Origin of the sequence: Cryobacterium gelidum, from assembly GCF_004403985.1 — a bacterium.
Lineage (GTDB): Bacteria > Actinomycetota > Actinomycetes > Actinomycetales > Microbacteriaceae > Cryobacterium > Cryobacterium gelidum.
In genome coordinates, this window is the sequence record NZ_SOHL01000010.1 from 1 (window position 1) to 50,612 (window position 50,612).

A 50,612-nucleotide genomic window follows, 5' to 3' on the forward strand; every position below is an offset into this window, starting at 1 on the left:
CATCGACACCGCCGGATGGAAAATCCGCATGGTCCGAGGAAGACCCCAGATACAAGGACCACTCATCTGGGACCCCACCCAAACCTGGCGACCAGCCCGCACCCACCGCGCCAACACCAACACCAGCACCAGCACCAGCACCAGCACCAGCACCAGCACCAGCCGGCCTGAACCGCCCCTGGCGCACCTAGGCTCCGTGGGGTGAGTCTGTGCGAATGGCGCTGCAGAAGATCGCCTCGGCTCAGCTACCGAACGAGCGGAACCTCGAGAATCATGGGACGGCTTGGTGCGCCGGTGAGTGCCCGTTCGAGGTCACTGCGGGTGGCGGCCAGGCTGTAGTCCCAGCCATAGGCGGCGGCGAGCGCCTGGAGATCGACGCTGCGCGGGGTGTAAAGCACCCGCTCCAGCGCGTCGGCCGGAGCCGTCGCCGCTACTTCGAGGCCGTCGAAGATACTGCCACCACCGTCGACCCCGACGATGACCTGCACCCGGGGTTGTGGCTCACCGGGAGCGAGCAGCAGCGAACCGACGTCATGCAGAAAGGTGAGGTCACCCATCAGAACCCGGGTGACACCCACCGAACGCGGCTCGGGTTCGGCCTGACTAGCCAGGGCCACACCGACCGCGGTGGCGATAGTGCCGTCGATGCCGGCCAGCCCGCGGTTGGCCAGCACGGTGATCTTCTTACCGGGCACGCGTTTATCGGCCTCACGAATGAGCCGGGAGGCGCCGAGCACGAGGCGGTCGTGCGGCCATGACGCCCGCCACACAGCGTCGACGAGCAGTGCCCGGGTCAGCGGCGCGCGCAGCACGGCCAGCTCGGCGCGGGTGATGCCGCGCTTGTCGATCGGCGCCCGACCTTCGTCGGCCACCGCTTCGGCGAGAGTGCGGCTGGTCATCACCCAACGGTTCAGCCACCCTCGACCGGCCGGGGCGCGCGCTGCCGAAATAGCTGCCGCATCCGCTTCGACCGATCGGGTAAAACCGCGTGCGGAGCGGCCCGGGTTGTACCATTCGAGTCCGGTCGGGGCGACAATGATGGTCTCGACACCGTCTCGGGCGATGAGGGCCGGAATCTCACGGCTCAGGGTGGGGTGGCCGAACACGATCACCCGTTCTACCTGGCCGCCGAGATCTTCGGCACCAAGCAGTTCGCGGTAGTGCACGATCAGGTTCGGGCCGAACCGGGCGCCGCTGGACACTTCGGCCAGCAGCGGCCAGCCTCCCGCGTAGGCCAGCGCTTCGGCTGCGGGCCCGGCACCGTCACCGGCTACGACGACCGTGAGCGGTCCCGGCGCGAGCAGCATGGCTGGCCCGTCAGCTGACGCGCCGGGTGCAGGCGTGGGGACGACGCCGCAATTGGGTGTCGAAAATGACAAATCCGAAGGTAGCGCAGCCGACAGGGGCTCGCGAAATGCCAGGTTGAGTTGCGCCGGGCCGGGAGCGGTGGTGAAAACGCCGGTTGCGGCGTTCATCGCCTGCCCGGCCAGCGCCGCGGCGATTCCGGCCTCGTCGGGTTCGCCGACCGGCGCCGGAACGTCGAGGCACAGCCGGGTGGCCACACCGAACAGGCCAGACTGTACGGTGGTCTGATTCGAGCGAATGCCACGAAGTTCACTCGGACGGTCGGCCGTCAACAAAATCATGGGCACCCCGGCGTGGTGCGCTTCAAGAACGGCCGGGTGCAGGTTTGCCACGGCGGTTCCCGAAGTCACCACGACGAGCGCCGGCAAACCGGTTTCGAGGGCGAGGCCAACGCTGAGAAAACCGGCGCTTCGTTCGTCGGTGCGCACGTGCAGGCGGATACTGCCGGCCCGTTCCAGCTCAGCCGCCGCCAGAGCGAGGGCCTGCGAGCGTGCTCCAGGGCAGAGCACCAGGTCACGCACACCGAGCTCGACGAATTCGTTGAGAAGGGAGATGCTGAAATTGGTCGCCGGGCTGGTGCTGGAAACCGGCTCAGGCATCCCGACGGCCAGGCTGCTCGCCCTCGCCCGGATCCTTCTTTGGGTCGACGCCGGCGGTGCCGGTAGTACCGCCGGCGTCCGGTGTCGGATCATTCTTATCCAGGTCCGCGAGGTCCTGCTCCATGCGACGGATGCGTTCTTGTTGATCTTTCGCGTTGAACGGCCGGTTCTCGCCACTGTCGGTCTTGACACTGCCGCCACCAAGACCGCGCAAGAAGTCGAGGTCGTCGTCGGGGGCGACCGATCGAAACGACCGGGTAGTGGGGGTAGCACGGCCATGGCCGACGAGCAACCATAGTAACGGGCCGATCAGTGGCACCAGCACGATGACAAAAATCCAGACCCAGCGCGGCAACCCGCGAATGCGTTTGCGGTCGAACACGGCACAGTCCACGACGGAGTAGACGGTGAGGATGACAAGAGCCAGTCCTAGTCCGATCAAGAGCTTGGGCATATGCATATTGTAGGTCGCTTGACCGTGAGAGACATGTGCGGATCCTCAGCCACGGCATTCTAAGCTAGATGCATGAAATTCGTGGCCCCCTGGCTGTACTACTCCGTGTTGCGCGTGCTGATGTTTGCCATCCCGCTGGCGATTTTGCTTTCCCTGGGATTCTGGCCGTGGGCAGCCGCAGTGATCGCTGCCCTGCTCGGGCTGTGCTTGTCGTATCTCTTGCTGGGCAAGTCCCGCGAGAGTGTTGCCCGCGATCTCTACAAGGCGCGTCACCCCGACAAGGAGCCGATAAACCCGGATTCCGAGATCGAGGATACGGCACTTGATGCTGTTGACAAACAGAGCGCTGTTGACAGGCAGAGCGCTGTTGACAGGCCCAGCGCGGTTGAACAGAGCAGCTCAGCGGACGAGACCAGCTCAGAACGCAAAAGCGATTCCCAGTAGCAGCCCGTAGGCCAGAGCCGCGAGGCTCGTCAGTTTGAGGGCGAGGATGAGTTCCTTCGCCGAGGTCGCCGTGATCGTGATGAGGCAGGCCGGCAGGGCCAGCAGCAGCACGAAGAACGTGAAGATTGCCAGCGGATAGACCAGGCTGAACGCACCGGCGATCACGAACGGCAGCAGCAGGAAGACGCAGAAGACGACCCGAGACGCCGTGCTGCCGATGCGCACAGCGAGGGTGCGCTTACCGGCGGCCTTATCCGGCACGATGTCGCGCAAATTGTTGACCATGAGCACGGCGCAGGAGATCAGTCCGATGGCCACGCCGCCGAGCACGCTCTCGGTCGTGAATTCGCCCACTTGAACGTAGGTCGTGCCGGCGGTCGCTACGAGACCGAAGAAGACGAACACAAACACTTCGCCGAGGCCGAGATAGCCGTAGGGCTTCTTGCCGCCGGTGTAGAACCAGGCTGCGGCCAGGGCCAGAACGCCGACGAGCAGCAGCCACCAGTACTGGGTCAGAATGACGAGCGTCAGACCGGCCACGGTGGCGAGACCGAAGAAGACGAGGGCGACGCGCAGCACCGTGCGCGGGTTGGCAACGCCGCCGCCGGTGAGCCGGGCCGGCCCAACACGAAAGGCGTCGGTGCCTCGGATGCCATCGGAGTAGTCATTGGCGTAGTTGACACCGACCTGCAGGAACAGTGCCGCGGCGAGCGCGAGCAGGGCGCGTACCGGGTGGTAGACACCGGGGCCGCTCGCGACGATGGCGGCGCCGGTGCCCAGCAGCACGGGAGCGATCGCGAGGGGCAGAGTCCGAAGGCGTGCGCCCGACACCCAGTCTGCGGCCGTGGCCGGCTTGATCTTGGCCGGTCCTTTGCGGGGCGGTCCGTTCTTGAAGGCCGGATGACCCGATTTGCCGCTGGCCTTCGCACCGGCATCAGTCCCAGCCAGCTTCGCTGCGGGGTTCAATCGTTGTTGTTTGGGCCTTGACGGCCGAGCTCCTTGTGCCACGCCCCCATGCTACTGGCCTGCCGTGTTCGAATTTGAAAGCAGCGCGGCGAGTGCGCGCCGGTCCGGCTTACCCGAGGCCAGCACCGGCAACTCCGCGACCCGCACGATGCGCGCAGGCCTGGCCGCGCGCCCGAGCATCGCCGCAACGGATGCCAGCAGGTCCGCCTCCACCCCGTGTTCCCCGGCAACCACCACCACCGGCACCTGCCCCCACTCCTCGTCTGCGCCACCGACCACGACGGCCTGCTCGAACCCAGCAGACAGGCGCACGATGCCTTCGACGGCATCGAGTGACACCTTCTCCCCGCCCGAGATGATCACGTTGTCGGCGCGGCCCAACACCGTGACCCGCGCGCTCACCGGGTCGAACTCACCGAAGTCCCCGGTGCGATACCAGCGCACACCGTGTTCCACCAGGAAGCGGTCGGTGGTGCGCGCGACATCGTCGAGGTAACCCTCGGCGAGCACGGAACCCGACAGCTCGAGTTGGCCGTCGACGACGCGAACGAGAGTGTCACCGATCGGAACACCGTTGTAGACGCATCCGCCCGCCGTCTCCGACGACCCGTACGTGCGCACTACCCGCACGTCCAGTTCGGCTGCCCGCGCAATGAGGTCGGGACGGATTGCCTGCCCGCCGACCAAAATGGCGGTGAAGCGACGCAGCACGGCCAACAGCGCCGGGTCATCCGCTGCGTCGAGCACACGGGCCAGCTGCACCGGGACCAGCGCGGTATAGCGCAGCGGCTCAGTCATGGTCTCGGCCAGCCGCCGAAAATTCTGCGGGTCGAAATGTCCCGGCGGCAGCGCGACGGGGGTGGTTTCGGCGGCAATGGAACGCACGAGCACCTGCACCCCGGCGATGTAGTGCACTGGCAGGGCGAGCAACCACTGTCCGGCCCCACCGAGGGCGACGGCGGAGGCCGCGGCGCTTGCCAGCAGGGCGTTGGTGGTGAGCATGACACGCTTGGGTGCACCGGTCGACCCGGAGGTTTCGATCACAACGGCGATCCGCTGCGGCACGTCACCGAGGCGTGCCGGCGCGTCAGCTGCTGCGACGCCATCGGGCACCGGCAGCACGGCCGGCCCGCTGCCGGCGAGCGCATCCCGCAGCACGGGAAGAAAGTCGAGGGGATGCTCCGGCTTGAGCGCCCGCAACGGCCTCACGAATCGCCGTTCATCTCAGTACTGCCAGGGGTACGGTGACCAGTCGGGTTCGCGTTTCTCCAGGAAGGAGTCGCGGCCCTCGACGGCCTCGTCGGTGCCATAGGCCAGGCGAGTCGCCTCGCCGGCGAACACCTGCTGGCCGACCAATCCGTCGTCGACGGCGTTGAAGGCGAATTTCAGCATGCGAATGGCGGTGGGCGACTTGGTCAGAATCTCGCGCGCCCAGTCCAACGCGACCGCCTCGAGCTCGGCGTGCGGCACCACCGCGTTGATTGCACCCATCTCGAGGGCGCGCTCTGCCGAATACTCCCGTGCCAGAAAGAACACCTCCCTGGCGGCTTTCTGGCCGACCTGGCGGGCGAAGTAGGCGCTGCCGTAGCCCGCGTCGAACGAGCCGACGTCGGCATCCGTCTGTTTGAACTTGCCGTGCTCGGCGCTGGCGATGCTCAGGTCGCAGACGACGTGCAGCGAGTGTCCGCCACCGGCAGCCCAGCCAGGAATGACGGCGATGACGACCTTCGGCATGAAACGGATGAGTCGCTGCACTTCCAGAATGTGCAGCCGTCCGCCGCGCCCCCGGTCGATACCCGACGCCGTCTCACCGTCGGCGTATTTGTAGCCGTCACGGCCACGAATGCGCTGGTCGCCTCCGGAGCAGAACGCCCAGCCTCCGTCTTTGGCGCTCGGGCCGTTGCCGGTGAGCAGAACCACACCGATCTTCGAATTGGTGCGTGCGTCTTCGAGGGCGGAGAACAATTCGTCGACCGTGCGGGGCCGAAAGGCATTGCGCACCTCGGGCCGGTCGAACGCGATGCGGGCGATTCGGCCACTCACGTCGTGGTGATAGGTGAGATCGGCGAGGTCTTCAAAACCCGCAACGGCCTTCCACTGGCTCGCATCGAAGATTTCGGATACCTGTTCGCTCATGGTGTCAGCCTACGCGGAGCGAGCGACCGCTTTTCGGTCTCGCAAACTCGTGATGTCAGGGGTTGAAATGTCGAAATAACCTCAGCTACGCTGTGTCAAACGACAAAGTCAACCCCTTGTCATCCACTCCCTTCGGGGGTGAACCTTTGACTTGGAAAGTACGGGGAGGTGGCCATGAACGTCACAAACAGCATCAGCAGTCATTTCGGGGGCAGGCAGTCATGACGACCACTACTCAGCCGCACCGCACCGCAACGGCAGCAGCTCGCCGCACCGCGCCACCGAGCACCTACAGCGCCGCGTCCACGGATGCCTTCGGTGACTACCTGCGCCGCATTGGCAAGGGGACCCTGCTCAATGCCGAGCAGGAGGTGGATCTGGCTCGCCGCATCGAGGTGGGGCTCTTCGCTGAGGCGCGGCTCCTGCGTGAGGATGGTGCCAGCGCGCGCGATTCGGCCGACGGGCGCGAGCTGGCCTGGCTCATGCATGACGGGCGCCGGGCCAAGAACCAGTTCATCGAGGCCAACCTGCGCCTGGTGGTGAGCATCGCCAAGCACTACTCCGGTCGGGGGGTGCCCATCATGGACCTCGTGCAGGACGGCAATATGGGACTCGTTCGCGCCGTCGAGAAGTACGACTTCATGACCGGCTACAAATTCTCCACCTACGCCACCTGGTGGATTCGGCAAGCTATCCATCGCGGCATGGCCGATAAGTCGCGCATGATTCGCATTCCGGTGCACACCGCCGAAAAGCTCAACAAAATCAAGCGTATCCGGCGCGATCTGACCAGTGTGCTCGACCGCGATCCGACGGCGCGCGAAATCGGCGAAGCCGCCCAGCTTCCCGTGCGGGACGTTCTGCGGCTGCTGCAATACGACAACGAGCCGATTTCGCTGCATACTCCGGTTGGTGATGGCGCCGGCGACATGGCGGAACTCATCATCGACGATGACCTTCCCCAGCCCGACGAACACGCCACGCTGACGCTGCGGGCCGCGGACATCCGTTTTTTTCTTGACACCCTGCCACCTCGGGAACGCTCTATTTTGCGAGCACGGTTCGGCCTCGACGGCAACGAACCCCGCACCCTCGACCAGATCGCACACATCGAAGGCGTGACCCGAGAGCGCGTACGGCAAATAGAGAAGCGAGCGCTGGCCTTGCTGCACGTGCCGCGGCTGGAGCACTACCTGCGCGACTGACCAGTTGGCCCCAAGTCACGATGCAAAGCTGCCCGTGTCCGGCCTGGCCGTACTCATGGTCGTCGTCAATCCGAACGGTGTCGACCGCGATCGCGACGAGCTCCACGCGCACGATGAGGGGCATCGTTCTGGCCGTCTACCCAGCCGGAGGCTGACACACTGGGACCATGATGCCCTCACTGGATGAGTTAGTCGGATCCGCGCACGTCGTCTCCCTGAAGCTGTTCGACCGGTTTCGCGGGTTGGACAGCCGAGAAGCGCTGCTGCTGGAAGGTCCAGAAGGCTGGACCGAGTTCTCGCCCTTCGCCGAGTACGACGATGCCGAAGCCGCAAACTGGCTGCGGGCCGCGATCGACTTTGGCTGGCAGAGCACGCCGCACGTACTCCGCACGAGCATTCCGGTCAACGCAACCGTGCCCGCCGTGCCCGCGGAGAAGGTGAGGGAGGTGCTTGCGCGCTTCCCCGGCTGCCGCACCGCCAAGGTGAAGGTAGCCGGCGGCAACCAGACGCTGGCCGACGACGTCGCCCGAGTCGCTGAGGTGCGCCGTCTGCTTGGCCCGGAAGGGCGCATCCGAATCGATGCGAATGGCCTCTGGAACGTTGACGAAGCGGAACACGCCATTCATGCCCTGAGCGCTTTCGATCTCGAGTACGTCGAACAGCCCTGCATGACCGTGCCGGAACTCGCCGAGATTCGCCACCGCACAACCTACCTGAGCGTGCCGATCGCCGCCGACGAGAGTGTGCGCAAGAGCGGAGACCCGCTCGCCGTTGCCCGCGCCGGTGCCGCCGACATTCTGGTGATCAAGGCTCAGCCGCTCGGTGGCATTCGCGCGGCGTTGTCGATCATCGGCCAGACCGGGCTGCCGGTTGTGGTCTCCAGCGCGCTCGACACGTCGATCGGGCTGTCCATGGGGGCGCACCTGGCGGCATCCGTTCCCGGACTGTACTTCGACTGCGGCCTCGGCACCGCCTCGCTGCTCGCCGAGGATGTCACGGGCGCGCCGCTGCTGCCGGTCGACGGTGCTATTCCGGTACGCCGGGTCGTGCCGGATACGGCCCTGCTCGACCAGCACGCGGCCAGCCCCGAACGTCGCGACTGGTGGCTCGCTCGTCTCGCGCGTACGCACGCGCTCGTCGCCGCCGAGTAGCCGCGATTACCGGGTTACAGACCCGAGTAAGCGTGCAGGCCCTTGAAGAACACGTTGACGATGCCGAAGTTGAACATCACCGCGGAAAAACCGATGATCGAGAGCCAAGCCGAGCGTGATCCGCGCCAGCCGCGGGTAGCGCGGGCGTGGATGTAGCCGGCATAAATGACCCAGATGATGAAGGTCCACACCTCTTTGGTGTCCCAACCCCAGTAGCGACCCCAGGCCTGTTCGGCCCAGATCGAGCCGGCCATGAGGGTGAAGGTCCACAGGATGAAGCCGATGATGTTGATGCGGTACGACAGGTTCTCCAATGTCGCCGACGACGGCAGCGTGGCCAGAAAGCGCAGACGCAGAGCGGATGCCACGGCCGAGCGGGGCGCGGCGGCCGCCTCGAGCGCACTGTTTTCCCGCCGGAACTGCAACAACTGTACCGCCGAGAGCGCGAAGCCGAGCGCGAACATTCCGGTGGCCAGTGACGCCACGAAGACGTGGATGACCAGCCAGGCTGACTGCAGCGCCGGCGGAAGCGGGGCAACCTCCACGTAGAACTGCAGGGCAGCCACCCCGAGCAGTACGAGTACGAGGCCGGTGACGAAGGTGCCGAGGAACCGCAGGTCGGAACGCACCAGCACGATCAGGAACACCGTCATGATGAGCAGGGTGCCGGTCATGGCGAATTCGTACATGTTCGCCCACGGCACCCGGTCGGCCGCGAAGCCGCGCATGATGGTCGCCGCGAGGTGCAGCGCCCAGGCCAGGACGGTGAGTGCGACTCCCACGCGCAGGCTCGACGAACGGCCATACGGTAGCGCTGCGTCGTTGTCCATGCGGGCGCTGATGCGGGACAGCACGGGTCGCTTCAGGGTGACGGTACTGCCGGCGGATGCGGTAAACCCGGCCGGGGAGGCAGCGTCCGTTTCGATCAGTTCGGCCGCTTCGATCGCGCCGACGGCGCTGGAACGACGGGCGAGGTCGACCGCGAAGGCGATGAAGGCGAGGGCGTAGACGGCCATCGCCGAGTACAGCGCGTAGAGCGAGTATGAGTTGAGCAGTGCGGAGTCAGTCAGATTCACGATGTAAGCCTAAATCGATTCGGGGTGCGCGACGACGGGTTGGTGGGTTTTCAACAGTTTGAGGTGACGGTCAGCCACAGTCGTGACGGCGGCTTCGAGTGCCGGGTCGTCGCCGCGGGCCAGGCCTGCGTATTCGAGGTGCACGGTTCCGTCGATTCGGGTTGTTGCCTTCACCCACACTCGACGACGTGGCACGAGCAGCCCGGTGAACAGGCCGAACAAGACGAGCAGGGAGAAGGAGATCAACCAGATCTGCGTCGGGTCGTGGTGGATGTCAAAGCTTGCGAAGCGCGGAACCGACTGGGTGAAATCGCCGGCCGCCGATGCGGTCGGATTGTTGTCGACGAAGCTGACGGTGCCGAGGTCACCGGGCAGCGCGGCCGATTCTCCCGGCTTGAGCTCGATTGAGGCAACATCGGTCTTGCCGCCGGTCTGCTGCGTCAGGGTGTCGGTGTCGAGGGCATAAACGGATGTCGGCACGCCGGCATTGAGACCGAGGTCACCGGTGTACACGTTCAGGGTGAGCAGCGGGTATTCGAGGTCGGGGTAGCTGGAGAAGTTCGCGCCGGAGGCCGCTTTGTCCTGGGTGGGATAGAAGAAGCCGATCATGCCGAGCTGTTCGGCCAGTCCGTCGGGTACTTTCACGATGCCGAGCGAGGTGAGGTTGGCGTCCTGCGGCAAGAATGGCACCGAGTCTGAAAAGACGACGGTACCGTCGGGGGCCGTCACCTGAATGGTCGGTGCGTACCCGTTTCCAAGCAGGTAGATGCTCGTGCCGTTGGTGCGTAGCGGTCCGTTGACCTTGACGGCGCTGGGCTCAGCCGCCTCACCCTTGGGCGTGACGGTCACGTCGGCGGTGAAGTCGATCGGCTGGCCGTAGGCCTGCAGATTCCGTTGTTCGTAGGAGACCGAGAAGTCATCAAGGCTCAGCGTGTACGGGTCGAGCGTGCTGTCGTCGAAGAACCGTCCCGGGTTGAAGGAGTCGTAGGCGAGCAGCGTGTTCACGAAGGTCTGCCCTTCGACGAGCACTCGCTGGCCGCTGAAGCCATAGCCGCCACCAAATCCGACGGTCACCAGAATGCCCACGAGCGCAGCGTGAAAGACGAGGTTGCCGGTCTCCCGCAGGTAGCCGCGCTCGGCCGAAACGGATGACTCGGTATCGGAATCAAAGCGAGCGACGCGGTAGCCGCTGGATTTCAGGACGGTGCGGGCGTGCGTGATGGCGTCGCGGGCATCCGTGTGCGCCGGCGCGTCTTGCGTGGTGAAACCGGACAGGCGTCCAAGGCGGGCCGGCGTGGTCGGCGGTTTGGCACGCAGGGCCTGGAAGTGGTGTTTGGTGCGCGGAATGACGCAGCCGATGAGCGAGATGAACAGCAGCAGATAGATCGACGAGAACCAGGCCGAGGTGTAGACGTCGAAGGCCTGCAGTTTGTCGAGAATCGGCGCCAGGTCGGGGTTGTCGGTGAAGTACTGGGTGACCCCGTTCGGATCGCTCGTGCGTTGCGGCACGAGCGAGCCCGGAATGGACGCGATGGCGAGCATGAGCAGCAGAAAGAGGGCGGTGCGCATGCTCGTGAGCTGACGCCAGAACCAGCGCAGCCAGCCGGTCAGGCCGAGCTTGGGCTGCACGACACCGGCCTGCGGCGCCTGCGGGCGGGAATCGTAGTGGTCAGATGGCCGGGACAAAGCTGCCAATCACTCCTTGCAAATCGAGGAGCCAGGTGTTCCAGATGCCACTCACCATGAGTACTCCGATGACGACGAGCAGAACGCCGCCGAACAGGTTGATAGCACGAATATGCCGTTTGAGGAATGCGACCGATCCGGTGGCCCAGTTGAACCCCAGTGCGATCAACAGGAACGGAATGCCGAGGCCGAGGGAGTAGAACAGGGCAAGCAGTCCGCCCTGCCAGGGCGAACCGGTGCCGAGACTGAGCGAGTTGATGGCGGTGAGGGTGGGCCCGGTGCACGGCGTCCAACCGACGGCGAACACCGCCCCGAGCAGGGGGGCCCCGGCCAGGCCCATCTTGGGGCGCCAGTTGGTCTTGATCGTGCGTTGCATCGCACCGAACTGGCCGATGAAGACCAGGCCCAGCAGGATGACCACGACGCCGGCGATGCGCGTGATCAGGTCTCGGTACGAGTTGAGCCAGAATCCGGCCGCGCCAAAGACGACACCGGTGAGCACGAACACCACGGTGAAGCCGAGCACGAACAGCCCGACCCCGGCCAGGAGCCGGTTGCGACCGCGACGGTCCCGCTTAGCAGCGCCGGTGCGTCCGTCGGTGAATCCACCGATGTAGGCGAGGTAGCCGGGAACAAGCGGCAGAATGCACGGGGACGCGAACGACACCAGTCCGGCGAGGAGCGCGATGGGAATGGCGAAGAGTAGCTGACCACTGAAGACGATCTCTCCGAACGGATTGTTCACTCGGTCGTGCCACTCTCCGCGATGGTGTCCCGAATCAGGGTTTCCAGAATGGACGGCGACGTGACCTGGCCCAGAATGCGCGCAGCAACCCTGCCCTCGGCGTCGAGCACGAGGGTCGTGGGCACCGCGTTCGGCGGGATGCTGCCGCTGAAGGCGAGCTGCATGGCTCCGGTATCGACGTCGAGTACGGAGGGGTAGGTCACGCTGTAGGTCTCGTTGAATGCGATGGCGTTGGGGGCCTGGTCACGCACATTGACACCGAGAAAACTCGCGCCCTTGTTTTCAAACTGCGCGTTGAGGCCCTGCAGGTCGGCTGCCTCGGCGCGGCACGGTGCGCAGCTCGCGTACCAGAAATTGACGACCAGGACTTCGCCTTGCGTGTCGGCGCTCGTGACCGGCTCGCCCGTCTCTGTCACGCCCGAGAACTCGATAGCCTCACCGCGGTCGGCGAGGGCGATCTCGGTGACGCTGCCGTCGCCGGCGATGAAACCCTTGTTTGAGCCTTCCCGGTACTGATCCGCGAGCGGGTCGGCGGAGCAGCCCGAGAGCAACAGCGCACCGGCGGCCAGCCCGGCCAGCAGCGGGGCGAGGCGGCGGCGGCGGTTCACGCGGCGGCCATTCATACGGCACCCACATCGTTGCTCGGGTCGAGAAGGGCTAGTGCCGGGCTGGCGTAGCCGGTTTCGGCAAAGTGGTCGCCGTGCCAGGAGAGGGTGGTGATGCTCGACAGGTCGCAGCGGCGTTTGCGCGGGTCGTGCGCGAGCTGTTCGTGGGCGAGGGAGCGGTGCACCATCCAAATCGGCAGCTGGTGGCTGACCAACACGACGTCACCCTCATCGACCGAGTTCCAGGCGTCGTCAATCGCCGCGAGCATGCGTGCGGAAATGGCGCGGAACGGTTCGCCCCAGCTCGGCTTCAAGGGGTTGATCAGGGCCGGCCAGTTGCGGGGGTCGCGCAGTGCGCCGTCGGGACCGCGCATCCGCTTGCCTTCGAAGGCGTTGGTCGGTTCGATGATGCGTTCATCGGTGTCGATGGACAACGCGAAGGCTGCAGCGATCGGGCCGGCTGATTCCTGCGCACGTTGCAGCGGCGACGCGATGACACGCGTGACCGGGCGGCCGCGCTCGACCAGTTCGGTGGCGGCGGCAGCAGCCATGACCACGCCTCGTTCGGAAAGTCGATAGTTCGGCAGCCGTCCGTAGAGCACGCGTTCGGGGTTGAAAACCTCACCGTGACGCACGAGATGCACTTGACTGGCTACCACCTACTTATTCTACGGAAGACCCAACCTAGAAACCGCCGTGAGAGCGCCCCGCTGGCGGCTCCGGCTAAACTCGGATCGTGACTTCGCGCGTATTGATCAAGAACCTGTCCGCTCTCGACGACGGCCCCGTATCGGTGTCCGGCTGGGTCGATACCGTTCGAGACCAGAAAAAGGTGCAATTCGTCGTTCTGCGCGACGAATCCGGTGCCGTTCAGCTGGTCAATCCCCGCACAACGGATGCCGATGGCGTCGTCGTCGCCGATGAGCCGGCCACCAGCATCTCCGGTCTCGCCCAGGGCACCTTCGTCACCGTGACCGGTCAGCTCAAGCACGACGAACGGGTGAAGCTCGGCGGCATCGAGATCAAGCTCACCTCCCTCACCGTGGTATCCGCCGCCATCCCCGAGACGCCGATCGCGGCCGACTCGAGCCTCGACAAGCGCATGGACTGGCGCTTCCTCGACCTGCGCAACCCCAGGCAGAACCTCATCTTCCGCATCCAGACCACGTTCGAGCACGCGCTGCGCACCTACTGGATCGAGCACGACTTCATCGAATTGCACACCCCCAAGCTCATGGCGAGTGCGAGCGAGTCGCGCGCAGAGCTGTTCGAGGTGGGCTATTTCGACACCAAGGCGTACCTTGCGCAGAGCCCGCAATTCTTCAAGCAGATGGCCCAGTCGGCTGGCTTCGGCAAGATCTTCGAGGTGGGCCCGGCGTTCCGAGCCGACCCCTCGTTCACGAGTCGGCACGCCACCGAGTTCACCAGCGTCGACAGTGAGATCAGCTGGATCGACAGCCACGACGACGTCATGGCGCTGCACGAAGACCTCATGGTCGCCGGGTTCACCGCCGTACAGAAAAAGCACGGAGACGAGGTCAAGGCCCTGTTCGACGTTGAGGTGACCGTTCCGAGCACTCCGTTCCCGCGCATTCCCCTGGCCGAGGCCAAGGAGATCGTCAAGAGCCGCGGCTATGAGGTTCCCCGCGACGACGACGACATGGACCCGGAGGGCGAACGCCAGATCGCCGCGTACGTGGCCGAGAAGTACGGGCACGAGTTCGTCTTCCTCACCGACTACGCCTCGAGCATCCGCCCGTTCTATCACATGCGTCACGAGGGCGACGCGTCGATCACCAAGAGCTACGACCTCATCTTCAACGGCACCGAGATCTCCACCGGCGCCCAGCGCGAGCACCGCATCGAGGTGCTCGAAGCTCAGGCCATTGAGAAGGGCCTCGACCCGAAGGAAATTGAGGGCTACCTCGACTTCTTCCGCTACGGAGTTCCTTCGCACGGCGGTTTCGGCATGGGCCTGGCCCGGGTCTTGATGCTCATGCTGCACCAGGCGTCGATTCGCGAGGTCACCTACCTGTTCCGCGGCCCGACCCGCCTCGAGCCGTAGCTCAGTCGGTTTCGGTTCTGGGCACGGGGACGGCCATGGCCGTCTGCGTCGACGGCGATGCCGAGAACCAACGCGCGCTCCCCTCTACTGGGAGAGGCGCCGGGCGGGTTAGACCTCGAGGTCGACGGCCAGTCGATCGGCGACGACGGTGCGAATGAACGCGCCGACCTTTTTGTGCTCGGGGTGCCTCTGGTAGCGGTCAAGGGATTCGAGGTCGTCGAAATCGGCGATCAGCGCGACGTCCCAGTTCTCATTACCGGCGACATCCGGTCCCACCGTCAACGCACGGATCTCGGGCACGACACCCATCAGGGATTCCAGGCCCGCCACGATTCCGGCCGCGTCGTCGGCTTTCTTGCGCGGGGTGAGGGCGTTGAGCTTCCAGCAGACGATGTGACGGATGGTCATGAAACCTCCAGTAGGGCGGTGCGCAGGCGCACAGGATCGATACGCCAGTAGTTGTGCACTTTGCCGTTGATGAGGAGCACCGGAATGTCCTCGAGGTACAGCTCGTGCAGGTCGGCGTCATCGAGGATGGAACGTTCCTCGAACGTGATCGTGGGTGCCGCCGCGTCGTCGGCGAGCTTGGCGACCACGCTGCTGACCAAGTCACGTGCGTCGTCGCAGAGGTGGCAACCGGGCTTGCCGATCAGGGTCACGAGAGCGGTAGGCATGGTTCCAGCCTACGCCGACGGCGCGGCACACCGGTCGCGATACAGCAAAAAGCGCCAGTCCCGAAGGGCTAGCGCTTTGCTCGACGACGAGAAGAAGTTGTGCTTCTTTGTCGCTCTACTTCTTATTACGACGCTGGTGGCGAGTCTTGCGAAGCAGCTTGCGGTGCTTCTTCTTCGCCATACGCTTGCGTCGCTTCTTAATTACAGAACCCACACGGACCTCACAAGTATTGGTTTAGTCGCGGGGCCCGCGACTGACACGAAAACACCATTCTATCGGACAAAACCGGATCCAACTACTCAGCACCCGAATTGGACGGTTTGTGAGGGTGCGAACACGGTCGTCTCAGCCGTTTCTTCGCCACTTTTTTGCGGTGGCGTCTTTGACGACATGCGACATTTGCGAGGCATCGGCGAAGGCCTTGCCTATGGCCGAAGCGAAGGCGCGCTGTTCGTCTTTCAGGCCGGCATCGGCCTCGAGATCGGCGTTTTTGACGGTTTGGTCGAAGTCGACGCTGAGGAACGGAATCAACCAGTCCTCGATCTCTTCGAGCGGGGAGAACTCGAGTCGGTAGAAGCGGTGTTGTCCGTTTTCACGCACGGTAACCAGACCGGCTTCGCGCAGCACCTTGAGGTGTTTTGAGACGGTGGGCTGGCTCAGGCCGAGACGCACGACAATGTCTGACACACTCAGCTCGCCGCGAACCTCCGCGGAGGGACCGCGACTCTCTCCGGAGGGACTGCGACTGTCTCCGGGTGGAACAGCGCACTCCAAGAGGATGCGCAAGATGTCCCGTCGCGCCGAGTCCGCCACCACGGTAAAGATGTCTGCCATAACCTCAGGGTAGTCATTGCCGTTCGGGAGTACCACGTCAAGCTTGTGAGCGTCGCAGTGATCGAACACTGAGCCGCTACCCGACCCTGTGTTCACGGCCGTCTCGGTCATCTGCGGCACCGGCCTGGCCACGGTCGACATGGCCACCGATCAGTCGCCCTTCGGTAAGCCCCGGCAAGCCCCGGCAAGCCGTTCACCTACGCGACCCCGGTGACTGTCGTGTAAAACCATCACCTCGTCATCGTGTCGGGCGCCGAGGCCGATATTGAACGCTTCCCAGCGCTCGGATCATGGCGCTCCCCCAATTTGGGGGAGTCGACCAGCTATCCTCCTACTAGGGACCTTTCTCGCCGCATCCCACCTGAGGCTGCGAGCTGACAATGTGTCCGTGGACGGAAAGGCTCTCCCATGTCATCCGACGTGCCCGCTCTCGCAAACACCCCGGCTGACATTGTCGCCGCAGTCCAGACCGACACCACGGGCGAGGTGACCATCGATGGTTTCCGGCGGCGTGTCACCGGCACCGATGAAGCCGGCGTTCGCGAAGAGATCATCGGCCTCGTGGTCGAGACCGCCCGCAGCCGCGGACAATCCTTACTGCTTCAGGTCAGCGACGAACAGGGCGATTGGCCACTGACCGTGCACCCCAATGGGCGTGTCGAGTCGGCCGGGCCGGTTGTCGTTGCCAGTCACCCGAAGCGGGCGAGCACCATGCCCCTTCCGCTGGTGACCCCGTTCGAGACACCGACACCGTTCGCCACGCTCGTGCAGCCGCCCGTCGCGGCACCGAAGAGCGCGCTGTTCGAGTCGCTGTTGGCACCCACGACGGATGCGGCGGCCGCATCACCCGCTCTGTCACCGGTTGCACCGAACCTGGCCGACTTTCTCAACTCGCGGCCGCCGGCGCCCGCCGGACCGGCCGAGCGGGGCTGGCAGGGCGCCCTCCGCCGCCTGACCGGCGGCCTGGTCTCGCCCACGCCGAGTTCGACCGAGCGTCAGCACCGTACGGCCGTCGCGGCCGTACAGCGCAGCCTGAACGGCCCGCGAACGATCGTGGTACTCAATCCCAAGGGCGGAGCGCACAAGACGACGGCGACGCTGCTCATCGCGGCCACGTTCGGCATCTATCGCGGTGGCTACACCCTCGCTTGGGACAACAACGAGACCATGGGCACGCTCGGCGTGCGCGCTCAGGCCGCCCGGCACACCAACACGGCGGTCGACCTACTGCGCGACCTCGACCGGTTCGGCGACACGCGCTCCCGGGTGGGTGACCTCGACAACTATGTGCGATCGCAGGGTGATGCGCAGTTCGACGCGCTCGCCTCTGACCTCGATCCGGCGGGCGCAGCGAGCATCGACGATGACGCCTTTCGCAAGCTTCACGCGTCGCTGAGCCGCTTTTACCGGGTTCTCGTCATCGACACCGGCAACAACATGCGGGCCAGTAACTGGGAAGCGGCGGTCGATGCCGCCGACCAGCTGGTGATCGTGTCGACCATTCGCGAAGACACCGGCTATGGTGCGGCCTCACTGATCGACGGCCTGCGGCAGAAGGGTCACGCCGACAAGGTCGCCCAAGCGGTCACCGTGCTCGCGTCGCCCTCGAAGACCGCCGACGAGCAGCTGTCTAAGCGTCTGCACGACCACTTTCGCCAGCTCACCCGCACGGTCGTCGATGTTCCCTACGACGCCTCACTGGTTGGTGGCGGCCCGCTCAACGTCGACGCCCTGGCGCCGCGCACCCGTGCCGCGTGGCTGCAGGCGACGGCCGCCATCGCCGAGGGGCTCTGATGAGCGCAGGGCTGTAACGTCCGCAAGCCGTAACGCGCGCAGGGCTGTAACGTACGCAGGGCTGCAACGTGCGCAGGGCTGTCGGGCCACTTACGAAGCGGCCAGTTCCCGGGCGCGCGCGAGGGCTGCGTCCGTTGCGGTATCGAAGAGCTCTTTCAGCCCGCCCTTCTCCAGCTCCCAGATGGCGCGCTCCGTCGTGCCGGCCGGGCTCGTCACCTGGCGCCGCAGCTCGCTCGGCGATTTGTCCGACACGGCGAGGAGAGCGCTCGCGCCGAGGAAGGTGCCGTTGACCATGATGGCCGCTTCTTCGCGGGTGAAGCCCTTGCTGCAGGCCGTTTCGGTGAGCTGTTCGATCAGGTAGAACACGTAGGCCGGGCCGGAGCCGGAGATGGTGCTGAGGGCGTCGAGTTTGCTCTCGGGCACGACCAGCACGTCGCCGACGGTCGCAAATAGAGCGCTGGTGAGCGCCAGGTCGGCCTCGCTCGACCGGGTGCCGGCACTGATACCGGTGACGGCCATGCCGACGACGGCTGGGGTGTTCGGCATGGTGCGAACAACGTGCACAGACTCGGGCAGCAGCGACTCGAAGGTGTCGATCGTGACGCCGGCCGCGACGCTCAGGACCAGCGTGCCCGGCGAGAGGGAGGCTCCGATTTCACCGAGCAGATCGGCCACCATGTACGGCTTGACGGCGATAATGACGATTTGGGCGCCATCGATCGCCTTGAGGTTGGCGTCAGCGTCAACCTCGGTCGCGTAGGCGGTGACGCCCTCGGTATCGGCCAGCTCTGCCGCCTTCACCGCTGTGCGGTTGGTCACACGAATGCCGCCGTCCACGGTCACGCCCGGCTTGAGCAGGCCGGCCAGAATGGCGCGGGCCATCGATCCGGCGCCGAGGAAGGCGATCGTGGGCAGAGTCACATTCTGAGGAGAAGTCATCCGACCAGTCTACTTTTTCCGCCATCGGACCGCCCTGAATGGCCAACTCCCCACAGCCTGGGACGTGCGCTGGCACACGGTTCTAAGATGCTTTCATGAGCGCATCGGGCGGAAACAAGGCAATCGTGGCGGCATTCGCGGCTAATCTGGGCATCGCAGTGACCAAGTTCGTAGCCTGGGCATTTTCCGGCTCGTCCTCGATGCTTGCCGAGGCGGTGCACTCGGTCGCGGATGCCGGCAATCAGCTGCTCCTGCTGCTGGGGGGTCGTAAGGCGAAGAAGCGGGCCGACCTGGAGCATCCGTTCGGCTATGGGCGCGAACGCTACGTCTACGCCTTCGTGGTCTCGATCATTCTGTTCTCGATCGGCGGGGTGTTCTCGCTCTATGAGGGCTTCGACAAGCTGCAGCACCCACATCCGCTCGAAAACGTTTGGCTGCCGATTCTGGTGCTCACCATAGCGATGGTGCTCGAAAGTTTTTCCCTGCGTACCGCGATCAAAGAGTCCAACCATGTGCGAGGAAACCAGACCTGGGTACAGTTCATCCGACATGCGAAGGCCCCCGAGCTGCCGGTCGTGCTGCTCGAAGACGTGGCGGCCCTCACCGGCCTTACCTTCGCCTTCGTGGGCGTCGGCCTGGCCGTCATCACGGATGAGCCGATCTGGGACGCCGTCGGTACGCTCGCAATCGGTGTGCTTCTGGTGCTCGTCGCGATCATTCTCGGCATCGAAACCAAGAGCCTGCTCGTCGGTGAGGGCGCGAGCAAGAAAGACCTCGATGCCATCAAAACCGCCATTCTGGACGGCCCCGAGACCAAACGCATCATTCACCTTAAGACGCTCTACCTCGGCCCGGATGAGATTCTGGTCGGCGCCAAGCTCGCCTTCGACGGTGAGCACCGCTTTGCCGATGTTGCCACGGACATCAATGCCGTCGAAACTCGCATTCGCGCCGCAGTACCGCTCGCTCGAACGATCTACCTCGAGCCCGATATCTTCTTCGACCCGAACCTGGCTGATCCCCCGACCGACACCTTCGTGATCAAGGGGCGGGAATAGACCTCAGCGGCTGGCTCGGCGGGCGGGATTGTTGAAAAACTCCCGCAGGATCTCGCTGCACGCGTGCGCATTGACGTCGGCAAAGACCTCGACCCGATGGTTGAGCCGACGGTCGCGCAGTACGTCATAGACCGATCCGGCCGCTCCCGCCTTCTCGTCCCAGGCGCCGAACACGACCGTTGGTACCCGCGCGGCGAGAATCGCGCCGGCGCACATCACGCAGGGTTCGAGGGTGACGATCAGGGTGCATCCGGTCAGGTGCCAGTCCCCGGAGTGCGCGGCGGCCTGCCGGATGGCCACGACTTCCGCGTGGAGCGTCGGGTCTTGGTGTAATTCACGCTCGTTCCGGCCCCGGCCGATCACGTAGCCGGCAGCATCGACGATGACGGCGCCGACCGGAACGTCGTCGGAGGCGAGGGCCGCGCGCGCCTCGGCCAGGGCGAGCAGCATCCACTCAGTGTGCTGATCTCGTGCGCGCATCTGTCACCTCTAGCCGTGGGAATGCCAATAGTAGAGTTGAGCCTATGCGAGTCCATGTTGCCGACCACCCGCTCATCACGCACAAGCTCACCGTGCTTCGCGATAGGCACACGCCGTCACCGCTGTTTAGATCGCTGGTCGAGGAGATCATGACGTTGCTCGCCTACGAGGGCACGCGCGGTGTCCGCGTGGAGGCTGTCACCGTGCAGACCCCCGTGTCGGCCGCCCAGGGTGTGCGCATCAGCGAGCCGAAGCCGCTCGTGGTGCCTATTCTGCGGGCCGGGCTCGGGATGCTCGAGGGCATGGTGAAGCTGCTGCCGACCGCCGAGGTTGGCTTTCTCGGCATGGCGCGCAACGAAGAAACGCTGCAGCCCACGACCTATGCCGAGCGTCTTCCCGATGACCTGTCGGATCGGCAGTGCTTTGTGCTCGATCCGATGCTCGCCACCGGCGGGTCGCTCATTGCCGCCATCAACTTTCTGTTCGACCGTGGCGCAGTCGACGTGACAGCGATCTGCATCCTCGCTGCGCCGGAAGGCCTCGCCGCCGTCGAGAAAGCCCTTGCGGGCCGAGAAGTGACCATCGTGCTGGGCGCCGTTGACGAGAAGCTGGACGAGCAGGGCTATATCGTGCCCGGCCTCGGCGACGCCGGCGACCGTCTGTACGGACTGGTCTGACGAACTGATTGACGAGATCCGGTGGACGCATGCAGGTCCTGCGACCAGCAACACGCCAGGCCGGCTTTACATCAATAATCTTTGATTTATCGACGTTTTACCTTGGAAAATTTCACAATGCTGTGATGGTGCAACGAATCGCCTAAATGGACGCGACCCCGCGAACGTGGTGCACGTCATGCGGAGACTTCCCGCGACATCAAATTGACACACGGCGTCACATTCCGCTTTACTCATATTCATGACAACCAGCGCACGCCCCCTGACCTCCCCCGAGGCCCCCGGGACTGCCGCCATGATGATGGCCGGCATCCCCGCCAGCCGCTGTTGCCGAATGTGTCGCTAACCGAAACCTTCCTTCGCGTCCCTGCCTGACCGACTTCTGAATCGTCGGGCCGACGCCCCGAATGCTGGTTTGCAGCATTCGCCCCCGGCCTGCGGGCCACAGAGGAACCTCCGTTCGGAAATTGCGCTTTCGCGCATCCGTCAGGCTCCTATCGATCGAACAGTCAAGGACCTTTCATGTCTCTCGCACACATCCACGCCACGCGCCCCACACCTTTCAACCGCCCCGATTTGACCCTGGCGCCGCCGGTTGCCGCTCCGCGCATTCGCGCCGTGCCGACCGGTACCGAAGCTCGCGGCTTCGTTCTCTATGTCGGCATTGATGAGGCCAAGGCGGCCGCAGCCGGCACGAGCCTGAACCGCATCGTTGAGGCGCTCAAGGCCCTCGCCGCCGACATCGTACCCTCGTCTGAAACCTACGCCGCCGTTGCACTGGCTCCGGAGGGTGCCGGCGGACGCGACGTTGATGTCGTGCGCCTGGCCCTACAGGACCCGGCTGCTTTGGCTGCGCACCGCGCCGAACCGGAGGAGCTGGACCGTGCACGCAGCGGCGTCGTGGTGGACATCTCCCGTAAGCGCGTCATTCTCGACAATGAGACTGCCTCCCTGACCTACAAAGAGTTCGAGCTGCTGCAATATCTCGTGCTGCGCGAAGGCCGCACCATCGACCGCGCTGAGATCATTTCATCGCTGTGGAACTCCGCCGACGAGGATGACGCGCCGAATGAGCGCACCATCGACGTACACGTTCGTCGCCTGCGCTCCAAGCTCGGCCGCTATGAAGACATCGTTCGCACGGTGCGCGGCGTCGGCTACCGTTTCGACCGCCACGCCGATGTCGCCATTCGTCAGTCGACCACCCCGAGCCCCGACCTGTTCTAGGCCGTCTCGCCGGTCGGTCGCTGACTACTCGGCGACGTTAACGTGACTGAGGGCCAGTCGCAGAGGCTACGACTGACCCTCTTCCCTTGCACCAAGAGTGTCCTGCAATCACATTCCACGTCGTCCGCCACAGCAAACGGTTGACGCACCTAAAATATATAACGAATAGGTAACGGGCGCCACCTTTCGTGGAGAAAATCACCTGCGAGTTTCATGCCAAGCACCTGACTGTTCCCCCACTGAGCGGATACCGCTCCACGGCCGCACACGGTGCCCGCCGAACGCCCAGAGTCTCTATCCTTGGAGGACAACGGAGAGAACAAGGCGAGGAGCCGCAGGTGGTGGATCGAACGGTCGCGGTCAGCGCATGGGAATCCCTGTTTCGGGCCCAGGTCGCCATCATGCGCAGTCTGGCGGCGAATTTTCCCTCGAAGGAAATTTCCCTCAACGAGTACGACGTGATGTTCAATCTGTCTCGGCAGCCGGACCGGCGTATCCGCTTGCGCGAACTCAACCAACATGTGCTGTTGACCCAGCCGAGCGTGAGCCGGCTCGTCGATCGCCTCGTCTTCCGCGGGTACCTGCACAAGCACACCGATCCAACAGACGGTCGCGGTGCCATCATCGAACTCACGGATGCCGGTCTCGCCCTGTTTCGACGGGTCGCCGTTGACCATATGGACTCCATCGCAGGGCGCATCGGCGAGGCCCTCAGCGAGGCCGAGCTGCAGCAACTGACGATGCTATGTGACAAATTGCGCAGCGATTGTTCTGGCGACGATCCAGTTCCCGGGGACTAGCCGCGGGTGAGAACCGTCGGCGGGAGCAAAGAGGTGCTCGCGTGTGCCGATACCATCAATCTCGCGCAATCACTCATGAGTCCGTCTAGTCTGAAGGCATGACTTCTCTCGCCGGCTCCTCCGTGCTTGTCGTTGGCGCCACCGGCGGCTTGGGCCATGAAATTGCCCGGATCCTGAGCGCGGAGGGCGCCCTGCTCACCCTCCACGGGCGCAACGCGCAGCGCGTGATCAATTTAGGCATCGCCGGGGCGGTGGCCAGTGGCGACCTGTGTGATCCGGAGACCGCTACGCAGCTCGTGGCCGCCGCAGTGGCCGCGCATGGCCGCCTCGACGGCATAGTCAACGCCGCTGGGCTCGTAGCGTTCGGCGCCCTGGCGGAGGTCTCAGACGACACGATCGACACCCTGATGGCGGTGAATGCCACAGCACCGATGCGGCTGCTCCGCGCCGCCCATCCCGCCCTGGCTGAATCGGCGGCGACACACCGGGATCCATTCTTTCTCACGCTCAGTGGCATCGTGAGTGAGAGTCCGACCGCGAATATGGCGGCCTACTCGGCGTCGAAGGCGGCCCTAGCCGCGTTCGGGACGGCGGCCGGGCGTGAAATACGGCGGGACGGCATCCGTTTCATTGACGCGCGCCCCGGCCACACCGAAACCGGACTTGCCACCCGGCCTATCCAGGGGTCCGCGCCGCGCCTGCCCACCGGGTACCGCCCCGCCGATGTCGCCCGCCGCATTGTCGACGCGATCATCGCCGGCGAGCGCGACCTGCCGAGCACCGCTTTCTCCGCGTAGCGGGCAGCTGCCACGAAACGGCACCCTCTACCGGTCGGTGCGCTACCGATCGGTGCGCTACCAGTCGGTGCGTTCGCGTTCCTGTGCAACGACCGCCTCACGGTCGACGAGGCGCCGCAGCCCGGCGAGCGGCTGACTCATGCGGTGATTGCCCCGAATGCGCGGCTCCACACGATCAAGGAATGCCCAGTATCCAGCGGTGAAGGGGCACGCCTGTGGCCCCAGCCTGATCTTTGGATTGAACCGGCAGCTCCCGCAGAAATCCGTCATTTTCGAGATGTACGCCCCGCCCGAGGTATAAGGCTTGGTCGCGACCATGCCGCCATCGGCGTGCTGGGACATGCCGATCACATTGGCCGGCATCACCCAGGGCGTTCCGTCGACAAAGGCATTGATGAACCAATCCGACAATGCGGCCGGCTCGTAGCCGCGCTGCAACGACCAATTGCCGAGAATCATCAGCCGCGGAATATGGTGTGTCCATCCGGTGCGGGCGACCTCATCGAGCACATGGCTCAGACACCGGGCCTCAACGGCACTACCATCCAGCTCCAAGAATTCCCTCGGTAGCGGCTTGTGCGCGGCAAGAAAATTGCTGTCGGCGACGTAGGTTTCACCAAGGTGCCAATACAGGTGCCATACCCAATCCCGCCAACCCATAATCTGGCGCACGACCGCCTCGGCGCTCGCGAGCGGCGCGCGTCCACCGTGGTAGGCCGCGACAACCGCGTCGATGACTTCCTGCGGATGCAGCAACCCTAGATTGAGCGGAACGCTCAGCCGCGAGTGCGCCATGGTGCTGTCACCGGTCAAGGAAGCATCTTCGAACGGCCCAAAGTCTGGCAGCCGCGTGTCGATGAAATCGTCCAAAGCCGCGAGGGCCTCGGCGCGGGTAGCGGCGAAACGGCGCGGACCATCGTCTCCGATCAGGTGAACACGACCCTCACTCGCAAGCCGGTCGAGGTCCCGACGCACTTCCTGATCGATGTCGTCCTCTGTGGGCGTCCACGGGTCGGGCAGGCCGAGACCGACCGCATGTTTCGGGGGAGGCTGCCGATTGTCATGATCAAAGTTGAAGCGCCCACCCTCCGGCTCCGGGCCGCGCATGAGTATTCCGGTGTTCGTGCGCACGTGGCGGTAGAACTGTTCCATCACGAGTCGGGACGCGGGCCGGCCGTCCGCCCAGCTCGCGAAGTCCTGCTCGCTCGTCACGAAACCCCGACTCGGTAGAACGGATGCCCCGAGCTCGGCAACCAGCGCCCGCGCGCCCCAGGACGTCGGGTTGATTACTTCGAGGTCACGCCCGGCGAGCGCATCCCGGTAATGCTCCGCGTGGAGAAACTCGACGCGGTCGCCAAGCTCTCGAGCGCGGTGCCGCAGCGCGCTGAGAATAAGGTGGGCTTTGGCTCGATGGTAGGTACGACGACCCAGCACGGCGGTCGCTTCAACAAGGACGATTGCCCCGCCGTCGTCGTAGTGCGGGCCGAGCTGATCGGCGAACAAGAAGCGTGGCGGGGACATGCTCCCGAGTCTATCCCCGCGATAGTCGCAAGGCCGAGGGCGATCCGAGTGGGCACGTGTGCGCCGTCAAGGGGCATGAAAAAGCCCCTCCGACGACTTCATCGAGAGGGGCTTCAACACCTGTGCGCCCGAAGGGATTCGAACCCCCAACCTTCTGATCCGTAGTCAGATGCTCTATCCGTTGAGCTACGAGCGCATATCAATCCCGCGAACTGTAACGCCCGGAGACAACTTGAAAACTATACCAGCTATCGCGGGCTCTCCGCGCCGCTGGGTGCGCAGCGCGGGTGCCAGCCTCAGATATTCCACCGCCGCGCGCCGCGCGCTGGAGGATTTTTCGGGGAATGACGCCGTTATTCCGGGAGAAAGTGCGTCGTGGAAGCCGGCCATAAAGCACAAAAGGGCGTGTCCAATAGGTTTTTGCGTTGAGTGGGAACGCTGCCCGCGTCCCACCCTGACCGGCTCCGGCAACCGAGCTGGCGGCCGCGACCGCGAGCCCGTCGACGCCGAAATCAGCCCCTGTTCACACGGTTGACCCGGTGCTTTACTAGACGAATGACGGAGATAAGCGGCACCCAAAAGCCCCTGAACCGGGAATCCTTTGAGTACTCAGAACTGCGCGCCGTGTTCATCAATTGCACACTCAAACGCAGCCCTGAGATCAGCAACACCCAGGGCATCGTTGACCTCAGCGCTCGAATCATGCGGGAGCAGGGCGTTGAAGTCGACATGATTCGCGCCATAGACCACGACATCGCCACGGGAATCTACCCCGACATGACCGATCACGGCTGGCAAACGGATGCCTGGCCGTCTCTGTTCACCACCATACAGGCGGCCGATATTCTGGTTCTGGCCGGGCCGATCTGGCTCGGCGACAACGGTTCGGTGACCAGGCGCATTGTGGAACGGCTCTACGCACACTCGGGCGAGTTCAACGACAAAGGTCAGTACGTCTTCTACGGCAAGGTCGGCGGCGCCATCATCACCGGCAACGAGGACGGCGTGAAGCACTGCGCCGCGAACCTGCTCTACAGTTTGCAGCATGTCGGCTACTCAATTCCGCCCGCCGCCGACTCCGGCTGGATTGGCGCGATTGGCCCGGGACCGAGCTACCTCGACGAGGGATCCGGAGGTCCGCAGAATGACTTCACCAACCGTAATACCACGTTCATGACCTGGAACCTCATGCACCTGGCTTCCATCCTGAAAGCGAATGGTGGCATCCCTGCCTTCGGCAACGTGCGGGAGAAGTGGGACAACGGCGAACGGTTCGGTGCCGAACCCAACCCGGAATATCGGTAGTGTGGCCCACACCGCCGAGAATGACCACAGCACTATCGTCAGGGTTGCACGAATGCTTCACCGTGGCGTTCCTTCGGAATCGCATCTGGAGGGGTCTCCGGGTAGATACTCCGGGTCTCGAAGCGGCGGCGCTGCCCCGGCAGGAGATCGCCGAGGTACACCCTCGGTAGGGTTTTTGCAATCGCGAGCGCCGCGTACATCACCGTGTTGATCGCCACGAAAGTCGCGAGGATGGCGAAAAAATCGGACTGCAACACAGACTCGGGGAGCAGGATACCCAGTGGATCCAGCATCAGGGCGATCATCCTGTCTCGATCGATCGCACGGTGCTCCGCTGTTGCACGTGGCCCCAACTCCCCTGTTCTCCGCGCGTGATGTCGATGATTCCCTTGATGTACACGGCATGGAGGTACATGTCGAACAGTAGCTCCGGAATCACAGCGGCGGCAAGCACACGGGCCGCCCAGCCCGCCTTCCAGACGGATACCACGCGTTCAATCGTGAAGACGGTGCCGATGCTCAACCAGAAGGGGAACCATACCCAGTGAGTCACCGACAGGAACGTTAAAACAACGAGGCAGAGGAAGGCGGTGAGGGCGATCACGCTGTAGCCGATGCCGAGCTGCTGGGCCCAGTATCGAAGGGTGGACGGCGTAAGGCCGTAAGCGCCGATGTTTTCCAGAGCACCGCGCTGCCAGCGCAACCGTTGCACCCACAAGCTGCGCAGTGTCGGCATGACCTCGGTGACCACGGTGCATTCGGACGGCGAGATGATGAGTGCTCCGAGCGACTTTAACGCGATTGTCAGTTCGTTGTCCTCGGTGAGCGCCAGGGTGTCGTACACATCACCGTGGTTCCCGGGGATCGTACCGCCGCGACTGCTCGCGACCGCCCGCAGCGCGCGGGACCGGAACATCGATGCGGTTCCGGTCAGCACGAAGACCATGCCGCGGCGGCGTTTGATCTGCGTGGAGTAGCGTACGTACTCGTTTCGCTGCATTTGACCGAGCAGCCCGGCGCCCGGTTCACCGTAGAACAAACCGCCAATCGCCATCAGCGCTCGATCATTGGTGAAGCGCGCAACGCCAGCCGCGAGAAAACCAGCATCCAGGGTCGTGTCCGCATCGACAATCATGACGATGTCGTTGTCGCCCTGGTCGGGCAGGATGCGCGCCAGAACCTGATTCAGGGCGCCGGCCTTTTTCTTGGTATTGCCCACCGACTCAAACACTTCGACGCCATGACTGCGCGCGACGGCCGCGGTGCCGTCGGTGCAGTTGTCAGCGACGACGATCACCCGCTCCGGCCGGTGTGATTGCGACAAGAGGGACGAGAGGGTGGCTGACAGCGACGCTTCCTCATTGTAGGCAGGGATCAAGACGGTGATCGCAACGGGACCGGCGAAAACACCTCGGGTAGCTTCCATGACGATTTTGGGGGCGAGCGGGGTAGCGAGGTAGTCCGACGACCTTCGGGACTTATTGGTGACCCTTCGTTCGATCAGGGCAATACCAGCGGCGAAAAATATGGCCAGGGCAACGGCGGCCAGCAACACTCGGGGGGACGGTAGATCCAGGGCATAGAGGTAGGTCCAGACACCGAACAGCACACCTTCGTCGACGGCATTGGCCGACGTGGGGTCGTCCGAGGCCACCGCGACCCAGAGCACCGTCGCGGCACTGCACGCCGCTGCGGCGACCAATAGGCCCACTGACCGGCTGAAAAATTGCACCCCCATATAGGTGATAGTAACGGACAGATATGTTGCCGCGACCTCCCCCCGTCCAGGGGTACGTCAGACTAGGCGGTGGCCGAGGGTGTCTTGAATTTCCTTGAATCTCACGGCGGGTGCTGCGTCCGGCGCGGGTTTGGAGAATAAGTAGCCTTGGCCGAAGCGGCACCCCATCTTTTCCAGCAGCTCCAGCTGGCCCGCCGACTCGATTCCCTCGGCCACGACGTCCAACCGCAACGATTCGGCCAAGCGAACGACGCCTTCTACGATCGCCCGATCACGTGTGGAGTGTTCAATATCGCGCACGAAAGACATATCGATCTTCAACAGGTCGACGTCGAATTCTCTGAGATGAGTGAATGACGAGTAACCCGAACCAAAGTCGTCGATGGCTATCCGCACGCCCATGTCCCGAAGCTCCTGAAATGTTCTGGCTGCCGAGCCGATTGCTTCCGTCACGGCGCTTTCTGTCAGCTCCAACCAGAGCTGATCCGGCGCGAGCCCGGAGATGCGAAGGGCTCGCTTCACCACAGCACCGAAGTCGTCTCGGACGAATTGTCGCGGAGATACGTTCACGCTGACGGCGATGCTCGCGCTCAGTGCGGTGGCTGCCAGGCATGCCTGCCCCAGGACCTCGGCACCGATCTGCTTGATCAGGCCCACCTCTTCGGCGATCGCGATGAATTCGTTGGGCATCGCGATCCCCCGTTCGGGCCGCCGCCAGCGAGCGAGCGCTTCAGTGGCGACGACCGTTCGCGCCTGAAGGTCCACGATCGGCTGATACCAGGTCTCAATCTGGCCGAGGCCGACGGCGCTGCGCAGGGCGATCTCGGTGTCGAGGCGCCGGTCGATTCGACCGCGCAGGTCGTCGTCAAAAATCTCGAAGCGTCCGCGCCCCCGATCCTTCGCTAGATACATGGCCTGGTCGGCGTCGCGCAGGAGCAGTTCGAGGTCGTCATGGCCGACGCCGAAGGCGATGCCAATGCTCGCGTCAACGGATGCGACGTTCTCGCCAATCTGGATCGGCAGCGCGATTGCCTCCTGAAGGGCGCCTGCGAGTTCAGCCACGTCGCCGCTGTTCTCGACATCGGGGCAGACCACGACGAATTCGTCTCCGCCGATTCGAGCAACCGTGTCTGCCAGCCGCACCCCGTCGCGGAGCCTCGCAGCGACTTCAGCTAAGACCGCATCACCGGCGTGGTGCCCGAGGCTGTCATTCACGACCTTGAACCGGTCGAGGTCGATGAAAAGAACGGCGACTCCTCGTCCGTGGCGGGCCGCTTGAAGCAGCGCCTGCGACAGCCGATCCAGCAGGAGAAGCCGGTTGGGCAGGTTCGTCAGCGGATCGTGGAAGGCCAGGCGCTCCACGCGGGCCTCCGCCAGACGACGAGCCGTGATGTCCTCCAGCTGATAGAGGAACCCTCCAGCTTGCCCCCCTTCGTGGATTTCAGCAACGCTGACCTTCACCCAGGTCTCCTCTGCGTCGCTACGCCGCATTCGCCGATCCACACGCTGCCGTGAACTCACCAGGCGTCCCGCGGACAGGTCCCCTGCTCCAACCGATTCGTCAGCCATAAACACCGCTTCAATGGGCTGGTTGAGCACTGTCGTCGACCGGCCGGCCAAGTGCAGTAGGCGCGGGTTGGCTTCTAACACCCGTCCGTCGAGCGAGACGATGGCCGTACCGAGGGGAGACCAGGCGAAGGCGGCCTCAAACCGCGCGCGGGCTGCTGAGGCTGATTCTTCCGCCGCCCGCAAGGCCGTGACGTCCGTGCCGCTGGCCAGATGTCCGGTGACGGTTTCCTTACTACGAATGGGTGTGCTGTTGACCTGCACGGAGTTGACCGTGCCATCCGGAGTGCAAAACCGTACGGTGCCCGAATACGCGGTGGAGGAAGAAACGCATTCTTTCCACTCCGCGCGCATCCGTTCGACGTCATCGGGGTGCAGGGCCGTCATCCAACCGTCGTTGATGGATTGCTCCACGGTCAACCCACTCAGGCTGAGCCATTGATCGTTGGCGGCGCGCAACCCTCCGGTTGCGTCGAACTGCACAATACCCACCGGAGCCAACCGCACGAGCGTTTGGAGCGCGTCGGCCGTCTCTTCGAGCTCCTGGGTGCGGATCGCTACCGTGGTCTCCAGCATGCCGTTCGTGTCGGCCAGCGAGGTCAGCGCACCGTCACGTTGCCGGTCGAGTTCGCGAAGCCGCAAGGCCGCCAGCCATGTCAACGCGGAGCCGACTATGGTCATACTCAGGACCAGGAGGGCCACTGCGAATGGGGCATCAAACCAGCCCAAGCGAAGTGCAGACAAACACAGCCAGCCCATCACGAACGGACCGACAATGAAGAACGGTATCGCCGGACGAAGGAGTCTTCCTGCGCTGCCGCCGTCTCTGGCCAATCCGGCCAGCCCCGCCAGCGGATGTTGAAGCAATGTAGCTGACGACAATACCGCGAGCGCCAGGGCGGTGAACAACGCCATGCTCGTGTACCCGCCGACGCTGTAGAGCGAGGAAACGCCATACGCGTAGCCGAGAATCGCAATTTGGCTCACGCACACGACGATGAGAGCCAGCGCGAGCGTCAGCGTGCTCCGGACAAGCCTGCTCGAGAGGACTGAACCGCCCAGCACGAACAGGGAGAAGGCCGTGGCCGGCGCCATCCTCGGATCGATCCCGTTGAGGTCGATCCCTGGCAGAAGGGTGTCGACGCCGATCGAGATTGCGAAGATGTACTCAGCGAGCGTCAGGCCGCCAATCAGGAGCACAGCAGCACCGAGGATTATGGTGAGGCGCGCGCGGTCGAATGCGATTATCGCGAGCGAGAGCAGCACGAAGACAAGGGCCGCGCTTGGCTTCACCGATAACAGACCGGTCACCATGCCTGCCGGCACCGCGCCCTCCGTGTACCACGCGTACAACACCATCAGCCCGAACGCACCAACGATGGCCGCCCCGATACGCCCGCCCAGCTGCATGTATTCCTCTTCTTGCCTGAGGACGCAGCGACACCTCCGCGCCGGCCCCGCCAATAACAAATTTACGAGACAACTGGTTCCCGCGTGAACTCCGGCCACTCAGGCCGATCGAGCCGTTCGAATACACCTGAATCAATCGAGACCCTCAACGCTTTTGCTCAGCGTCGCGGGCCAGGTCTTATTCAGGTTGAAAATCACACCCCCGGGTATTGATGGGAATGCAACGCGTGCCCCTGGAAGGAGTCGACCCCTGGTACACCCTCAGTGTACGCGCACTGACGGGTCAGACTCTTCGAAAAATTCGGGTCTGCCCTGGGGTGAGCGATCGGGCATCGATTCCCGCACACCGACAACCACAATGGTGGTCTCGATCGTGCCGGAGCATGGTTTCGGCGGCTTCGCGTTCACCGGTTTGGGGATTGGCAAGGCCCCGCCTTTAGCATGAGTACATGGTCCGCGTCCGCTCCCGCCGCACGATGGGCCGCAGAAGTTACCTCGCCATCACCGGCTTCGCTGTGCTGTACCTGATCGGCGCCGTGTACGCGCCCCGCCCACTGTGGGTAGCGGGCCTCTATCTGGTCACCAGCTCGCTCTGTTTCGCTCTCTACGCCTTCGACAAGCGGCGGGCAAGGTTCGGCGGCTGGCGGGTGCCGGAACGCACCCTACTGGTCTGGGGTTTCCTCGGCGGCTGGCCGGGCGCGATCGTTGCTCGACAGGTGCTGCGGCACAAGACCCGGAAGGTGAGCTTTGCCCGGGCGTTCTGGGCCACCGTTGTCAGCAACGTCGCGCTCTTCGTCGCGCTGAGCACCCCGGCCTTCGACCGACTGGTGGCCGAGGCGATAACCAGCCTTAGTACTCGTTGAATTCAGGTCTGGCGGCCGCGTCGTGCTTGGCTTTCAGAATGGCCAGGTTGATGAGCACGAATGCTTCCAGACGTTCGCCGCGATGTTCGGCGTAGTCCGGCTCGCGCTGATCGACGGCCAGCTCGATGAGCTTCGAGGAGACCGCTGAGCTCACCTCCTCGCTCGCCGACCGTTGGGCAGTCGCCACGATCCGCGCCACCTGGTCCTCATCGTCGGCCACGGCATCGAGAGCGAGCGTCAATCGCTCGTGTACCCGAAACCTCAGGGCGAACTGTTTCAGGTCGTGTCGTTGGTCATCGGTGAAACTCAGCCGCCACTTCATGGCCGCGAGGTCCCGGCCCATCTGGCTGACTCGCCGGGCATACTCTTCGTTTTGTCGGGCGAGACGATGCAGCTCTCCGCGGGCGTTGTCGGCGTACCGCTCGGGGTCGTAGTCGAAGTGCTCGCGCAGTGCGCCGACGATGATGTCGTTCTTGACGGCCATCCGAACAGCTGACACCGCGATGAGCAGACCTTCATCGACCGTGCGCTCAAGGTCGGGCAGCTCAGCGATCACGTCGGGTTCACTGACGTGTGCGTGAGCGTCAGCACGACGCCGGGACCGGTTCCAGATGATTGCGCCACCACTTCCTCGTGCAGGTGATCTCTATTTTATCCTGCCCGGGAATCGACCCCGACCGTTCTCGAACCGAGCATCAACGGCGAGCTGCGCAGCCACCGCGCCCGCAACTCGGCGGCGGGTGCTGAATCGCCCGATAGCTGCTAGCCGGTGACCAGAAACAGCCCGCGCGCGCCCTTCTCCGCATCCGACATCACGTGGCTCACAAACGGGTAGGTACCCGCTTCGTCAAACGTGAGCTCCACGAATCCACCCTGAGCGGGCATCATCGCCAGCGCCTGCGCCCCGCCCGTACCGGTGCTGCCACCGTCGCGCAGAAGGTATTCCCCCTCCGAGAAGACGGTGTCGAATTGGCCACCCACGACGTGAAACGAACTACTCTCGTTTGGGCCGGCGTCGAGCACCCAAATGCGCACCGTCTCGCCGACGGTCGCGGTCAACGGCGCGGTTACATACTGGTTCGCGTAGCCGTTGAAGGTGAGCAGGTCGGGCCGCTGGGTCGCCACCTTGATCGCATCGCCCTCCTCCCCCTGGTGCCCGAGGTAGAACTCGGACTGGATCAGCACGTATTCCTGGTCGACGACAGACATCCCGGGTGGGTCGATGATGACCGCACCGAACATACCGTTCGCGAGGTGGACTGACATGGGCATTGTGGAGCAGTGATACAGCCAGACACCCGACCGCGTGGCGGTAAACCGGTAGGTGAGCTCTTCTCCGGGGTCGATGGTCTGCATCGGCTTGTCTGGGGCGAGCGAGCCGGCGTGGAAGTCGAGCGAATGGCCGATCGTACCCTCGTTGACGAAAGTGATCTCGAACACGTCGTTGACCCTGCCGCGCAGCACCGGTCCCGGGGCCGTGCCGTTGTAGGTCCACAGCATTTGCGTCACGCCGGGCGCAACCTCGGTTTCGGTATTGCGCACGGTCATCGTGCTCGTGTGCACCGTGACGGGTGCCGTGGGCGCCAGTCGCGCATCCCGGGCAACGAAATCGCTTCCCGGCTCGGCCATCACATCGATGTCATCCGCAGCAAGAGTGCCCTCGGACGGGTCACTGCCCATGGCGCCGTGGCGCAGCTGTGAGGAATCATCGGAGTCGGCCGATTCTGCTCCGACCGCATTCACGGTCAGCAGCATTCCGAGCAGTCGGTGGCCCCCAATGGAACACCAGCCATCGAGATCGGCGTCGATCACACCGACCTCAACGGTCGTCGTGGCCTTCGGCTCAACCGAGCCGGACTCGACTCCGCTATTGAAGACCAGGTCGTGGAGCATGCCGTCGGTGTTGGTGAGGGTGATCACCAGGGTGTCACCGACGGGAACGTCGATCGTATCGGGGCTGAAGCGGGTATCAGCCATGGTGACGTCGACCGTCGTCGTGTGGCCGGTGGCCTTGGATCCCGAGCCCGACGCGAGGCTCACACCCGAAGGGTCGAGCGCGACTCCGATGGCGAGCGTCAAAGCGAGGGCCGCCGCGGCGGCGACCACCATGCTCAGGCGAGAACGCGGCGGGGGTGCCGGAACTGCCGCGACATCGTGGGCCAGGGGCGGCAGCCCCGACCCCGGAGGGGTGCGATTCTTTCGGTTGATGCGCAGAGCCCGCACCATCAGAACGATGAAGAAAGCGAGCGTCGCGAGAATGACCGCGCCGAGCACGTCGGTGACGAGGTCGGACAGCGGTAGGAGGGTCAGCACCAGTGCACCGTTGACGACGGCCACTCGAAACAAGCCGGCACGGTCGAGTTCGCGTGCGGTCGCCTTGGACGCGCGCGGGCCACCGCCGAGCACCACCGGAATGAGAAAGCTCAGCGCGCCGATCATGATCTGGCCGCCGAAGCCGACGGCGAAGTATGGCACGAGCGCTTCGAGACCGGCCGCGGCATCCGACCAGCTGGCAGCGGTAACCACAACGGCGGAAAAACCGACCGCGCACAGCGCGAACCAGGCAAGCGCTGCGGTGATACTCCAACCGGCGTAGCTGACCGCCGGCGACCGGCGCACATGTTCGACCAGCTCCCTGAGCACCCGGGCGAAGCCGACCAGGTAAATCACGACACCGGCCGCGGTGATGATTCGTGAGTCCGCGTAGGAGCCACTGCCCAGAACTACCAGACCGGCGAGGAGAATGGGCAGGGTCGGGCGTGCGGCCGCTGTCGTGGTCGACAGTACGCGGGAGTGCAACACGGTCGGGAGCAGCAAAGCGACGGTGCCGATGACGGTCAGCCCGACCCAACCGAGCAGGTTCAAACCGATGTGCGCGATGTAGAGCCGCTCGTAAGAGTCAGCCGCTGCGGTCGCGTCGCCAGCTGTCGTACTGCCGGGATGGGCCATCAGAATGCCGAGCGTTACTCCGACCACGAGGCATCCAGCGGCGGCGATGTAGTAGCGCACCAGGGGCGAGAACCGGGCCGGGAGCGCTCCGCGCAGCTGTTGCACGAGAATTGTGGCATGCACGAGGGCGTTGATCCCGACGAGGATGCCTCCAGCCAGTACCGCGTACCACCAGGCGCCGGTCATTCCGATCATCACCATCGCCGCGCCAACCGTGTGCACGGTCAGTCGAACGCCGAGCCAGTACCGGCCGCCAGGAGCAGTGTTCTTGAGCAGACTGTCGGCGAAGTGCTGGCTCCACACCAGGATTGCGGTCGTCAGGGCGCCGAGCAGTAGCAGGTGCACCATCAGCCAGGGCCCGAACGACGATCCGCGGTAGAGCACGACGCTGACGATCCCCAGCACCAACCAGGCGGGAACGAGCATGCCGGTGATCTGGTGCCAGAGCCGGCGTTTGAGGCTGGGTTTCATGCCGAAGCGCTACGCAATTCGCGTGAACCGCAGGGTCCACACCTCGGGACCGCTCCCGAGGTAGCTGATACTGAAGACGTCGGGGTGCTTGCGCTCGAGTGTTGCAAGGAGCGGCAGCGGGTCGTGCGATGCCACGAGGTCGAGGGATATTCCGGGCTGAATTGCCTCCAGCGCACCGAAGATCGCGGCGTGGCGGATGGCGTGCGGTATGGTGCGGCTGTCCAGAATGATCGCTTTGCTGTCGTCGTGGGCGCATGCACACGTCGCCGTGGTGCCCGTTGTCGTATCGACGTGCTCATGGCCAATCGGCCCGGCAGTTATGGTGATCGGTTCGGCAGTCATGATGTCTCCTCGGCTCGGTGAACAACGTCCACCTGTATTTTAGAGCAATCTTCTCCGTTTAATAAAATTGCAGCTGCGCCACCGAGACTGCTCTTGGGACGGGTCAGGCGCTGGGCGTCGTAACGCGCTCGAGTTCGCTCTCGGACGGAATTGGGTGCGATCGCTCGAGCGACGCGCCTTCCACGTCGACGTTGGGCAGGATACGGTCCAGCCATTTAGGCAGCCACCAGGCCGCGTCACCCATCAGGTGCATCACCGCCGGAATGATGAGCAGCCGCACCACAAAGGCGTCGAGAAGCACTCCGACAGCGAGCCCGAAGCCGATCGACTGGATCATCACCGAGTTCGAGAAGACGAAGCCGGAGAAGACCGAAGCCATGATGAGCGCGGCAGCCGTGACCACGGTGCGTCCCGCGTGAACACCGCGCTGTACGGCCACTCGCGCCGAGGCGCCGTGGACGAACGATTCGCGCATCCCGCTGACCAGGAACAGCTGGTAGTCCATCGCCAACCCGAACAGCACACCAACGACGAGGATGGGCAAGAAGCTCAGGATGGGCCCGGGGTCATGGATTCCGAATACCGGCCCGAGCCAGCCCCATTGGAAGACCGCCGTGATCGCGCCGAAGGACGCGAATAACGACAGCACGAAGCCCAGCGTCGCGGTGACCGGCACGAGGATCGAACGAAACACAAAGATCAGGATGATCAACGAGAGCCCCACGACAACGAGCAGGTACAACGGGAGTGCGGCGGCGAGTTTTTCGCTCACATCGATGTTTCCGGAAGCGTTCCCGGCGACACCGAGGGATGCGACACCCTCGATGTTGAGACCGCGCAGGTCACGCACGAGCTGTTCGGTTGATTCGCTGGTCGGCCCCTCCGTGGGGATGACCTGGAAAGCGAGGAGCAGGTCATCATCGGACGCTCCGATTGGCACGGCGGCGGCGACATTGTTTTCCGCTTTGAGCGCGGTTCCGATGCGGACCTGTTCGGCGAGCAGGTCGGCATCCGTGACGGCTGCATCGAGGTCGGCGACCACGAGTAGCGGGCCGTTCACGCCGGCGCCGAACTTGTCGTCGACGAGCTTGTAGGCGTTGTATGCGCTCGAGCCGAGCGGCTCAGACGAGCCGGCGGGAAGGCCAAGGCGCATCGAGAGCGCCGGGATGGCCACGATGAGCAGCACGATGATTCCGACAACCACGGTCACGACGGCGCGCATGGTGTTCATCGGTTTTGACGGAACGCGGGCATGATTCTCGGCGTGGCCGACCCGAGCGCGGGCCTTCTTCGTGAGGATCTTCGTGCCTACCAGGCCCAGCATCGCCGGCGTCAGGGTGATCGCGATGAGAATCGCCACGAAGACGCAGACGGCACCGACCGTGCCCATGAGCCCAAGGAAGGGGACGCCGGTGAGGTTGAGGGCAAGCAGGGCGATGAGCACGGTGGCGCCCGCAAAGACAACCGCATTGCCGGAGGTGCCGTTGGCCAGCCCGATCGACTCCTGCAGGGGCAGCCCGTTGCGCAGTTGCGTTCGATGCCGGTTGAGGATGAACAGCGAATAGTCGATCCCGACCGCGAGCCCGAGCATCACGCCGAGGACCGGGGTGACGGAGAGCATCTCGACGGTTCCAGACAGTGCGAGCGAAGCGAGTACACCGACGCTCACGCCGATGAGCGCGTTCAACAGCGGGAGCCCCGCCCCGATCAGCGTTCCGAGCATGACCCACAGCACAATGGCCGCGATGATCACACCGCCGATCTCGCCCGGGCCGAGAATCTCGGGGATGCTGGCGGCGATGTCATTGGAGACCTCAGCCGTGACACCGTCGATCCCAGCGTCGTTCAGCTGGGCGACGACGGCTTCTTTTGTCTCGGCGGGCACCTGGTTGAGCGATGTGTTGAACTGGATGCTGGCAACGGCAGTCGTCTGATCGGTGGATACCTGACGGATGCCCGCGGCCAGGTCGAGCAGGTCGGCTCCCTGTTCAAGCGTGGTGCCCTGGGCGTGGAGTTCGTTACGGCTAGCGTCGAGAGTCGTCTGCTGCGCGGCGATCGCAGCTGCGCCAGCATCAATTTGCGCCTGCTGCGCATCGAGCATTGGCAGAGCGGCAGCGAGCTGCCCCGCCGCCGCGGCCTGCGAGCGGCCGGCATCGAGCTGCGCCTGTCCGGCGTTGGCCTGAGCCGTAGCCGCATCGATCTGCACCTGCCCCGCATCGATCTGAGTCGTCGCATCGACGATCTGCTGGCGACCGTCAACGATCTGCTGCGCCTGATCGTCGATCTGGGCCTGGGCGTCGAAGGGGTTCGTCGCCGATTTCACCGCGTCAAGCGCGACCGTGCGCGTGAGCAAGTCACCGATCGCGGTTTTCTGCCTGGCCGTGAACCTGGAGTCGTCCGTCGTAGTGAAGATGACAGTGCCCCGCCCGCCGCTGGCTGCAGGGAATTTCGCAGCGAGCTCGTCGCTAACCTTCTGGGTGGCGGTGCCCGGGATGCTGACGGAAGAAGTCAGCGTTCCACCGAAGAACGCGAACGCACCACCGGCGAGGCCGAGAATGACCACCCATGCGACGATGACCGACCATGCTCGGCGGGCGGAGAACCGTCCGAGCCGGTAGAGAAGGGATGCCATAGTCCTCAAGATCTTTCTTGATAGTCGGGTCTAGGAGTCGGGTCTAGGAGTCGAGGAACCCGGTGGCGCCGCGCAGCGCGTCACCGGGAATCACGGATCTAGTGTTCAGCTGGAAGGTGCGTACCCGGTGCGGATGGTGGATACGAGACGGTCGAGCAGTTCGTCCCACACAAGTCGCGAGGCCGGGTCGAGCGTCCCGCCCGTGCGGGCTAGCCAGTGGCCAGACACCACCGCGATGCCATTCATCACAGAGCTCACCAGGATTGCGACCTCGAATGCGTCGATCGCATTGGTACGTTCGGCGATCTCCAATGAGAGCTGTTCCGTGGTGCGGGTGAAGACATCGCCGATGCTGTGCTGTGAGCGGCCATCCACACCTTCCGCGGTGAGCACGCCGGAAAGGTAGCCCACCACGGGTGGTAAATCGATGTTGCGCAAAGCCGCGGTGATTTCGTCGAACAGGTCGATACGACCACCGTCTCCCAGCGGAGTCGATGCCGTCGCTGCACGGAATTCGTCAACGGTCGCGCTGAGCACCCGAGCGCAGGTCGTCATGATCACGTCGTCGAGGGACGAGAAGTGGTTGAAAACCGTGCGCCTGGAGACGTCGGCGCGCTCAGCGAGTTCGTCGACGCTGAATTGCGGTTTGCCCCGCTCTCGAATGAGCGAGTCGGCGGCATCCAGAATGGCTTGGCGGTACCTCGCCTTGAGCTCGGTGCGGCGATCGGGAGTGGTGGTAAGCGACATCACTTGCTTACACTAAGTGCAACTACGCACAAAGTGCAAGACGAATTCGAGTGAGCTGCAGCTTGCGCTGTTCCGGCTCAATGCCCGCGAGTGATCCACTCTTCGCGCTGACTCGCCTCGTCGCCGATCAGCGTGGACTGACCGTGCCCGGTGCGCACCACAGTGGCAGCCGGCAACGTGAGCAGCGTGGTGGTGATGGAGTCGATGATCGTCGGGAAATCGCTGAACGAACGGCCGGTCGCGCCCGGCCCACCGTGGAACAGCGTGTCTCCGCTGAAGATTGTGCCGAGTTCAGGCGCAGAGAAGCAGACCGATCCTGGCGAGTGCCCCGGCGTGTGCAGCACCTCGAGCGTGATACCGGCAACGGCGATGAGCTGGCCGTCTTCCAGCGCGTTCGGGCGCCTGTTCGCCGCAGCAGACGCAGCAGTCTCGACAGCAGCGGCCGTCGCATCCGCTGGAAAGACCATCTCCCACAGCATGGTGTCGGCCGGGTGCAGCCAGACCGGCGCGCCCGTTGCGGCGCTCACGCTGGCGGCTGCACCGATGTGGTCGTTGTGGCCGTGGGTGCACAGAATAGCCAGCAGCTTACGGTCGCCTACTGCCTTCAGAATCGCGTCGGCGTCATGGGCAGCATCAATGACGACGCATTCGGTATCGTCGCCAACGATCCAGACGTTGTTGTCGAGGTCCCAGGTGCCGCCGTCGAGGCTGAATGTGCCGACGGTGACGAGGTGGTCAACGCGTGCGGTCATCAGAGCACCACCACCGAGCGCAGCACGTCGCCGATTGCCATCTTCTCAAACGCAGCCTCGATTTCGCCGATGCCGATCTTCTCGCTGACGAATTCGTCAAGCGGCAGCCGTCCCTGCAGGTACAGGTCGGTCAGCATGGGAAAGTCCCGCTCGGGCAGGCAGTCGCCGTACCAGCTCGATTTGAGCGAGCCGCCGCGCCCAAAGACGTCGAGAAGTGGGATTTCGAGCATCATTTCGGGGTTCGGCACCCCGACCAGCACGACCGTTCCGGCGAGGTCCCGGGCGTAGAACGCCTGCCGCCAGGTTTCGGGACGGCCGACCGCGTCGATGACGACGTTGGCACCGAATCCACCGGTCAATGCCTGCACGGCTGCGACGACGCCAGCCTCATCCAGGTTCGACGAGTCGATGGCGTGCGTGGCGCCGAGCTGTTCGGCCTTGGCGAGCTTCTTGGGGTCGCGGTCGATGGCAATAATGACGGATGCGCCAGCCAGCCGTGATCCCACAATCGCAGCATCCCCCACCCCGCCACAGCCGATCACGGCGACCGAGTCGCCTCGGCTGACGTTGCCCGTGTTCATGGCCGCACCGATGCCGGCCATGATGCCGCAGCCGAGGAGTCCGACGGCCGCGGGGTCGGCATCCGGATTCACCTTGGTGCACTGCTTGGCGTGCACGAGGGTCTTTTCGGCGAAAGCGCCGATACCGAGGGCCGGGCTGAGCTCCGTTCCGTCCGTGAGGGTCATCTTCTGGGTCGCGTTGAAGGTGTTGAAGCAGTACCAGGGTTCGGCCCGCTTGCACGCTCGACATTCGCCGCAGACGGCGCGCCAGTTGAGCACCACGAAGTCGCCGACCGAGACGTGGGTGACACCTTCGCCGATGACGCTGACGCGCCCGGCGGCTTCATGCCCGAGCAAGAAGGGAAAGTCGTCACTGATACCGCCCTCCTTGTAATGGAAGTCGGTATGGCAGACGCCGCACGTTTCGATGTCCACGATGACTTCGCCCGGGCCGGGATCGGGGATGACGATGTCGACCAGTTCGACTGGCGCGCCCTTCGAGCGGGCGATGACGCCTGTGACTGTGGTGGACATGGAGCTCCTCCGATCGAGGGGTGCCGAGTATGGCGAGGACGCCTTCAACCCTATCGGAGGCGTGCGAGGGACGACGGCATCCTGCCAGCGCTACGATGCGCGTCAACCAGGCGGCATATGAATGCGTCCTCGTGGACGAAGGACGAAGTCCAAGCGCCGCGATGGTCTCCCTCGAAGTTTGGCTAACGACCGGCAACTTGCCGCTGTTGTCGAGGAGCGGTTGCGGAAGAACCGGAGCCCCCAGCAGATCAGTGGCGACCTCGCGGTCGTCTTCGCCGCCAAGCCGCCGTCAGGTGACGATGTCGACGAAGAGTTCGTGCGGTTGTTGAACACCGTCGGCGGTGTACCCGACATCAAGCTTGCGGTTCCCGAGAGCAAGTCCCTGCTCTGCAGCCCAGTCATAGATGGCCTGGAAACCATCGGCGATCGTTGCCACTGAACCGTCATGCCGGTGGTGGACGAAACGTCCACCGGGCAGGAGAGCCACAGCCATACCATCAGGCACTGGACTGCCTTCGACGACAGCAACTGATCCAATAGTCTCGCGGTAACGGCCGTCGCCTAGATGGTTGCTGGCCTCGACGAAGACGCCAGTGCCTGCGGCGGGCAGCTCATCTCGGCGGGCGAAGAGCTCGCGCCAGGCTGCAGGCATCTCGGAGCGTAGCTGGCCGAAGTCAGCGACAACTTCGATTCCAACGACAACAGTTTCACTAAGCTCAACGATCTCCATTAGTACCTTTCCAGCCTGGTCTGGCCGCGAACGACCTGCTCGTCTATCCGATGAGAACGCGGACTCTCCAATCTATCCAGACGCCCGAGACGGTCCATCATTTTTCTGTTGACGCCGACTGGAAAACGGCCACCACCCGCCATGGAAAGCGATCAATATGAACGATTGGGCGAAGATACGCCAGCTGTTCTCAACGGGTTAGCACTCAAAGGGAAAGATCGGGTACGTGGTATTCGACAGAGTCGACCCCTCATCGGCCGTTGGGACTTCTGGATCAAGTTCCGCGAGGTCACCACCATGCTCGGCCGGTCGCACCCGAAAGTCGCGGCGGTGCTCACCGGTGCCGGGAAAACACCTCAGAGATAGTGGATATGGCCTTAACCTATCGACTTTGCTGCTGAAGTCTGGTTTGCTACCTCATGGAGGGGAGTAATCCCCAGCAGTTTCGTCGTCAATTCGATCCCGTCATCGGGGTTCGGCGGAGCTGGCCCGACCAGGCTGGACCAGACCTCCGAGTGAATCTACCTCGGAAGGCAGCATCCGCAATGACTGTTCCTTTATGGGCCTGGCTGACAGTTCTTGGTGTCATCATCGCCATGCTCGCCATCGACCTCATCGCCCATCGCACGGCGCACATCATCGGGGTGAAAGAAGCCGCGGGATGGTCGATCTTCTGGGTTTCGTCCGGCATCTCCTTCGGCGCGATCATTTGGTGGCTATTCGGGGCCGAATTCGGCCAGCAATACTTCGCTGGCTTCGTGATCGAGAAATCGCTCGCGGTCGACAACGTGTTCGTCTGGGCGATCATCTTCACCGCATTCGCCGTACCACCACAGTTTCAGCACCGCGTCTTGTTTCTCGGCGTGCTCGGAGCGCTGGTCTTCCGCGGAATTTTCATCGCAGCAGGCGCTGTCCTGATCGAGAATTTCAGCTGGGTGCTCTACATATTCGGCGCGTTCCTCGTCTTCACCGGCATTCAGATGCTCCGCCACCGGAATCAAAACTTCGACCCCGAGAAGTCACGCACCTACACCTGGTTCCGCGGTCACGTGCCGATGACGGATGCCTTTTACGAACAGCGCCTGCTCATTAGGAAAGGCGGGATTCTTCTGGCGACCCCGTTGCTCGCCGTACTCGTGCTCGTCGAGGTCACCGACATCGTCTTCGCCGTCGACTCCATTCCCGCGATATTCGCCGTGACCTCCGAACCGTTCCTCGTCTTCACCGCCAACGCGTTCGCGATCCTCGGGCTCCGGGCGATGTACTTCCTCCTCGCGGACCTGATGCACCGCTTCGTCTATCTGAAGATCGGCCTCGCCGTACTCCTCGTCTGGGTCGGGGTGAAAATGCTGCTGCTCGAAGTCTTTTACATCCCCACCACGGTATCGCTTCTCGTCATAGCCTCCATCTTGACCGTATCGATCGTCGCCAGCCTTGTCGCTACCCGCGGTCAATCCCGGCGTTCGGTCGAGGCGACAAGCGCCGGACCGTTCCGAATGGCAACTGACGACGAACTCGCCTGCGTCGAGTCCGTGTGGCGCAAACCGGGCGTGGGAACCAGCAATGAAAACGGTGCCGATCGTCACCGACGAAAGTAAGGGCTTGTGTCACCAGTTGAATTTGCTCCTTGTCGACGAGGTCCCTGACGCGAAGAGGGAGATGCACCTACACTCCACCGATACCCTGTGCGGAAACGTGCAGGGTATTACCGCGCTTCCGTGGCCACGAATGGGCTTCGCTACCGACGCGGCCATCGTGCAACGGAGGGCCCTTCGCCGCCAGACGGCGTTCAACAAGCCGAACAGTCTCGCCGCGTCACTCTCCCGCACGACGGGATGCACGTACACCGCTCCGCCGCAACGCTTCGATCGGCATTGCTAAGCACTCTCGATCAAGTGCCCGCGATGTTTGGGATGGCGGCCTGATCATCATGGTTTTTCCAAGGCCCCGGTACGAGAGTGCAATTATGCGTGAATTAGTCACGCATTCTCATGAAGGAGTGGATGACCGTGAAAACAAGCCCATCTGCGGCGGGTCCTGGAAACAGGATTTCTTCCGGACGGCGCGCGACCGTTTTTGGAATCTCAGCAGCAGTTCTGATCGCACCCTTCATCATTGCCGTACCGGCCGCTTCGGCGGCTGTACCGACCTTTCCCAACAACATCGTCGTCTTCCCTGACCGCGACTTCATCACCATCGAGGGCTACCAGGAACACATTGGCGAGACCGCAACCGTGGAAGTTACGCGTCCCGGGGTAGGTGTGATCGGCTCAGCGGAGTCGGTTGTGGGCGCCGGCGATGTCGCGTTCGAGGTCAACCATCCGGGCGGGGTCTGCTGGGGAGCCGGCACGGCACTGAAGGTCACCCCGGACATCCGGTCCGGAGACGTCGTGTCGATGAAGTTCGGTGCAACTGCAGCCGGTGACACCTCGACCCAAGACGTATATGTGACAGCAGCGCCGGTGCTCGCCGCCGACGGCGTCACCGTCACTGTCACCGGTTTCATTGGCGATGGTGCAAATCAAGCTCAGATCGAGCAGCGAATCGTCGACCCGGCGTTCAGGGGCACCCCTATCGGCCGCCGGGACGTGCGCGCGGTGCCTGGACCGCTCACAGCCAACGTGGGCTATAGCTCATCGCTCGAGTTCGGCATTGCGGGCCCTAACACTTTCACGGCCACCTACGTGTTCGACAGTCGGGATACTGCCGGCATCGCCGCTGCCGCCGGGAGCGGTGTGCGCGTGATGTCCTGGCAGCTTGAGGATGCCGCCGCCAACCGCCAGGGCCTCACCATCGCCGAGTTCGGCGAATTGGGCGGTCCCGGAATGGGCGGATGCCCGAACGGTCCGTTGCAATCAGGTCCCGCCGGAGCGACCGATGTGATCGCCGCCACGGTGGCAGATTCCCTCAAGATCACGTGGACGCCAGCAAAAGCGATCCCCGGCACCCCGGCAATCACCGGCTACCGGGTTCATGCGGTGGCACAAACGGTCGTCAACGGAGAGCGCGCGGAATTTGGCAAGCGCATCGACTCCCCCGCGGCGAAGACCACCACGATCTCGGGGCTGAATCCAGCCGAGACATATGACGTTTTCCTCGTCTCAGTGAGCAGCGCGGGCGAGACCTTTCCCGCCGTGCATGCCATTCCGGTCACCGACATCGTGGCACCCCTAGTTACGGCCTCCCCCCAGAGCGGGTCGTTCCGCACCGCCCAGCAGCTCACTCTGAGCTCCAATGAGGCGGCAGCTGAGATTTACTACACGACCGACGGGTCGGATGTTTTTCTATCCGGCGGCACGTTGTCCGCGCTTGCTGTGCTCTACACGCAGCCCGTCAACATTGCCGGAACGACCACTGTGAACTTCGCCGCGGTCGACCCATCCGGCAACCTGTCGGCGCAGGGCCAAGTGGTGTTGACCATCACGAATGATCCTCTTCCCTCCACGCCAACCTTCTCCTCGCCACCGCTTGCCGGCACGGGAAGCGTGACGCTGAACTGGTCTGCTGCCGACCCTGGGGCGCCGGGACTCAGTGTGACAGGGTATTCGGTGCAGGCTTACACCGCTGATGGAGCTGCGGCGGGCCCCCCACGCATCACCGCGGGAGACGTGACGACGCTCGTCTTCGACGGTCTGGCTCCAGATACCGTCTATCAGTTTACGGTCACTGCAAGTAACGCGAACGGCGCCAGCGCTGCATCGGCGAAGTCCGATCCGGTCCAAGCACTCGGCGCTGTCGTGGCTAACGCGGGTGCCGATCAGGCGATCACTCGGGCAGTCACCGCGACCACGGTGGTGCTGGACGGCAGCCGCTCGACCGGCACGGAAACGACCTACCTGTGGGAGCAGATATCAAGTGGGCCGACGGATCCCGACCGCGTCACCCTCTCTGGGCCCACGACGGTCAAGCCAACGTTCTCTTTGCCGCTCTTCGCGACACCGATGACGAACAATCCGTTGACCTTCCGACTGACAGTGACTTCGGGTTCTACCGTGCGCACCGATGAGGTGCGAATCACGCCGATCGCTAGTCAGATCAGTGTCACCGGGGCGAGGTGGAAGTCGCGCGACTTTAGAGTCGACGGCATCAGTTCGTCGGTCGGCGGTACCGTGACGATCCATAGTGGCGGACCGACCGGTCCTGTCATCGGACAAGCGCCGATCACCGCCGCGCCGGCGCCGCAGACCGGTGGAGTGTTCACCTATCGGCTCAGGACCTCGGCCAGCAACCCTGGCTCGATTTGGCTTGATTCCACCCGGGGTGGCGTCGTGGGTCCGGTGACCGTGACCGCTGGGTAACGTCCACGGGATCAAACAGGAACGGGCTCTCACAGCGTCAGCGGTGAGGGCCCGTTTCGTGCGCCGTTTCGCCGCAGATTAGTCAGACAGAGGCCACGCCACGACGTCGATTCCCAACACACGCGGGATCAGCCATCGTCACGCCATCCACTTACTGCGGCTTGCGTTTCGGCAACGGCCGCACGTGAACGGCGGAGGACCTTCTCTGTGTCGAATGCCGCACGGATATCGATTAGCGGGCAGACGACTTGCTCCCGATCGACAAGGTGCCCCACTAAGAGATGGCGGATTCAACCGGTCGCAACTGGGTGGCGACCTTGGAAAATTGTGGGCAGAATGTGGGCAAACGCCGATTGTGGGGCAAAAGAAAACCCCTGAGTCCCGGTGTTTGTAAGGGACTCAGGGGTTCGAATGGCTGCGGGTAGTTTACGTAATTCCCACAGGCCACTCATAGAGCTAAAGGGAGCTGCGACGAATAGTTTCGATTCCATCACATCGCCGAATTAATTCCATCTCAGTGCCCGACCGGTCGCCGTCCTAGCGATGCCGGCCCTCCATGTAGCGAACGGTGGGTTGCGCCGAGGAAGAAGCAGCGGATTGCAAGGCATACGCAGCCGCAGATTCCGCAGGCGTTGCCGGTAATGATCCTGTCTTACGGGCACAGGTAAAGCAGTCTCATTTCAGCTGGCTCGTCTGAGCATCGTCGAAGGATGGAGCGTTTCGTCAGCCGCGAAGATGTTCCGGGTCTCGTAGCCGAACGCGAAACGGTGGGCCGACCGATTCGCCCAGCACTGCGTACTAAGGATGCAGGATCGCTCCTCCCGACGGTGGCGGCCACCGCTACGTCGGACGCCAACAGGGCGGCGCGAACCGGGCGGCGACTTCCCGGCGCGCCGGACTTCGGGCAGCTAACCGCACGGCCCGGCTGGGCACCTCGTTCATGCATACCGTCATCGATGACAACTCCAGCGTCGCCTACGCGGAGATCTGCGCTGACGAGAAAGCCGACACCGCCATCGGGGTGTTGCGACGGGCGGCGGCTGGGCCTACGGACGCTTCTACACCTCAGACACCGAACGCCGCGCAGCCTTGGAGCCCTGGCTGCACTACTACAGTCACCACAGACTCCACTCAGCAACCGGAAACGAACCATCCCACAGCCGCATAACCAACCTCCCTGGGCATTGCACCTATGTCGTCCTCAAATTAGAGCAAAAGTCCAGCAACGCGAGCTAGCTTGACCGTGGGAGCTGCACTCGGTGCGTCTCCGTCTTCGTGCCCGGAAAGGCCGTTCTCATGCCAGACAACACCGTCACTGGTCGCCGCATTTCTACCTCCGTCCTCGTCATCGGGACCGGGGGTTCCGGCCTGCGCGCCGCAATCGAACTCTCCGAACGCGGAGTCGACGTTCTCGCCGTCGGCAAACGCCCCAAGAACGACGCACACACCTCGTTGGCGGCTGGCGGAATCAATGCGGCTTTGGCCACGATGGATGCCGAAGACAGTTGGCAACAGCACGCAGCCGATACCATTCAGGAGAGCTACTTTCTCGCCAACCCACACACGGCCGAGATTGTGACGAAGAACGCTGGCCGAGGCATCCAGGATCTCGAGCGCTGGGGTATGCCGTTCGCGCGCGAGGCTGATGGTCGTATCAGCCAGCGATATTTTGGAGCCCATAAGTACCGTCGGACCGCGTTCGCCGGCGACTACACGGGACTCGAGATTCAGCGCACCCTGGTCGCCCGAGCCGCCCAGCTCGAGGTTCCCATCCTGGATTCGGTGTACATAACCCGCATCTTGGTGCGCGACAACGTGGTGTTCGGTGCGTACGGCTTTGATCTACGCGACGGCAGCCGGGTGACGATCATCGCAGACGCGGTCATCATCGCCGCTGGCGGACATAACCGCATCTGGCGTCGCACCTCCAGCCGGCGGGACGAGAACACGGGCGACTCCTTCAAGCTGGCGGTGGATGCCGGCGGTCGACTGCGCGACGCAGAGCTGGTCCAGTTCCACCCGAGTGGCATCCTCGAGCCGGAAAATGCCGCGGGCACCCTGATCAGCGAGGCCGCCAGGGGCGAGGGCGGGGTGCTGCGAAACGTACTCGGCGAGCGGTTCATGGCCAACTACGACCCTGAGCGAATGGAGCTGTCGACCCGCGACAGGGTCGCGCTGGCCGCATACACCGAGATCAAGGAGGGACGCGGCACTGCGAAGGGCGGCGTGCTGCTCGACATCTCCCACCTGCCCCGCGAGACGATCATGACGCGCCTGCCCCGCGTCTACCAGACCATGCTGGAACTGCAGGTGCTGGATGTCACCACCACTGCCATCGAGATCGCCCCGACCGCGCACTATTCCATGGGCGGCGTGTGGGTGCGACCGGACGACCACTCCACCGATGTCGTGGGGATGTACGCGATCGGCGAGGCCTCCAGCGGGCTGCACGGAGCAAATCGACTGGGCGGAAACTCGCTCATCGAGCTCCTCGTCTTCGGCCGGATCGTCGGTCAGGCTGCAGCGGAATACAGCGCAGGCATCACCTCCCAGAACCGCTCACAAGAAGCAATCGACGCCGCGGAACGCGAGGTGACCGACACTCTTGCCTCGGACGGAGAAGAGAATGTGCGAGCCCTGCAGCGAGACATCCGCAACACCATGACCGACTTCGGTGGGGTCGTACGCGACGAGGCGGGGCTGCTCGAGGGCCTACGCGAGCTGGACGAACTCGACGATCGCCAGAAACGAATCGGCGTGCATCCGGATGTCGCCGGCTTCTCCGGCCTCGCGCATGCCTTCGACCTGCGCGCCTCCCTCATGGCCGCCCGAGCAACCCTGGCCTGCGCTCTGGAGCGCCGGGAGAGCCGCGGTGCTCACAACAGAAGCGATTACCCGGACATGGACCCCGCCTTGCAGGTGAACCTGGTGTGGTCAGCCGATGGCTCGATCGCCCATGAGCAGATCCCGCCGGTTCCCGCCGAGATCGCGGCACTGATGGAAAACGTCAGCCAGGCCGGCAAATTGCTCGAATAACGGCAGGGCCAGCGCAACTAGGTGTACTGCCCAGAGAGGTTGGTTGGGGTTGTGTGGTGACACGCCCTGAGCTTCGGGCGTGAAGAAGGCCTCCGGTTGTGAAGTGAAGATCTTCAAGTGCTCGCTTCACAAGACCGGAGGCCTTTGCGTCGCTGGCCGTGACACTCGCACTCGTCTCGGCCAATATCCGAAAGATTTTGACGTTCATTCAGAGCGAGCTCGCCCGAGTGCCCCTCACCACGAGGAACAAGTCCTTCGCGAGCACGTACTATTCCAGCGCTGAAATCACGGCGGCGACGCCACCCACCGAGACGGCGCCGTCACCACCACCCAGCTAGCCGCCCGGTCGTCAACAATTCCGTTACCTGCAGTAAAAGTCGCTTCGCCCTGCCAAAAACAGGGCGAAGCGGTGTTTAACCGCCGACCGCGCACCGATCACAGCGTTTCTTGGGGCTAGCACTCTCGAAATCTGCGCCTTAACGCAGAAAACCGGCGATGCGATCGCCGGTTTTTTGTTGCCGCAGGAATTTCGTAAACTAAACGCCGGAATTACGTAAACTCCTCGCTGCGGAGACGGTGGGATTTGAACCCTAATACTGCCGTAACTGGTCAGCGGGATCGGCCGAACACCCCCGGAATAACGGGGTTTTTCAATCATCTGAGCCCGGTTGGAATGGAAGTAATTTCGTTCAAATGTTGCCAAAATGTTGCCACAGCCAGCACAGAGAGAATCGACCACTACATCGACGCGCACTTATGAATGCGCACTCGGGAACGAAGAACAAAGTCTAAGTGCCGCGATGATCTTCCTCGATGCCTGGCGGCGACAAGCTCGCGTTCGCCTCGTTAAATTTCCGCATTCCGTAGTGGACCGGCAAGGAGGGCGCTACTCTACTCCGATGATTGACTCTGCTGACGACGCCGCAGTCGCTGCCGTGAAACTTTCGTCCCCGCCGATCTGCGACGAATGCGAGCTGCCGCAGGAAGAGATCACTCACAGTTATGTCTACGAGTGGGCATGCGCGACCGACAGTTGCGCCAAACGCTTCCACCCCAGCTTCGAGGGGCTCATTTTTCCCCACGTGGTCACAACTCATCATCATGGGCCTGCGCGTCTGCTGGCGCTGCCATCAGCGCCGCGAGATGACGCGAATGGGCAACATCATGCGTTTCGAGCGTGGAAACCAGGCCTGTAACGAGCTTATCCACCTCCTCAGCGCCATGTCCGCGCAGGCCAACAAAACTGCAGCCTGCGGCGGGTCTCTAGCCGGCGCGCCTCACGCTCGCGCCTTCCGCATCCCGGACTAACCCGACATCACACCTTTGTGCGGGGTCGTTCGCTTGATGGATAGCCTGTCTAATAGACACGCGCTGATAATG

At 63.8% G+C, this 50,612-nt stretch carries 47 protein-coding genes, 1 tRNA gene and 1 pseudogene; 20 read left to right on the forward strand and 29 right to left on the reverse strand.

Annotation, left to right across the window (positions count from 1 at the left end):
- Positions 1–205, forward strand: a 205-nt coding sequence (locus tag E3T50_RS16470) for a hypothetical protein (protein ID WP_206751313.1), incomplete at its 5' end; no start/stop codon positions are given.
- Between the two features lie 40 nt (positions 206–245).
- Here the strand turns inward: E3T50_RS16470 and menD are convergent.
- Positions 246–1,964, reverse strand: coding sequence for a 2-succinyl-5-enolpyruvyl-6-hydroxy-3-cyclohexene-1-carboxylic-acid synthase (menD, locus tag E3T50_RS06075; protein ID WP_134551061.1), 1,719 nt, complete (start codon positions 1,962–1,964; stop codon positions 246–248).
- On the reverse strand, positions 1,957–2,418 hold the full coding sequence (locus tag E3T50_RS06080; protein WP_134462034.1) for a PLD nuclease N-terminal domain-containing protein: 462 nt from the start codon (positions 2,416–2,418) through the stop codon (positions 1,957–1,959). Before E3T50_RS06080 ends, menD begins: the two co-directional genes overlap by 8 nt.
- A gap of 72 nt (positions 2,419–2,490) precedes the next feature.
- On the opposite strand from E3T50_RS06080, the gene E3T50_RS06085 reads away from it, so the two are divergent.
- Positions 2,491–2,862, forward strand: coding sequence for a DUF4229 domain-containing protein (locus E3T50_RS06085; protein WP_134551062.1), 372 nt, complete (start codon positions 2,491–2,493; stop codon positions 2,860–2,862).
- Here E3T50_RS06085 and E3T50_RS06090 read toward each other — a convergent pair.
- From E3T50_RS06090 to E3T50_RS06100, 3 genes are read right to left on the reverse strand one after another with little or no spacing between them, the layout of a single operon-like run.
- A complete protein-coding gene (locus E3T50_RS06090) occupies positions 2,836–3,828 on the reverse strand; it encodes a 1,4-dihydroxy-2-naphthoate polyprenyltransferase (RefSeq protein WP_420898720.1) in 993 nt (330 codons plus the stop codon). The two genes, E3T50_RS06085 and E3T50_RS06090, sit on opposite strands and share 27 nt — an antisense overlap.
- Before the next feature lie 51 nt (positions 3,829–3,879).
- Complete coding sequence (locus E3T50_RS06095) at positions 3,880–5,037, reverse strand: AMP-binding protein (protein ID WP_241990791.1); 1,158 nt, start codon at positions 5,035–5,037, stop codon at positions 3,880–3,882.
- Positions 5,038–5,052: 15 nt separating this feature from the next.
- Positions 5,053–5,964 (reverse strand): 1,4-dihydroxy-2-naphthoyl-CoA synthase, encoded by a 912-nt coding sequence (locus tag E3T50_RS06100; RefSeq protein ID WP_134551063.1) that lies wholly within the window; start codon positions 5,962–5,964, stop codon positions 5,053–5,055.
- 221 nt (positions 5,965–6,185) lie between these two features.
- Here E3T50_RS06100 and E3T50_RS06105 point away from each other — a divergent pair, with 221 nt between their 5' ends.
- A complete protein-coding gene (locus E3T50_RS06105) occupies positions 6,186–7,169 on the forward strand; it encodes a sigma-70 family RNA polymerase sigma factor (protein WP_134462043.1) in 984 nt (327 codons plus the stop codon).
- A 167-nt stretch (positions 7,170–7,336) separates the two neighbouring features.
- On the forward strand, positions 7,337–8,320 hold the full coding sequence (locus E3T50_RS06110; RefSeq protein ID WP_134551064.1) for an o-succinylbenzoate synthase: 984 nt from the start codon (positions 7,337–7,339) through the stop codon (positions 8,318–8,320).
- 14 nt (positions 8,321–8,334) lie between these two features.
- Here E3T50_RS06110 and ccsB read toward each other — a convergent pair whose 3' ends face one another.
- The 5 genes from ccsB to E3T50_RS06135 form a co-directional block, all read right to left on the reverse strand.
- Positions 8,335–9,336, reverse strand: coding sequence for a c-type cytochrome biogenesis protein CcsB (gene ccsB, locus E3T50_RS06115; protein WP_134551094.1), 1,002 nt, complete (start codon positions 9,334–9,336; stop codon positions 8,335–8,337).
- A gap of 69 nt (positions 9,337–9,405) precedes the next feature.
- Positions 9,406–11,082, reverse strand: a complete 1,677-nt coding sequence (resB, locus tag E3T50_RS06120; protein ID WP_134551065.1) for a cytochrome c biogenesis protein ResB — start codon at positions 11,080–11,082, stop codon at positions 9,406–9,408.
- A complete protein-coding gene (locus E3T50_RS06125; RefSeq protein ID WP_134551066.1) occupies positions 11,066–11,827 on the reverse strand; it encodes a cytochrome c biogenesis CcdA family protein in 762 nt (253 codons plus the stop codon). Before E3T50_RS06125 ends, resB begins: the two co-directional genes overlap by 17 nt.
- The gene (locus E3T50_RS06130; RefSeq protein ID WP_134551067.1) at positions 11,824–12,450 is read right to left on the reverse strand and encodes a TlpA family protein disulfide reductase; all 627 of its coding nucleotides are present in this window, start codon (positions 12,448–12,450) and stop codon (positions 11,824–11,826) included. The genes E3T50_RS06125 and E3T50_RS06130 overlap by 4 nt, the downstream gene beginning before the upstream one ends.
- On the reverse strand, positions 12,447–13,091 hold the full coding sequence (locus tag E3T50_RS06135; RefSeq protein ID WP_134551068.1) for a histidine phosphatase family protein: 645 nt from the start codon (positions 13,089–13,091) through the stop codon (positions 12,447–12,449). Before E3T50_RS06135 ends, E3T50_RS06130 begins: the two co-directional genes overlap by 4 nt.
- 92 nt (positions 13,092–13,183) lie before the next feature.
- Between E3T50_RS06135 and aspS the strand changes: the two genes are divergently transcribed.
- On the forward strand, positions 13,184–14,497 hold the full coding sequence (gene aspS / locus E3T50_RS06140) for an aspartate--tRNA(Asn) ligase (protein WP_134551095.1): 1,314 nt from the start codon (positions 13,184–13,186) through the stop codon (positions 14,495–14,497).
- A 108-nt stretch (positions 14,498–14,605) separates the two neighbouring features.
- Here aspS and E3T50_RS06145 read toward each other — a convergent pair whose 3' ends face one another.
- From E3T50_RS06145 to E3T50_RS06160, 4 genes are all read right to left on the reverse strand, one after another.
- A complete protein-coding gene (locus tag E3T50_RS06145) occupies positions 14,606–14,905 on the reverse strand; it encodes a Dabb family protein (protein WP_134462061.1) in 300 nt (99 codons plus the stop codon).
- The gene (locus E3T50_RS06150; RefSeq protein ID WP_134462064.1) at positions 14,902–15,171 is read right to left on the reverse strand and encodes a glutaredoxin family protein; all 270 of its coding nucleotides are present in this window, start codon (positions 15,169–15,171) and stop codon (positions 14,902–14,904) included. Before E3T50_RS06150 ends, E3T50_RS06145 begins: the two co-directional genes overlap by 4 nt.
- Positions 15,172–15,286: 115 nt before the next feature.
- Positions 15,287–15,385: a 30S ribosomal protein bS22 gene (locus tag E3T50_RS06155; protein WP_003792170.1), complete on the reverse strand. Its 99-nt coding sequence runs from the start codon at positions 15,383–15,385 to the stop codon at positions 15,287–15,289.
- A gap of 132 nt (positions 15,386–15,517) precedes the next feature.
- Positions 15,518–16,006, reverse strand: a complete 489-nt coding sequence (locus E3T50_RS06160) for an ArsR/SmtB family transcription factor (protein ID WP_134551069.1) — start codon at positions 16,004–16,006, stop codon at positions 15,518–15,520.
- A gap of 408 nt (positions 16,007–16,414) precedes the next feature.
- Here E3T50_RS06160 and E3T50_RS06165 point away from each other — a divergent pair, with 408 nt between their 5' ends.
- Positions 16,415–17,800, forward strand: coding sequence for a MinD/ParA family ATP-binding protein (locus E3T50_RS06165; RefSeq protein WP_134551070.1), 1,386 nt, complete (start codon positions 16,415–16,417; stop codon positions 17,798–17,800).
- A gap of 90 nt (positions 17,801–17,890) precedes the next feature.
- Here E3T50_RS06165 and proC read toward each other — a convergent pair whose 3' ends face one another.
- Positions 17,891–18,739, reverse strand: a complete 849-nt coding sequence (proC, locus tag E3T50_RS06170; RefSeq protein ID WP_134551071.1) for a pyrroline-5-carboxylate reductase — start codon at positions 18,737–18,739, stop codon at positions 17,891–17,893.
- 95 nt (positions 18,740–18,834) lie between these two features.
- Between proC and E3T50_RS06175 the strand changes: the two genes are divergently transcribed.
- The gene (locus E3T50_RS06175) at positions 18,835–19,797 is read left to right on the forward strand and encodes a cation diffusion facilitator family transporter (RefSeq protein WP_134551072.1); all 963 of its coding nucleotides are present in this window, start codon (positions 18,835–18,837) and stop codon (positions 19,795–19,797) included.
- A gap of 3 nt (positions 19,798–19,800) precedes the next feature.
- Here E3T50_RS06175 and tadA read toward each other — a convergent pair whose 3' ends face one another.
- Complete coding sequence (gene tadA / locus E3T50_RS06180; RefSeq protein ID WP_206751314.1) at positions 19,801–20,277, reverse strand: tRNA adenosine(34) deaminase TadA; 477 nt, start codon at positions 20,275–20,277, stop codon at positions 19,801–19,803.
- A gap of 44 nt (positions 20,278–20,321) precedes the next feature.
- On the opposite strand from tadA, the gene upp reads away from it, so the two are divergent.
- The 4 genes from upp to E3T50_RS06200 all read left to right on the forward strand — a co-directional run bounded on the left by upp (position 20,322) and on the right by E3T50_RS06200 (position 23,778).
- Entirely contained in the window at positions 20,322–20,954 is a 633-nt protein-coding gene (gene upp / locus E3T50_RS06185; RefSeq protein WP_134462078.1) for a uracil phosphoribosyltransferase, read from the forward strand.
- Between the two features lie 522 nt (positions 20,955–21,476).
- The gene (locus tag E3T50_RS06190; protein WP_134551073.1) at positions 21,477–22,181 is read left to right on the forward strand and encodes a winged helix-turn-helix domain-containing protein; all 705 of its coding nucleotides are present in this window, start codon (positions 21,477–21,479) and stop codon (positions 22,179–22,181) included.
- Between the two features lie 401 nt (positions 22,182–22,582).
- Complete coding sequence (locus E3T50_RS06195; RefSeq protein WP_134462286.1) at positions 22,583–22,981, forward strand: MarR family winged helix-turn-helix transcriptional regulator; 399 nt, start codon at positions 22,583–22,585, stop codon at positions 22,979–22,981.
- 98 nt (positions 22,982–23,079) lie between these two features.
- Positions 23,080–23,778 (forward strand): SDR family NAD(P)-dependent oxidoreductase, encoded by a 699-nt coding sequence (locus E3T50_RS06200; RefSeq protein WP_134551074.1) that lies wholly within the window; start codon positions 23,080–23,082, stop codon positions 23,776–23,778.
- Between the two features lie 57 nt (positions 23,779–23,835).
- On the opposite strand, the gene E3T50_RS06205 is transcribed toward E3T50_RS06200, so the two are convergent.
- Both E3T50_RS06205 and E3T50_RS06210 read right to left on the reverse strand, forming a co-directional pair.
- Positions 23,836–25,299 (reverse strand): cryptochrome/photolyase family protein, encoded by a 1,464-nt coding sequence (locus tag E3T50_RS06205; RefSeq protein WP_134551075.1) that lies wholly within the window; start codon positions 25,297–25,299, stop codon positions 23,836–23,838.
- 123 nt (positions 25,300–25,422) lie between these two features.
- Positions 25,423–25,495: transfer RNA gene (locus E3T50_RS06210), tRNA-Arg, on the reverse strand.
- 359 nt (positions 25,496–25,854) lie between these two features.
- Between E3T50_RS06210 and E3T50_RS06215 the strand changes: the two genes are divergently transcribed.
- Complete coding sequence (locus E3T50_RS06215) at positions 25,855–26,604, forward strand: flavodoxin family protein (protein ID WP_134551076.1); 750 nt, start codon at positions 25,855–25,857, stop codon at positions 26,602–26,604.
- Positions 26,605–26,642: 38 nt separating this feature from the next.
- Here the strand turns inward: E3T50_RS06215 and E3T50_RS06220 are convergent, their stop codons facing one another.
- The 3 genes from E3T50_RS06220 to E3T50_RS06230 are packed head-to-tail and all read right to left on the reverse strand — an operon-like array spanning position 26,643 to position 31,318.
- Positions 26,643–26,909 carry a hypothetical protein gene (locus tag E3T50_RS06220; RefSeq protein ID WP_241990792.1) on the reverse strand — a complete coding sequence of 89 codons (267 nt, stop codon included), beginning with the start codon at positions 26,907–26,909 and terminating at the stop codon, positions 26,643–26,645.
- On the reverse strand, positions 26,906–28,342 hold the full coding sequence (locus E3T50_RS06225) for a glycosyltransferase family 2 protein (protein ID WP_134551077.1): 1,437 nt from the start codon (positions 28,340–28,342) through the stop codon (positions 26,906–26,908). Before E3T50_RS06225 ends, E3T50_RS06220 begins: the two co-directional genes overlap by 4 nt.
- A gap of 57 nt (positions 28,343–28,399) precedes the next feature.
- Positions 28,400–31,318 (reverse strand): sensor domain-containing protein, encoded by a 2,919-nt coding sequence (locus tag E3T50_RS06230; protein WP_134551078.1) that lies wholly within the window; start codon positions 31,316–31,318, stop codon positions 28,400–28,402.
- 449 nt (positions 31,319–31,767) lie between these two features.
- On the opposite strand from E3T50_RS06230, the gene E3T50_RS06235 reads away from it, so the two are divergent.
- A complete protein-coding gene (locus E3T50_RS06235; protein WP_241990793.1) occupies positions 31,768–32,181 on the forward strand; it encodes a DUF1294 domain-containing protein in 414 nt (137 codons plus the stop codon).
- Here E3T50_RS06235 and E3T50_RS06240 read toward each other — a convergent pair.
- The 8 genes from E3T50_RS06240 to E3T50_RS06275 all read right to left on the reverse strand — a co-directional run bounded on the left by E3T50_RS06240 (position 32,168) and on the right by E3T50_RS06275 (position 41,898).
- Positions 32,168–32,737, reverse strand: a complete 570-nt coding sequence (locus tag E3T50_RS06240; RefSeq protein ID WP_134551079.1) for a hypothetical protein — start codon at positions 32,735–32,737, stop codon at positions 32,168–32,170. The two genes, E3T50_RS06235 and E3T50_RS06240, sit on opposite strands and share 14 nt — an antisense overlap.
- 206 nt (positions 32,738–32,943) lie before the next feature.
- Entirely contained in the window at positions 32,944–35,601 is a 2,658-nt protein-coding gene (locus tag E3T50_RS06245) for a multicopper oxidase domain-containing protein (RefSeq protein ID WP_134551080.1), read from the reverse strand.
- 9 nt (positions 35,602–35,610) lie between these two features.
- The gene (locus E3T50_RS06250) at positions 35,611–35,943 is read right to left on the reverse strand and encodes a DUF2249 domain-containing protein (RefSeq protein WP_134551081.1); all 333 of its coding nucleotides are present in this window, start codon (positions 35,941–35,943) and stop codon (positions 35,611–35,613) included.
- A 103-nt stretch (positions 35,944–36,046) separates the two neighbouring features.
- The gene (locus tag E3T50_RS06255; RefSeq protein ID WP_134551082.1) at positions 36,047–38,575 is read right to left on the reverse strand and encodes an MMPL family transporter; all 2,529 of its coding nucleotides are present in this window, start codon (positions 38,573–38,575) and stop codon (positions 36,047–36,049) included.
- A gap of 105 nt (positions 38,576–38,680) precedes the next feature.
- The gene (locus E3T50_RS06260) at positions 38,681–39,322 is read right to left on the reverse strand and encodes a TetR/AcrR family transcriptional regulator (RefSeq protein WP_241990794.1); all 642 of its coding nucleotides are present in this window, start codon (positions 39,320–39,322) and stop codon (positions 38,681–38,683) included.
- Between the two features lie 77 nt (positions 39,323–39,399).
- Positions 39,400–40,074, reverse strand: coding sequence for an MBL fold metallo-hydrolase (locus tag E3T50_RS06265; protein ID WP_134551084.1), 675 nt, complete (start codon positions 40,072–40,074; stop codon positions 39,400–39,402).
- Positions 40,074–41,168: an S-(hydroxymethyl)mycothiol dehydrogenase gene (locus tag E3T50_RS06270; RefSeq protein ID WP_134462120.1), complete on the reverse strand. Its 1,095-nt coding sequence runs from the start codon at positions 41,166–41,168 to the stop codon at positions 40,074–40,076. Before E3T50_RS06270 ends, E3T50_RS06265 begins: the two co-directional genes overlap by 1 nt.
- Before the next feature lie 289 nt (positions 41,169–41,457).
- Positions 41,458–41,898, reverse strand: a complete 441-nt coding sequence (locus E3T50_RS06275; RefSeq protein ID WP_134551085.1) for a GyrI-like domain-containing protein — start codon at positions 41,896–41,898, stop codon at positions 41,458–41,460.
- 545 nt (positions 41,899–42,443) lie between these two features.
- On the opposite strand from E3T50_RS06275, the gene E3T50_RS06280 reads away from it, so the two are divergent.
- The 7 genes and pseudogenes from E3T50_RS06280 to E3T50_RS06310 all read left to right on the forward strand — a co-directional run bounded on the left by E3T50_RS06280 (position 42,444) and on the right by E3T50_RS06310 (position 50,428).
- On the forward strand, positions 42,444–43,496 hold the full coding sequence (locus E3T50_RS06280) for a TerC family protein (protein ID WP_134551086.1): 1,053 nt from the start codon (positions 42,444–42,446) through the stop codon (positions 43,494–43,496).
- Positions 43,462–43,779 carry a hypothetical protein gene (locus E3T50_RS06285; protein WP_134551087.1) on the forward strand — a complete coding sequence of 106 codons (318 nt, stop codon included), beginning with the start codon at positions 43,462–43,464 and terminating at the stop codon, positions 43,777–43,779. Before E3T50_RS06280 ends, E3T50_RS06285 begins: the two co-directional genes overlap by 35 nt.
- 122 nt (positions 43,780–43,901) lie before the next feature.
- Entirely contained in the window at positions 43,902–46,196 is a 2,295-nt protein-coding gene (locus tag E3T50_RS06290) for a fibronectin type III domain-containing protein (protein ID WP_134551088.1), read from the forward strand.
- Positions 46,197–47,016: 820 nt separating this feature from the next.
- Positions 47,017–47,432 (forward strand): annotated as a pseudogene (locus E3T50_RS06295) (hypothetical protein); the annotation flags it as partial.
- 60 nt (positions 47,433–47,492) lie between these two features.
- Positions 47,493–49,232, forward strand: a complete 1,740-nt coding sequence (locus E3T50_RS06300) for an FAD-binding protein (RefSeq protein WP_134551089.1) — start codon at positions 47,493–47,495, stop codon at positions 49,230–49,232.
- A 158-nt stretch (positions 49,233–49,390) separates the two neighbouring features.
- Positions 49,391–49,570, forward strand: a complete 180-nt coding sequence (locus tag E3T50_RS06305) for a hypothetical protein (RefSeq protein ID WP_134551090.1) — start codon at positions 49,391–49,393, stop codon at positions 49,568–49,570.
- Between the two features lie 561 nt (positions 49,571–50,131).
- Positions 50,132–50,428 (forward strand): hypothetical protein, encoded by a 297-nt coding sequence (locus E3T50_RS06310; protein WP_134551091.1) that lies wholly within the window; start codon positions 50,132–50,134, stop codon positions 50,426–50,428.
- Positions 50,429–50,612 lie beyond the last annotated feature (184 nt).

Coding starts and splice junctions, on each gene's coding strand:
- E3T50_RS06270 (WP_134462120.1), bottom strand. CDS start 41,168: ATGTCCACCACAGTCACAGGCGTCATCGCCCGCTCGAAGGGCGCGCCA.
- E3T50_RS06190 (WP_134551073.1), top strand. CDS start 21,477: ATGTCTCTCGCACACATCCACGCCACGCGCCCCACACCTTTCAACCGC.
- E3T50_RS06275 (WP_134551085.1), bottom strand. CDS start 41,898: ATGGAGATCGTTGAGCTTAGTGAAACTGTTGTCGTTGGAATCGAAGTT.
- E3T50_RS06160 (WP_134551069.1), bottom strand. CDS start 16,006: ATGGCAGACATCTTTACCGTGGTGGCGGACTCGGCGCGACGGGACATC.
- E3T50_RS06205 (WP_134551075.1), bottom strand. CDS start 25,299: ATGTCCCCGCCACGCTTCTTGTTCGCCGATCAGCTCGGCCCGCACTAC.
- E3T50_RS06105 (WP_134462043.1), top strand. CDS start 6,186: ATGACGACCACTACTCAGCCGCACCGCACCGCAACGGCAGCAGCTCGC.
- E3T50_RS06145 (WP_134462061.1), bottom strand. CDS start 14,905: ATGACCATCCGTCACATCGTCTGCTGGAAGCTCAACGCCCTCACCCCG.
- E3T50_RS06200 (WP_134551074.1), top strand. CDS start 23,080: ATGACTTCTCTCGCCGGCTCCTCCGTGCTTGTCGTTGGCGCCACCGGC.
- E3T50_RS06220 (WP_241990792.1), bottom strand. CDS start 26,909: ATGATCGCCCTGATGCTGGATCCACTGGGTATCCTGCTCCCCGAGTCT.
- E3T50_RS06255 (WP_134551082.1), bottom strand. CDS start 38,575: ATGGCATCCCTTCTCTACCGGCTCGGACGGTTCTCCGCCCGCCGAGCA.
- E3T50_RS06215 (WP_134551076.1), top strand. CDS start 25,855: ATGACGGAGATAAGCGGCACCCAAAAGCCCCTGAACCGGGAATCCTTT.
- E3T50_RS06245 (WP_134551080.1), bottom strand. CDS start 35,601: ATGAAACCCAGCCTCAAACGCCGGCTCTGGCACCAGATCACCGGCATG.
- E3T50_RS06265 (WP_134551084.1), bottom strand. CDS start 40,074: ATGACCGCACGCGTTGACCACCTCGTCACCGTCGGCACATTCAGCCTC.
- upp (WP_134462078.1), top strand. CDS start 20,322: ATGCGAGTCCATGTTGCCGACCACCCGCTCATCACGCACAAGCTCACC.
- tadA (WP_206751314.1), bottom strand. CDS start 20,277: ATGCGCGCACGAGATCAGCACACTGAGTGGATGCTGCTCGCCCTGGCC.
- proC (WP_134551071.1), bottom strand. CDS start 18,739: ATGACTTCTCCTCAGAATGTGACTCTGCCCACGATCGCCTTCCTCGGC.
- E3T50_RS06260 (WP_241990794.1), bottom strand. CDS start 39,322: ATGTCGCTTACCACCACTCCCGATCGCCGCACCGAGCTCAAGGCGAGG.
- E3T50_RS06130 (WP_134551067.1), bottom strand. CDS start 12,450: ATGAATGGCCGCCGCGTGAACCGCCGCCGCCGCCTCGCCCCGCTGCTG.
- E3T50_RS06195 (WP_134462286.1), top strand. CDS start 22,583: ATGCGCAGTCTGGCGGCGAATTTTCCCTCGAAGGAAATTTCCCTCAAC.
- ccsB (WP_134551094.1), bottom strand. CDS start 9,336: ATGGCCGTCTACGCCCTCGCCTTCATCGCCTTCGCGGTCGACCTCGCC.
- E3T50_RS06310 (WP_134551091.1), top strand. CDS start 50,132: ATGATTGACTCTGCTGACGACGCCGCAGTCGCTGCCGTGAAACTTTCG.
- E3T50_RS06085 (WP_134551062.1), top strand. CDS start 2,491: ATGAAATTCGTGGCCCCCTGGCTGTACTACTCCGTGTTGCGCGTGCTG.
- E3T50_RS06110 (WP_134551064.1), top strand. CDS start 7,337: ATGATGCCCTCACTGGATGAGTTAGTCGGATCCGCGCACGTCGTCTCC.
- menD (WP_134551061.1), bottom strand. CDS start 1,964: ATGCCTGAGCCGGTTTCCAGCACCAGCCCGGCGACCAATTTCAGCATC.
- E3T50_RS06100 (WP_134551063.1), bottom strand. CDS start 5,964: ATGAGCGAACAGGTATCCGAAATCTTCGATGCGAGCCAGTGGAAGGCC.
- E3T50_RS06300 (WP_134551089.1), top strand. CDS start 47,493: ATGCCAGACAACACCGTCACTGGTCGCCGCATTTCTACCTCCGTCCTC.
- E3T50_RS06235 (WP_241990793.1), top strand. CDS start 31,768: ATGGTCCGCGTCCGCTCCCGCCGCACGATGGGCCGCAGAAGTTACCTC.
- E3T50_RS06285 (WP_134551087.1), top strand. CDS start 43,462: ATGAAAACGGTGCCGATCGTCACCGACGAAAGTAAGGGCTTGTGTCAC.
- E3T50_RS06150 (WP_134462064.1), bottom strand. CDS start 15,171: ATGCCTACCGCTCTCGTGACCCTGATCGGCAAGCCCGGTTGCCACCTC.
- E3T50_RS06280 (WP_134551086.1), top strand. CDS start 42,444: ATGACTGTTCCTTTATGGGCCTGGCTGACAGTTCTTGGTGTCATCATC.
- E3T50_RS06250 (WP_134551081.1), bottom strand. CDS start 35,943: ATGACTGCCGAACCGATCACCATAACTGCCGGGCCGATTGGCCATGAG.
- E3T50_RS06165 (WP_134551070.1), top strand. CDS start 16,415: ATGTCATCCGACGTGCCCGCTCTCGCAAACACCCCGGCTGACATTGTC.
- E3T50_RS06225 (WP_134551077.1), bottom strand. CDS start 28,342: ATGGGGGTGCAATTTTTCAGCCGGTCAGTGGGCCTATTGGTCGCCGCA.
- E3T50_RS06230 (WP_134551078.1), bottom strand. CDS start 31,318: ATGCAGCTGGGCGGGCGTATCGGGGCGGCCATCGTTGGTGCGTTCGGG.
- E3T50_RS06175 (WP_134551072.1), top strand. CDS start 18,835: ATGAGCGCATCGGGCGGAAACAAGGCAATCGTGGCGGCATTCGCGGCT.
- E3T50_RS06290 (WP_134551088.1), top strand. CDS start 43,902: ATGACCGTGAAAACAAGCCCATCTGCGGCGGGTCCTGGAAACAGGATT.
- E3T50_RS06080 (WP_134462034.1), bottom strand. CDS start 2,418: ATGCCCAAGCTCTTGATCGGACTAGGACTGGCTCTTGTCATCCTCACC.